Below are 56,248 nucleotides of genomic sequence, written 5' to 3'. Positions count from 1 at the left end.
TTCGCCAGAAGCATTGCCGGGTAGCTACGTTCGGAAGGGATAACCGCTGAAAGCATCTAAGCGGGAAGCCTCCTTCAAGATTAGATCTCTCTAGCTTTGAGCTAGTAAGGAACGTTGGAGACTACGACGTTGATAGGCTGGATGTGGAAGCGCAGTAATGCGTGTAGCTTACCAGTACTAATGATCCGAGAGACTTAAGTCTATTTCTATGCTAAATTGTTAAATATTTTTATAAAAGATATATAACCCAAAACACAGTTTTGGCGATGATAGCTTGTAGGAACCACCTGATCCCATTCCGAACTCAGAAGTGAAACTATAACACGCCGATGATAGTCTAGCATTCGCTAGGTGAAAGTAGGTAGTCGCCATCTTTTTCCATTTAAAGCCCCTCTAAGTAATCCTTAGCGGGGCTTTCTTCGTTCTAAAAGACTCTTAAATTATTGTTTGTGTTTACTTTTTCTATAAATAAATTTGTTAGCCTTTATAATTGACTAAATTAATTAAAAGTATATTTCATTCCACTATCTAGAATCATTATAAGAATATTGTAAGACTTATCATGAGGTAAACTATTTAGTAATTCTTTTGCTATGAAATAGTTAGCACCACTACTATGACCAGCATAAACTCCTTGTTCATTTGCTAATTCAAGGCAAGAATTTATAGCATTAGTATCATCAAATTGTATAATTTCATCTATATATGATAAATCCATGGACTTGCAAAATACAGGGTTGCCAGGACCTTCTACCTTATAACTATAAATATTATCATTATTAGGCTTTCCATTATAAAAAATATCATAATATACGGAACCTTTTGGATCTGGCATAATTATTTTTGTGTTCGGAAAGTATTCCTTAATTTTCTTAGCACAACCAGTAATGGTTCCTCCAGAGCCACCAACAGTAATAAAATAATCTAAATATATATTATTTTTTATAAAATATTCTATAATTTCATAGCCTGTTTTATTGTAGTGACAGAGTGTATTCAATGGGTTATCATATTGGTTTATAAGATAACCGTCTATATCCTCTGAAATTTTCTTAGCTTTATTTACATAATAATCAGGATTTTCAGAATCTGTAATATTTTTGCATATAGTTAAATTACCACCTAATTGTTTGATCATGCTTCTTTTCATGGAACCTGTTTTTTCAGGACAGGTTATATAAACGGGGTGATTATAGTATTTAGCTATAGCTGCTAAAGATGTTCCCATATTTCCTGAACTTGCTTCAACAATAGGTTGTTGAGGCTTTAATATATTTTCATTCTTTAAATGTTCAATAATATATTTTCCAACTCTATCTTTTATGCTTCCTGTAGGATTTAGCCATTCACATTTTGCAAAAAGATTATGTTTAGAAGAGTTTCTCAGTTTTATTATAGGAGTGTTACCAATTAGAGATAGCATTTTTATAGATATATTTATATTTAAATTGCTTCGATTCTAACAAAAAAAAATGCTAAAAACCTTTAAATCGATTAATTATTTTCCAATACAAAAGCTACTAAAAATTTTTCCTAATAAATCATCAGAACTAAATTCACCTGTTATACTATTTAAATATTCTTGAACTATTAAAAGTTCTTCTGCTAGAAGTTCGCCATTACCGATATTTAATTGTTCTTTAGCAAGCGCAATATGTTCAAAAGCTCGATTAATAGCATCTATATGTCTTTCTCTAGCAGTATATATACTTTCATTTTGTGCAGTATAGCCAACTTTAGCTAAAATATGATTTTTAAGTTTATCTATACCAATATTTTTATCAGCAGAAATATAAACATGATTGTTAGTATTTTCTGGAATAGTATTTAGTAAATCTATTTTATTATGGACAAATGTAATATCTATATTTTTAGGAATTTGTTCATAAAATTCAGGTATAACCTCTTTGATTTCATTAAATGTAACTTTTGATGGATCATCATTTATAAATAAAATCTGATCAGCTTCTTGGATTTTTTTTATAGCTCTTTTAATGCCTTCATTTTCTATTATATCATCACTAAATCTAAGACCAGCTGTATCAATAATATGGACGGGAACTCCATTTATTTGTATATGCTCTTTTACTATATCTCTTGTAGTTCCAGCAATAGGAGTTACAATAGCAGTTTCTTTACCTGATAAGGCATTTAATAAACTAGATTTTCCAACATTAGGTTTTCCTATGAGTATTAAAGTTATTCCTTCAGAAAGAATAATTCCTTGTTTACAATTATCTTTTATTTTTTCTATAGATGTGTAGATATCTTTAAGACTATTGTGTATTTTCTGATCTTCCATGAAATTTATTTCTTCTTCAGGAAAATCAATAGAGGCTTCAACGTACATTCTAAGATAAATAAGTTTTTCTAGAAGGCTATGGATTTCTTTTGAAAAGTCACCTTGTAAAGATCTAGCAGCTGATTTAGCAGCTAATTCTGATGAAGCATTTATTAAATCAGCTACAGCCTCTGCTTGAGCTAAATCTATTTTATTATTTAAATATGCTCTTTCTGTAAATTCGCCAGCTTTAGCCATCCTAGCTCCTAGTTTTATAGCTAGTTTGATAATCATATTTAATATTATAGGATTGCCATGTGCTTGGATTTCGACTGTATCTTCACCTGTATATGAGTAAGGGTTTTTAAAAAATATAGCTATACCATTGTCTATTATTTGATTATCTTCATAAATATGACAGAAAGTAGCATATCTAGGTTTTAAGTCCTTTTTTATTAGATTGTTAGCAATAGCTAATGCATTTGATCCAGATATTCTAACTATTCCTATTCCGCCATTTCCTTGTGGAGTTGCTATTGCAACAATAGTGTCATTATTAGTCATTTATATTTAAATTTTTATTTTTAGGTTGTTGATTGTTTATATCTTCTTCTTGATCTATTACTCTACCTTTTTTATTAAAACGGTAATTTTTAAAAAAATCAGGGTTATTTTTTATTATCTTCATTCTAATTATTAAAGAAAATATTAGAATAAAAGCAAAGAAAAATAATAAAAAAGGAGCTAACAAAATAGTAGAAATAATAACAAAAGCACCTAAAATAATTGACGCTAATATTTGTCTTAGTCGTACGTTCATTTCTTTTATTTACCTTATTAAATTAGTATAATATGCGTACAAGTATAACATTTAGACTATTATTAAAATAGGGTAGTAATAAACACAAATATTTATATTCTAAAAAATATTTTTATGGAGGCATTTAATGAATATTCAAATCACAGGTAGACATGTTGAAATTACAGAAGCAATAAAACTATATGTTGAAGAAAAGGTTGGTAAAGTTGAGCATTATTTTGATCACATTGTATCTGCTAAAGTGATTTTATCTGTAGAAAAAGAAGTTCAAGTTGCTGAAGCTATAGTGGGAGTACCTGGTGTTGAAATAGTTGCAAAAGCAGAGGATAGAGATCTTTATGCAGCTATAGATATGATGGAAGACAAATTAGCACGTCAGTTAAGAAAACATAAAAATAAATTAAAAGGACATCATGGCGAATAATAAACTATTCAACTTCTAAATTATCTTATTTATGAATCTTAAAGCTCTATTAGAGAAAAAAAATATAATACTTAATCTTAATATCGAATCTAAAAAAAGGCTAATAGAATTCTTAGCTAGTAGGTTAGCAGATACATCAAATAATGTTTTAGAAGATGATGTTATAAAAAGTATTTATGATAGAGAAAGACTGGGTAATACATATATCGGTAAAAAGATATATATGCCTCATTGTCGAGTAGAAGGTCTTATTTCCACAAAAATAATTATTACTACACTAAAAAATCAATATTATGATTATCAAGCTAAAGAAAATATTGAAATGGTAGTAGCAGTTTTTTTTCCAAAAAAAATAACAAGTGTGCATATTGAGTTATTAAAAGAGTTAGCGTCCTTTTTAAAAAAAGAAAAAACACAAATTAAGTTGGAAAAGATAAAAGCTGCTGAAGAGTTTTATAGTTTAATGATAGGTGATAAAGAGTCTGAATTATGATAGATAAGCTATCTTTCTTAAAAAATATAAAAATAATTCTAGTTGAACCTTCCCATAATGGTAATGTAGGCTCTACAGCAAGAGCGATGTTAAATATGGGATTAACTAGGCTTTGTCTAGTAAATCCTAAAAATGAAGTAAATGATGAAGCTTTAGCTTTAGCTAGTCATGCGACTGATATTATAAAAAATATAGAAATAACTTCTACCTTAAAAGATGCGCTAGAGGATATAGATTATGTTATAGGCACTAGTGCTAGAGTTCGAAGAGTATCTTTGCCTATAGAGCCTATAGAGGTCGCAGCAAAAGAGTGTGTTAAAAGAATATATTCAAAACAGAAGGTAGCTATACTTTTCGGTAGAGAAAGAACGGGCTTATTTAATGAAGAACTTTTAATGAGTAATATTCATGCTTATATCCCAACAAATGAAGGATATACCTCTCTAAACTTAGCTCAGGCCGTTCAATTGGTTTCATATGAAATATATAAAAACTATTTAAGTAGTGAACAGCAGCGTTATGTACCTGATTATAACTATTTACATAAGAAAGCTACTATAAATGAAAGTCAGAAATTTTATGATTTTTTAGAAGAATCTATGATAAGCTCAGGATTTTTAAATTCAGAGAATCCTGGCTATGTTATGGATAAAATTAAGAGATTGTTTCAAAGAAGTGAATTAGAAAGCCAAGAAATTAATATACTTAGAGGTTTTTTAAGTTCATTGAATAGTGAGAAATAATATATGTTTATTTTAGGTATTGATGAGGCTGGAAGAGGGCCTTTAGTTGGTCCAGTGGTCGTTGCTGGAGTTATTTTTGATAAAAAATATAAAATAGAAGGTTTAACTGATTCTAAAAAGCTTTCAGCAAAAAAAAGAGAAGCTTTGTATATGGAAATAATAGAAAAAGCAAAAGCTTACGATATTGTAGAAGTTACAGCTCAAGAAATTGATCAAATGAATATATTACAAGCAACTATGTATGGAATGAAGAAAGTAGCAGATAATTTAACGGGTCAGTTTGATAAAGTTTTAGTTGATGGAAATAGGCTACCCTTATGGAATTATAATTCAGAAGCTATAGTTAAGGGAGATTCTAAAGTAGCAGAAATATCAGCCGCTTCTATTTTGGCTAAAGTATATAGAGATAATATATGTTTAGGGTATGCTAAGCAGTTTCCTAAATATGGTTTTGATAAGCATAAAGGTTATCCAACCAAAGAACATGTAGAAAAAATAAAAGAATTTGGAATATTAGATATTTATAGAAGAACCTATAAGCCCATTATGGAATTGTTAAAGCTTTAGTCAAGAGTTAAAATGTTATTGTTATTTTTAGAGTTTTCATCTATCTTTTTAGGATTAGTAGACTCTTCATCTTCACCCTCATTGACATTAATGCCATAGCCAAACTCACGAGCATATATCCCTTGTTCTGTTTCTTTTGAAAATAGTTCAAGTATAGCCTCAGTAGGGATGACTATAGACATAAACTCCCCATCAAAAGTTGCATCAAAAGTAACTTGGTTATCAGATATATGTAAGTTCTGTATTGCTTGAGGAGATAAGTCTAATAAGATTTTACCATCTTCCTCAATATAGTTTTCAGGAACAGTTACATCATCATACTCTGTATCAACTAACATATATGGAGTAAATCCATGATCTGTTAACCAGCTATAAGTAGCTTTTACAATATAAGATCTAAGCATAGCCATATTTATGCTCCTTCCTTAATGGTTTTTACAAAGTTAGGGTTATTAAATAATTCTTTAATCTCTTTGATGAGATTTTTATCCTTAGTAGGTATCGAAATCTTAAGTTTAATAAAATAATAAAACACAAAAGTCATTATTAAAGTTAAAACATTAACATTTTGAGCATCTGGATTGCTCTCAAAATTAATCTTTCTTTCATTAACTACAGTTTTATATGTTTCCATAATATTTTTCTGTAAACCTTGTTTGATTTCAGATATCTCTTCTTCAGATAGTTCATCATTGTATAAAGAGTTTATTTTTTGTAAGAAGTTTTTATTAACATACTCTAGAAGTATTCTAGCATTAGCTCTTTGTTTAGGAAAAACAGGGAATAAAGGTGGAAAAGGATATAAGTCTTCAATAGCCTCTACAATTACATTTAACCTATATACTACAAAGTCATCAGTTGCAACACTAGGAACATTACAGTTAGGAGTAATAATATTTAGCTCTTCTAAATGCTTGGCATTTTCATCTTTAGAAATATCTATAACTTTTAAGTTAGCTCCTTTAATTAAAAGAATCATGCGAACTATATCACTATAGATGTCATCTTTTTTTGTATATAAGACCAAGGTTTTTCCTCCTAGTGTAAAACAAAATAAAAAGAATAGATAATAAAAAGATGATAGTATTAACGCTTAGAGAATTGTCTTTTTCTACGAGCTTTTCTAAGACCAAATTTCTTACGTTCAACTTTACGAGGGTCACGAGTTACGAAACCAGCTTCACGAAGAGCTGGTTTTAAATCTTCACTGTACTCAATAAGCGCTCTAGTAACACCTAGTCTGATAGCACCAGCTTGACCAGTAGTACCACCACCTTTAACAGTTACTTTGAAATCAAAATTATCAGCATTTCCTGTTAATTCTAAAGGTTGTTTTACCACCATGCAGTCTGTTTCACGACATAGATATTGCTCTAATGGAAGACCATTAACAATAAATTGACCAGTACCTTTTTTCATAAAGACACGAGCTACAGAACTTTTACGACGACCTGTACCATAATTATATTCTGACATTATTCTACTATCCTTCTAAGTTATATGTTTAATGCTTTTGGTTGTTGAGCTGTATGAGGATGTTCATTTCCTGCATAAACTTTTAGTTTTTTGAACATCGCACGACCTAAAGGACTTCTAGGAAGCATACCTTTTACAGCAGTTTCTATAGCTCTTTCAGGATGAGTAGCAATTAGCTTTTCAAAAGAAACAGTTTTAAGACCACCTATAAAACCAGTATGGCGATTATAAACTTTGTCTTTTCTTTTGTTACCAGTTACAGCCACTTTTTCAGCATTAACTACTATAACATAGTCGCCAGTATCCATATGAGGAGTATATTCTGGCTTATTTTTACCTCTTAGTATCATAGCTATTTCAGTAGCTAGACGACCTAATGTTTTATCTGAAGCATCAATCAAAAGCCATTCTCTTTTGATGTCTGATGGTTTTGCAGTAAACGTTTTCATCTTTGTTTTCCTTTATAGTTATCAATTACTCAGTTTTTACAAAAAATTCCAGTTTATATAACAAGTAAGTTTTTAATTTCTTGCTCTACTTTAAAATTTTAAGCAGTCGTAATTATACACTTTTTGTAATCATTTTCAAAGAAGAAAGGCAAAAGCTTAATATATTATTTACTTTCTTCCATTTTACTTATTGTATCGTGGCTAATATCAGTAATTTTTCCATTTTGATATTCTTTTATATTTGGTAGCATAATTGTGAAATCATTTATTTTCTCTACTTCTAAATTTACTTTTTCAGTGTCAAAGTTGTAAACATGATAAACTTCTGTTTTATCTTTATTTATGAAATGAAAATGAAAGCCTGGTACGGCAATAGTAGAAAGATATTTTGGACTATATATTCCAATAAGAGTACCCTCAACATTTTTTAAATCATGAAATCTTTGATTTTCTTTTATCCAGTCACTGAGGAGTATTCCTTTTTTTGCAGGAGGAATAGTTCTAGCATGAATATTTGAGAATTTTCCAGTTATTTTAAATATGTAAAAGTAGTTTGGTCCAGATAATCTTTCATTAATTATATCATCTAGGATTTTTTCACTATTTAGGTTTTCGTAACTTGTGTTTAGATCTGGGTTTTTAAAGCTGAAAACATCAGCAAAAGGAACAGTTACGTCATCTTTTAATGGAACTGCTTTGCCAGAAATGTCACTTAAATAGGCTTTACCATTAAAAATAATCATTTCTCCTTTTGCACCATCAATAGTCCCTAAACCGTATTTTCCTCTCTCCTCTAACTGCTTTAATGTTATAGAAGCGTCGTATTGTCCATTAGTCAGAGCTGTTATAGTTCCAGCTTGATAAACTTGATTATTATCTGCAATAACAGTTAATGGAAAAATAAGAGTGAAAGCTAATAAAAATTTTTTTAACATTTAATAACCTTAAGTATTATTGTTAGTATATCTAAGAGCCTCAGTATATGAGCGTTTAATACAATTTTCTATAGCAAGTCTATCAAAAAAGTTTCCTGTTAAATAAATTCCAGTATTTTTAAGTAAAAAATTATCTAAATCTTTAATAAATAAAGAATGTTTTTTATTATAGCAAGGAAGAGTATTTTGTTTTATTTGTATATCTAGTACTTTATCTAAATCTAATTTAAGTAGTTTAGATATTTTTAATAAATTTTCTGATCCATTATTTTTTTTACAGTGAAAAGTTAAAGCTCGTAAATTTGGATGATTAATTATATCTCTTGAAACAGTAGAGTAGAAAAATTGTTCTTTTCCTATTAATCCTGCAATTTTCTTAAATTCTATATCTTTAGAGTTAATAATAATCGATGTGCTATATATTTCTGATGTGGTTGGCTGGAATGAATGTTCAGATATTTCTGGAGCAATATTTTCTAGTAATTTTTTAGTATTGCCCCATTCTGTAGCTAAACAGATGTTTTTAGCAGTATATGTATTGTTTTTAGTAGTTACTTCCCAGTTATCATTTAATTTTTTTATATTTAATACTTCTTCATTATTAATATTTAATTTATTACTTTCTGCAAATAAAGAGCTTAGACCTTTTTCTAAGGTAAAGCTTCTTGGCAAATTTTTGTTTCTAGGATATTTTTTAAATAAATACTCCATAGGAAAAAATTCGCTATTTTGAGATAAAACCGCATCAAAGCAATATTTTAGAGTATTATTGTAGTTTTTTTCTCCAAAAGCTTTTGTTGCATACTCAGAAATGCTTTTATCTATTTTTGAGATATTTTTATTTTTGATAAAGTTAAAAGCAAGAGAAAAAATGTTTAAGTTTCTAATTAAACTTTGGACTTTATTATTTGAAGTGACAAATAGAAACGGTAGTTTTGTTCGATTAATAATTTTATCTAAAAGATTATTTTTTTCTATATAAGATATTGTATTGCCATAAGAGTTATAAAGTGTATGGGCTCCTTGCTCAAACCAAAAATCTTTATAATGTTTTGTTTTTATACAACCGCCGATTTCATTTTTTTCAAATAGACAGTAGTTTATGTTTTGTTTGGTCATTTCTTGAGCAAAACTTATTCCAGAAATGCCTCCACCAACTATTATAATATCAAAGTGTTTTGTCATGAGTAATTAGGTAATAATATCCAAATATTTCCATAATTTTTCATATGGCCAGCATTAAACTCAGCTTCGGGACCATGTCCCCAGAAGACATCGCCGCGAATAGGCCCTCTAATAGCTCCACCAGTATCTTGAGCAATCATTAATCTATTAATATTTTCTTTATTCTGTTGCTCATCTTTATAGTAGTCGGTTTCTAACCATATTGGTATTCCATATAAGTAATATTTACTATCGACTGCTAGTGAGTAGCCAGGTGTGAGCTCGACGCCTTGTGCACCAACGGCATTTTTAGCATTTAAATACTTAAAAAACACAAAAGATGGATCATAGTTTAGAACATCATCCATTTTACTAGGATTTTGATTTAACCACTCTTTTATAGATTGCATAGATATATTTTTGGCATCCATATATCCTTTTTCTAGAATATATCTACCTATTGGTCGATAAGGATGGCCATTTTGGCTATCATAGCCTAATAATACATCATTGCCATTTTCTATAACAATTCTTCCTGAGCCTTGAATCTGTAAGAATGATCTATCAACTTTAGAACTAACCCAAGCAAGAACATCGTCTTTAGGAAACAGATTATTTTTTGAAATCTCCTCTCTTGAATAATATGGAACAAGTGAACCATTATTATACTTTCCATATGAGAAAGTATCATTTTTATTTGTAATTTTTATAAGATCCTCTGGCGTTTTATAAATAGGAACATTATATACATCTGTTTTAGTTAAATTTCCTTTAATTATAGGCTCATAGTATCCGGTAAATAAACCATGAGCGGAATTGTTATTAAGAATTTCATATGGTGTAAAGTTAGTTTCAAAGAAAACTCTAGCTTCACTATCTGTTTTTGGAGTTAAGGAGATAGCCTTTTTACAGACAGCAATCCAATTTTTATACTCAGGATTAGAATCATCAAGAATTTTATAACAAGAAGATTTGAAAGCATTAAAAGAATTTAATTGATTGCCATTATCCCAATGGCCAAGGTATTTAAAGTCTGACTCAGTGTAAGTAACATTTTCAGAGTATTTGTTTCCTAGAAATTTTTCTACGGTTTCGTTATTTTTAGGTTCAAATAGGTCAAGTGCTATAGCATCGAGGCTCAATAGTAATAATATTGATAGTATAGATGTTTTTTTAAGCGTTAAACTTCTTTTTACAAATCTCATTTAAAAAAATACTTGAAAAATATTATAAACAGTCACATATACAGGATTGTAGTATTAATGATTCAAAAATAAAAGGTTGTTAAATGAGTGAAATGAAAAAAGATCAAATAGATGAGCTAAATGAGTCAAATTCTGAAGATTTAGAGAAGGTTGAGCTTGATCAAGAGCATCATAAAACATCGATAGAAGAGCAACTTGAAAAAGCAAAAGAAGTTATAGAAGAGTTGGAAAATAAAAACAAAGAGATGTTTAATGAGGTTTTAAGAGCTAAAGCTGAGATGGAAAATATTCGTAAGCGTTCAGAAAAAGAAGTTGCTAATGCTCGTAAATTTGGAATAGAAAAATTTGCTAGGGAACTTATGCCGATAATGGATAGCTTAGAACAAGCTCTTAAGCATGAGGTTAAGTTGGAAGAAGCTATAGCAATGAAAGAAGGAATTGAGCTTACATCTAAAATGTTCTTAGATGCACTTGAAAAGAATGGATTAGAAGAGTTAGATCCAAAAGGTGAAAAGTTTGATCCTAATTTACATGAAGCTATGGCTATGATACCTAATCCAGAACTTGAGAATGATACTGTTTTTGATGTTTTCCAAAAAGGCTATCTACTAAATGGAAGGGTTGTTAGAGCAGCAAAGGTTGTAGTTGTAAAAAATTAAAATTAATACTTGAAAAAAAGATTTATAACATCATATTCAAAATTAATGTAGCTGAAAATAGCTATAAAAAGTTTAAATAAAAAGGAGATAAAATAATGGGAAAAATTATAGGGATAGATTTAGGTACAACTAACTCATGTGTAGCTATAATGGATGGTAAAAAAGCTAAAGTTATAGAAAATGCTGAAGGGCATAGAACTACACCTTCAGTTGTAGCTTACACAGATGGTGGAGAAATTTTAGTTGGTCAAGCAGCAAAAAGACAAGCTGTCACAAACCCAGATAATACATTTTTTGCGATAAAAAGATTGATTGGTCGTAAGTATGATGACAAAGCTGTACAGGAAGATATTAAAAAGAAAGTTCCTTATAGTGTTATAAAAGCGGATAACGGAGATGCATGGGTAGCTACAAAAGATGGTAAAAGAATGGCTCCTCCTCAAGTTTCAGCTGAAATTTTAAGAAAAATGAAAAAAACTGCTGAAGACTTTTTAGGTGAGCCAGTTACTGAAGCTGTAATTACAGTTCCAGCGTATTTTAATGATAGCCAAAGACAAGCAACAAAAGATGCTGGTAAGATTGCAGGTCTTGATGTTAAAAGAATCATTAATGAACCAACAGCTGCAGCTTTAGCTTATGGTGTTGATTCTAAAAAAGGTGAGCAAACAATAGCTGTATATGACTTAGGTGGTGGTACATTCGATATTTCAATAATTGAAATTGCAGATGTTGATGGAGATAACCAAATTGAAGTATTATCAACTAATGGTGATACATTCTTAGGTGGTGAAGACTTTGACGTTGCATTAATGAACTACTTAATCGATGAGTTTAAAAAAGAGCAAGGTATAGATTTACATAATGATAAATTAGCTCTTCAAAGAGTTCGTGAAGCAGCTGAAAAGGCTAAAGTAGAATTATCATCAGCACAACAAACTGATGTTAACCTACCATATATTACAGCTGACGCTACAGGACCAAAACACTTAAATATAAAAATCACTAGAGCTAAGTTTGAATCTTTAGTAGGTGATTTAGTAATGAGATCTTTAGAGCCTTGTAGAAAAGCTTTAGAAGATGCTGGCCTAAGTAAGTCTGATATCACTGATGTTTTATTAGTTGGTGGACAAACACGTATGCCATTAGTACAACAAAAAGTAAAAGAGTTTTTTGGTAAAGAACCTCGTAAAGATGTAAACCCTGATGAAGCAGTAGCAATAGGTGCTGCTATTCAAGGTGGTGTTTTAGCGGGTGATGTTAAAGATGTACTTTTACTAGATGTAACTCCACTTTCATTAGGTATTGAGACTATGGGTGGTGTTATGACTAAGCTTATTGAGAGAAATACGACTATTCCTACTAAGAAGTCGCAAGTGTTCTCAACAGCAGAAGATAACCAACCAGCTGTAACAATTCATGTGTTGCAAGGAGAAAGAGAAATGGCTTCAGCAAACAAATCTCTAGGTAGATTTGATTTGGCTGATATTCCACCTTCACCTCGTGGAATGCCACAAATTGAAGTAACTTTTGATATTGATGCTAATGGTATCTTGAATGTATCAGCTAAAGACAAAGCTACTGGAAAAGAACAAAATATTGTGATTAAGTCTTCAAGCGGTTTATCTGAAGATGATATCGAAAAAATGGTACAAGATGCAGAAGCTAACGCCGAGTCAGATAAAAAGTTCCATGAGCTTGTTGCGGCAAGAAATGCTGCAGATAATCTAGTTCATAGTGCTAGAAAAGCAGTATCTGAGTTAGGAGACAAAGTATCTGCTGATGAAAAAGAAAAAATAGAAGTGGCATGTAAAGATTTAGAGTCAGTTATTAAAACTGATAATAAAGATGATATTGAAGCTAAAACTAAAGCTTTAGAAGAAGTATTTACACCAATAGCTCAAAAAGCTTATGCTGAACAAGCACAAGCAGCTGGAGGAGCAGAAGCTCAACCGGAAACTGAAGCTAAAAAAGATGATGATGTTGTAGATGCTGATTTTGAAGATGTAGATGATAATAAAAAATAGTATCTAAGTTAATTTCTTAAATCAAACAAATGCGGTTTATCCGCATTTTCTTATTTGGTATAATGTCCTAGTTTAATTTTTATGGATTTATTTTATTATGCAACAAAGATGTTATTACGAAGTTTTAAGTGTATCTAAAACAGCTACAGGTGTGGAGATTAAAAAAGCTTACCGTAAGTTAGCTATGAAATACCATCCTGATAGAAACCCAGAGAATAAAGAAGCAGAAATAAAATTCAAAGAAGTTTCTGAAGCTTATGAAATTTTGAGTGATGATCAAAAGCGAGCTGCTTATGATCAATTTGGCCATGCAGGAGTTAATCAGCAAGGTGGTCATGGTGGTGGCTTTGGTGGTGGCTTTGGTGGTGGCTTTGGTGGTGGAGCTGCTTTTGAAGATATTTTTGATACATTCTTTGGAGGAAATGCTAGAGGAAGATCACGTGAGCAATCTAGAGGTAGTGATTTAGAGTACTCTATAGAAATTACTCTTGAAGAAGCTTTCCATGGCGTAGAGAAAGAGATAACTATTCCTAAAATGTCTAGTTGTGAAACTTGTGATGGTACAGGCTCAAAATCTAGAACAAAAGCTACATGTCATGCATGTGGTGGACAAGGTACCATTAGAAGACAACAAGGTTTTTTTGCATTTGAACAAACTTGTCCAGTATGTAATGGTACTGGATCTAATATTGCTGACCCATGTGAGGACTGTTATGGTAAAGGAAATGTTAGAAAGCATAAATCGCTAAAAGTTAAAATACCTGAAGGTGTTGATAGTGGCGATAGAGTTAGATTGCATGGTGAGGGTGATGCTGGCTTGAACGGAGCACTTAATGGAGACTTGTATGTTCAAATAATTATAAAAGAGCATAGTATTTTTGAAAGAAGAGAGTCTAATTTATACTGTGAAATGCCAATTAGTTTTATTACAGCCTGTCTTGGCGGAGAAATAAAGGTTCCAACACTTGATGGGGAAGTAAAACTTAAAGTCGTTGCAGAGACTCAAACAGGAAAAGTATTTAGGCTTAGAGATAAAGGAATGAAATCATTAAGAGGTCATAGAAGAGGCGATCTTTTATGTAAAGTAGTTGTTGAGACTCCTGTGAATTTAACTGCTGATCAGAAAGAACTTCTTAAAAAATTTGCAGATAGTTTAGGTGAAGAATATGAAAATAAGCATTCACCTAAGAGTAAGACTTGGTTTGATAATGTAAAAGACTATGCTAAAAAATTCTTTGAATAGCCACTCTTAACTTTTACCTATTTTTCTTTCTTTATATTATAATCGTAATAATTTTGTTTTATAGATGCTACTAACATGCTTAGTGTTTTTAATACCACTTTTGTTTTATTTTTTACTATTTTTTTAGGTTTATTATTAGGCTTTAGTAGAATATTTCCTAAAGGTTCAGATAAAACTTTTATACATTTAGTTTTTTATGTTTTGTTGCCAATGCAATTGTTTCTAAGCTGTTATCATACAAGCGTTAATGATTTAAATATTAGCTATGCTCTTTCATATGTATTAGCTATGGTTATAATGATTTTTATAAGCTTTATTATTAGCATGAAGTTTCTTAAGACATCATTTGTGGTATCAGTTTTAAATACGATGTCTGTATCACAAGTTGATGGAGCATACTTTGCTATACCATTATTTATAGTTATTTTCTCATCTGCTGTTTTGACAGTTCCTTTAATGGCAATACAAAATATTATATTTTTTACAGTTTCTGTTTTGATTATAGAAGTCTGCAGCTCAACAAATATCGACAAAAGAGCTGGTATTTATTTTGTAGTAAAAAGAATTCTAAAAGTTATATGTACAAATCCTATAATTGTTTCATCAATATTAGGTTTTTTATTTGGTAGTTTAAAAATATCTTTAAATGAAAATATGTTTAATGCTTTTTCTTTTTTAGGAAAAGCTTCAGCACCTATTGCTCTTTTTTCAATAGGTTTGTCATGTAGTTATGGTTTAAGAAAATTGAGATTAGATAGCCAGCTATATTTTATTTGTGTTTTATCCTTATTAAAGCTTATGTTGTTCCCTTTCATAGCTTTGGGGCTTGGAGTATTATTTGGTCTTAATCATACTTTGCTATTAGCACTTGTCTTATTGTGTGCTACGCCGACAGCAACTCATAACTATATTATTGCTAATCAGTATAATTTAGGAGAAGAGGCTAATACTCAGACATTTGTTGTAGTTATAACAACAATATTTAGTTTTTTAAGTGTAAATTTTTGGCTTTATCTTTTAATTTAGTTAAAGTCAGGAGCTAAAGGCATTCTTCTTTTGTGATGGCTACGATTGTGCCAGAAGTTTATTCTATCTAAAGCACCATCAGAGACTGATTTACCATCTAAAAAATCATCTATTTCGTTATATGTGACGCCCATTTCATCTTCATCAGTTTGACCTTGCCATAAACCAGCAGATGGAGCTTTATTTAGTATATTTTTAGGAACATCTAAATATCTACCGATATCAAATACTTGTGACTTCTTTAGATTAATAATAGGAACAATATCTGCAGCACCATCGCCAAATTTAGTAAAGTAACCCATGTGCCATTCACAAGCATTATCTGTTCCAACAACCATTCTATTATTTTGTTGAGCATAAGCATATAGATACATCATGCGGAATCTAGCTTGAGCGTTACCTTTTATAACCTGCTGCCTATTATTTTCTTTATTCTCAAATAACTGAGTAGTTTCTAGAAATTTTTCATAAAAATCTTGGATAGGAACAATGAAGTATGGTATCTTAAGCTGCTTTATTAACTCTAGAGCATCAGATTTATCATTATCTGAATTATTTTCTGATGGCATAATAAGAGCGGTTACTGGAAGACTGGTTTTAGCTAATAATGAAGCACAAACAGCAGAATCGATGCCACCACTAATTCCAATGACAAATCCTTCAGCAGGATAGTTTTCACAGCTTTTCTTAAGCCAATTAACAAGTTTTTCTGTGTATTCTTTTATATTTAAATTTTTTATGATTTTCATATAAGACTTAATTATTTATCCCAAGCAGGATTACTTTCAATAACATTCATATGGTTATCTACATCATAACCACTTCCAAGAGATTGATATAAGTTAACTATACTAATTAGTTCTTTTAATTTAGTCTGATTAACTTGCATTTGGGCATTTGTATTATTTATAGATGCCCCAGTAAATTCCATTTTGCTAATAGCACCTTTTTCATATTTTTTGTTGAAAATAATAGTTTGTTCATTAGTTGCCTCTAAAGCTAACATATCTCTTTTCATAGTTTCTTTTGCAGAAGAATGTTCAGATAAGCTATCATTTACATCTTGTAGAGCTTTGTGGATGGTGTTTATGTATTCATAATAACCTTGATAGAATTGAGCTTTTGCTTTATCACTATCTGCTAAGATAGCCATATTAAATACTGGAACTGCCGCAACAGCTTCAGCAGCCCAAACACCAGCATTCATTGTTGCTAATTGAGCAAGAGCTAATGTAGCGTTACCAAAAGCACCTGTTAAGTCGATACTTGGGAAAAACTGAGATCGTGCAAGACCTATGTTGGCATTAGCTGTTTGTAATCTATATTCTGCTATAGCTATATCTGGTCTATTCTCTAATACTTTTGCTGGTAAGTTTACTGGAACTTCATGAGATGTATTTATTTCATTCAAGGTTTTACCAGATACAACTTTGCTAGGATTTTGACCCATTAGGACACTTAGAGAGTTCTCAAAATGAACAATATCATTTTTTATGCCAGCTATTTTTCCTCTTTCAGATTCTAATTGTTGATTAATCATCTTAATAGAAAGAGAAGAGGCTGCACCAGCATCATATTGTTTTTGAGCAAAGTATTGTAATAATTCATACTCTTCAACTTTTCTTATTTGAAGATCTAATTGAGCTTTAGCCGTAACTAAAGAAAAATATGAAGCTGCAACTTGGGTTATTATTGATAAGCGAGTAGTGTTTTTCAACTCTGTTTGCATTTTTTTACTATATCTTGCAACTTCTCCAATCTTTATTTCCCTAACAAGGTTTATAGTATAGCTTGGCACAACACCAACTAAAGAACCGCCAAAAGTCTCAGTACCTTGTGACAAGAACTGTTTAGCTTGAGGGATGCTTGAGTTAACATTTGTTCCAAAAGCTTGGCCAATAAAACCACCACCACCAACAGATGCTGTTGGTAACCATGCGTAATTAGCTTTTTCTATTTCTGCTTCAGCTTGTTTTATATTACCAATCGCAACTTGTAATTGTTGGTTATCTTTTAGAGCTATAGTAATAAAACTATTTAATTGAGGATCGTTAAATAATCTCCACCAAGCTAATTTTGGCAGATCCCATTTTTGCTTGTCAATTGTTTTAGTGTCGCCTTCATTTAGCCACATATTAGGAGTATCAGTTTTGGGTCTTTCATATTCTGGACTAAAAAAGCTACATGCTGTTAAAAAAGTGACAGATAATATTATAGATCCTTTATATATTATTTTTCTTACTTTCATTTAATACCTTTAAATTGTATCAACTTTAACTGTAGCACTAGCACCAACTCTTAGAGGATATTTTTGACTATCTTCTAATATTATTTTTATAGGGAATCGCTGTGTTACTTTAACCCAGTTACCTGTTGCATTTTCTGCTGGTAATAAAGAGAAAACAGAGCCAGTAGCATAACTTAAGCTATCAACAGTACCTGTATAAGTATGGCTATACATATCTAATTTAACAGATACTTTTTGGCCAGGTTTTATTCTTGCTATGTCTGTTTCTTTAAAGTTAGCATTTACCCACCATTTTTTATCATCAATAAATCCGAATAATGGTTGACCAGGAGCAATTAATTGTCCAGAGTAAATTTTTAAGTTTGAAATAAATCCATCAGCCGGAGCTGTTAAGCTAGTATAGCTTAAATTTAGTTTTGCATTGCTTAGACCAACACTAGCAGCATCAACCTGTGCTTTTGCTATGGTAGCTTGAATACCTGCTTGCTTTAATGAAGATTTAGCTTGTTCTACAGCTTTTAAAGCTTGAGTTTTTTGGTCTGTATATTTTTGGGCATCTTGTTGTGAACCAGCACCTTCTTTAAATAGCTCATTGTAACGAGTAGCCATATGAGATGCCATTTCTAAGCTGGATTCAGCTTTAGCAAGATTATAACTAGCTATAGATATTTGCTCTTTTGCAGCTTCTAATTGTCCTCTAGCTTCCTCTAAAGTTGCTGTTGCTTGAGCAACTTGAAGCTCATAATTAGATCGATCGATTTGTAAGAGTTTATCTCCTTTATGAACATAAGAGTTATTTTTAACATATACAGTATCTATATAACCGCCCACTTTTGCAGAGATGTTTATTATATCAGCATCTACATAAGCATTATCAGTGCTTGGATATATTTTGTTATATAAGTAATATCCATAAATTCCTAGGAAAGTAACTGCTATTATTCCTAATCCAATAGCAATTTTTTTTGGTGAAAACTTATTTTGTTTCAGTTCTTTATTTTCTTCTTCAGACATTTCAAAACCTTTTTAAATAAAAACTAACACAATTTTAATGTCCCATCACAGCCGGAGCATCTTTAGGAGGCTCTTTTAAAAAAAATGGGAAAACTGCTAATCCTAGACTAGCTAAACCTACAATATAAAAGGAGTCTAAATAACTCATTAAGCTACTTTGGAATAAAACTTGTTGTTGAGCCATAGCAACTTGAGTTGTTAAATCGTTGAATGGGGAGCTTTGTGACCAAGCTTGGAAGTTTGGACTTAAGGCAGAAATGCTATTTCCTACTTCTTGAAAATTTACTTGTTGAGCTCTAGAAATTATTGTTGCTACAAAAGCTGTTCCTACCGAACCACCAAAGTTTCTAAAGAAGTTAAAAGCTCCAGACATGTCTCCCATATCTTCCTCTTTAATGCCAACAGTTACCATTTGCATTAAAGGTATAAAAAATAACATCATCCCAACGCCTTGTAGCATTGTTGTTGTCAGAATATGAAATTCACTCGGAACATTAGAGAAATGTGCTTGCATAAATGATGAAATAGCAAAAATCACCATTCCTGAACTCATTGTAGTACGACAACCAATTCTTTTAATTAAAAATCCTTGAGCTACTATGGCTGTAGCTGCGGCAGCGACTCCTCGTGGAGCAGTAATATAACCTGCTAAATCAACGGGATAGTTGTATATTTGCTGCAACATAGTTGGTAAATATGCCATAGCAGCAGAAAAAAGTAATACAAAGGTAAAACATAAAAATGAAGCTATAACAAAGTTTAGATTTTTAAATATACTTAGTTTGATAACAGATGAATATGTGATTCCGCGCCATAAGAAAAAACCTATTCCAATTATGGCTATTGCTAGAAGAATGATTATTTCAATAGAGTCAAACCAGCCATTTGTGTTGCCATTATCAACAAAAAGCTCTAGACAGCCAATTCCAATAGCCATAAAACCAAAACTAATATAATCAATTTTTATATTTTTGATTTTTGTATTGTCCATCATAATAAAAATCATGATTCCAGCTACTAAACAAATAGGGACATTTACATAAAATATCCAACGCCAAGACATATTTTCAGTTATAGCCCCACCAAGTACTGGTCCTAATATGGGACCCATTACTATAACCATACTATATACAGCCATCATTTTATTGAATTCATCTTTCTTAAAATTTGTGGATATATATGCTTGGGCTAGAGATGGAAGGAAAGCTCCTCCTATACCCTGTAACCCTCTGAAAATAATCATTTCAGTTAAAGATGTTGATATGCCACAAAGAGCAGAAGAAACTCCAAAAATAATGGCAGAAACAAGAGCGACACGCTTCATCCCATATTTTTCAATTACAAGACCTGAAAGTAAAATACAAATGGCAGCTGCTACAATATATATAGTTGTAACATCGGCAATGGTTTCGATATTAGCGCCAACAGCACCCATTATTTGAGGTATTGCAACAGCAACAATAGTTAAATCTACAATTTCAGCAAGAGCTAATAAACTAATCGCTAGAGCGATGATGGTTTTTTTTTGAGTCCAAAAGTTTTCGGGGCTTTTTATCTCTGTTTCTTGCATTTATCAAAAGAATGAGGATAGAAAATTAGTTATGCATTATAACACGTTTTAAATTATTTATAACCCCGATATTTATTTGCTTAAAAAGTCAGCTTTTAATTTTTTAATATCAATTTTACCAGTATTATTTTTTGGTAATGTTTCAATTAAAATACAAGTTTTAGGAACTTTATAGCTTGCAAGTCTTTCTTTACAATGATTAATTATATCTTGCTCTGATAGCTTAGATCCTTGAGTTAAAGAAATAAAAGCAATAGCTCTTTCACCAGATGTTTTGGAAGGAATTCCTGTAACAGCAACCTCTCGTATATCTTTAAGTTTAGATATACAAAGCTCAACTTCTCTAGGATAGACGTTAAAGCCAGAAACTATAATCATATTCTTTAATCTATCTGTAATAGTAAGACGGCCTTTTTTATCTATATATCCAATATCTCCGGTTTTTAACCAGCCATCATCTGTGAAGTAGAGCCTATTGTTTTCATCATCATTCCAGAAACCTTGACATTGTTGCGGACCTTTTAACCAAATCTCACCTTCATCATAACAGTTATGTATTTCTTCAAAAGTTTTTATATCTCTTATACTTAGTTCAGTATTTGGAATTGGGTAACCGCATGTTCCAAAGTAGTCGAACTCTGACTCATTAAACTTATTTAATGAAATGGCAGGAGACATTTCGGTCATTCCATATCCTTCTTTAAGTTCAACACCTGTTCTATCTAGCCATTTTAAATAGATCTTCCTAGATATTGGCATTCCGCCACTTAAGGAATATTTATATTTTGATTTGTTTATTTTGTCAAAATTAGGATGGTCTAATAAGGCCATATATAAAGTATTAAGGCCATTAAAAATAGTAAACTCATTTTTAGACATCGTTTTTATTAGATCTTTTATGTCTCTAGCATTAGGGATAAGGATATTCTTTGCACCAGCAAAGAAGAAACATAATAGATTAGCACTCAGTGAAAATATATGATACAAAGGTAGTGCTGTTATAACAACTTGTGAGTAAAGGTCTAAATCACCATTAACCCATGCCCAAACTTGTTTAATATTAGATACTAAATTATCATGAGTTAATACTGCACCCTTAGGAGTTCCTGTTGTACCACTAGAATATTGTAGACATAAGATATCTTCTTTAGATATATTAGGTTTTAGATATTTGTTTTCTTTACCTGAAAGAGCTTTTGAGAAAGTTATGAATTGGCTTTTATCATAATTAGGTTTATTTTTAATTAGATGTTTTGATACAAGACCAATGATTTGTTTTTTAGGGAATGAATATAAGTCTGCGATATTCGTTACAATAGTATGCTCTAAAGAAGGAATATCATCTTTAGCTTTTTGTATATGATTAGCAAACATGTCCATAACGATAGCACATTTAACATTACAATTATTAAATATAGCTTTAAGCTCTTCAGCAGTATAGAGAGGATTTGTATTTACAAAAACAGCTCCAATTTTAACGCATGCGAAAAGGCTAACTATAAATTGTATACAGTTAGGTAAGACTATAGCTACTCTATCACCTTTTTGGATATTTAATTCATTTTGTAAATAGCTAGCTAATTTTGATGACAGTTTATTAATCGCTTTAAAAGAAAATTCTTCAGAGTGACATGTGGCAGCTATTCTATTAGAGTATTGAGAAATTGCTTCATCATATAAGTCTAATAAAGTCTGGTAGTTTTTCTCTATTTTATGAGGAGTATATTCAGGGTAGTTATTTAGCCATGTTTCTCTTGAGAACGTTGTCATAAAAATAATATCAAATATATATGTGGTTATATTTTAACAAAAAAAGAAAATTTTTTTATAACTTTGATTAAACATTGTCCATTTTATGATCTTCGATTGTGTGTAGACCTTTAATGTATTTATTCAATGTTGGGATTAAAATAACCATTATTATAGTCGTTATTATTAGGGCAAGAGATATTACTCCAAATACATGGGTATATGTATCTAAGCTTTGTTTAGCTGTTAAAGTATCACCCTCAGGAACAGCAATAAAAGACCCTATGTAAGAGGCAAGATATGACGCGATCATGCTAGAAATAAACCAGAACCCCATAACAAAACCAGAAAAAGCAGCAGGGCAGAGTTCAGCTACCATTGCTAATCCAAGTCCTGAAATTAGAAGTTCCCCTAGTGATGATGTTGCGTATGATGCTACTAACCACCAGCCAGATACCATTCCATTTACTGCAAAATATTTCGTTATATAAAGAGTGGCATATGAAACTAACATCATAGCCATTCCAAAGCAGAATTTACTAGCGTGGCTGGAATTGATTTTTCTATATATTATAGTCAATAAAGGTGATAGTAGTACAATCCAGAAAGGATTTAGCATTTGATATTGTGCTGCGGGTACATCCCATCCAAAAATAGTCATTTCTACATTATGTACAGCAAAAAAAGTAAGTGTAGTAGGCATCTGAAAATATAAAGCAAAGAATATTATAGCTTGGATTATAAGAACTAGAGCCACAAGCATTCTATTTCTCTCATAACTGTTTGAAGAAAATGCTATATATAAGAAGTAGGTAGTAGCAATAATTACTACAATAGCTGTTAAGCTTATACATAATTTAGTGTTCGGCAATATATTGGCAATTATTAGAAGAGCAACTAAAGCGCCAGCTAGAGTGTAAACAAGATTTGTTTTATTTAGAGGTTTACTTCCAGCATCAGTATATAGAGTTTTCATTTTTCCATAAAAAAGAAAAAATGCAACAAGTCCTGTAATAAGACCTATTCCACAAACAGTAAAGGCATATTTGTATCCCCAAACTTCGGAAATTATTGGTGTTATACTCATTGAAAATAAAGACCCTATATTTATAGCCATATAGTAGAGAGTCATAGCTCCATCTAAGCGAGAATCGCCTTTTTCAAACATCTTTGATATTAATGAAGAAGGGTTAGCTTTAAATATAGCATTACCAATAATTATCCCTGCTAATGTGTAATAAATAGTGCTGTGACTTGCAAAACTAAAAGAACAATAAGAAATGGCAAGTATAGCAGACCCAAGCACAACACTTCTTTTGGCACCAAGTACTTTGTCACCTAAATAACCACCAACCCAAACAAAACCATATGTAAAAGCAAACATTGATCCCATTAAAAAGATAGTTTCTTTTTCACTAATTCCAAGTTTACGGGTAAAGTATAGTGAAATAATAGCTTGGAAGCCGTAGAATCCAAATCTTTCCCAAAATTCTATTGTCCAAACAATCCAAAAGGGAGCCGATAAAGTTTTTCTTTGTTGCATGAGATTGTCTCATAAAAAATATCACTAACTATAAATTAAAGCACTTAAAAAAGCTGTATGCAATTTTATTGATAAATAATAGCTATTTTTGTTTTAGAAAGTTTATTATAGAAATTAAACTTATGTGAGCTGTTTCTGATTTTAAAATTCTATCACCTAAATTCATGGTTAGACTATTGTTTTGGCTGTTTATGAACTTAACTTCTTCATCAGTAAAACCGCCTTCAGGTCCTATAAAAATGTTAAAGTTATTGTTAGATGTGATATTTAATTCTATGCTATTTTCTTTATTTTTAGTGTATGGACATAAGACTATATTTAAAGCATCAGTAAAATTTATTCCAAATAAGTTTATAATGTCGTGTATTTTGGGTATAAATACTCTACCACATTGTTCAGAAGCATTAATAGCAATTTTCTGCCATCTATCAATTTTTTTATCAAAATGTTTATGGTCAAACTTATGATTGGTTCGATCAGTTACTATAGGAATTATATTATTAACTCCTAGCTCTGTAGCTTTTTGAACAACTAAATCAAAATTCTCATTTTTAATAATTGATTGATATAGATTTATATTGTAATTATTTTCTTTTTCAATCTTTATAGAGTCAATGATGTTGATTGTTAAGTGTTTATTTGAAATGTTATTTATTTTAGTAATATATTCTAAGCTATCTTTGTTATTAAAAAGGTTTATTAAATCGCCTTTTTTTAACCTTAGAACATTTTTAAAATAATTATAATATTCTCCTGATATCTCAGTTTCTATAAGAGATTTGTTAATTTCAGGAAAAAAACCACGAATTGTTCTCATTAGATATTTTTAATTAATCTAAATATTTTACTATTATATAATATATAAAAATTTAATAGAGTAGAGAAGAAGGTCGGAGATGTTTTCTATAAATAAAAGTTTTTTAACTAATTTAATTGCACTACTTTTAGCAGTGATTGGTGTATATATGGGCAATCAACAAATAAAATCTGTAGGTTTTTATGCGTTGTCTGGAGCTATCACAAATTGGATAGCAATATATATGTTATTCGAAAAAATTCCGTTTGTTTATGGTTCTGGAATAATTCCTAACAAATTTGAAAACTTTAAAAGAGCTATAAAAAATATGATAATGCATCAGTTTTTTTCTGAAAAAAATATAGAAAAGTTTCTAAGCACTTCAGATATGGAGCCTATACTAAAAGAGACCTTAGTTAAAAAGTTAGATTATAATAAAATTTTTGATAGCTTTATTGATGCAATAATGTCTAGTAGTTATGGCTCAATGATAGATATGTTTTTAGGTGGGAGAACAGGACTGGAGAGTTTAAGAGAAAAGTTTATAGAGAAAATAGATAAAATGATTAGTGATCTTTTGAAAAATGTACATTTTGATAATTTAAGTATTTCTAGTATGGCTAAGGAGAAAATAGAAAGTATTGTAAATTCTAGATTGGATGAGTTAACTCCTAAAATGGTAAAAGATATTATTCAACAAATAATTAGAGAGCATTTAGCTTGGTTAGTTGTCTGGGGAGGTATCTTTGGAGGAGTTATTGGATTTATTGCTAGTTATTTTTAAAGAAGATAATAAAGAAGGAGGGGCTTTTTTGTTCTTTTCAATTTTTAAATGTTCTATTAACCATGGTCTTAATTGAGCAAATATGTCATTAATAGCTATATTGGTTAAATCAACGTATTGATCAGCAGTTATATTATCACCAATGTCACTTTTCTCAAACTTTATTGTTTTAATTAGAGTTTTTTTAGTTTTTTCATTAGTTAAATAGAAAGTTATATAGAAATAAAACTTATGTGTATCTAAGTTTAGAATAGGTCCATACGGGGTCGTACCAGATAAAGTAAAGTCTTGACGTATATTTATATCTTGAAATGCAAGTCGAGTAACTGCATTTGTATTTAAGATGTATTCAAATAAGGCTACAGTAAGCATTTTACTTATTGGAACAGCCCATGCACTATTTTCAAATTGATGTATTTGATTGTCTTTTATGTAAAACATATCAGTAGATTTTACAGCTTGAGCTTGAATGCTATAAACTAACAAAGTTGTATTAACATCAGCTTCACCAATGTTTGGAAGCCCACTATCTCCTCTATGTTGATGTAACACATAAGCTTTCTCAGTAGGTACGGTAATTGGCCCATCAAATATTGAAAAAGCAAAAGCTTTAAAAGGAATTGTTAATATAGCTATACTTAGTAATATATATTTTTTCATAATAATGTTCTCTTTTTAATGTTTAACGCCTCTAACAATTATTGATGGATCATATTCTAGTAGTTGAAGAACACCATTTAATCTAACGATTGTTTCTTGCATATCTACCATAGTCTCATTCATGTCCATAAGTGTTTTATTAAAGTAGATAGATGAGTTACTTAGGTTATAAAGGAGTATGTTTGTACTATCTATTAAATTATTAAATGCTCCCATATTATCTTCAGACATCATACTATTAAACTTAGATGCCATTTCATTTAAAGAGTTTGATATGCCATTTACATTTTGCATAATACTATCAAATTGAGAAGGCATAGTCGCTATTTCAGGCACGCTATTTGGCATAACTTGAATAGGTTCTAAGGCTTTTTCATGTTTGTCTATTTTTAAAGATAACTCTACTTGAGACTGACCAGTTATTCCAACAGCTTGAAGTGTTGCAACAGTCTGTTGATAGATTGTAATATCATTATTTATTTGCATAAAAACACTTACAAGTTTTGGATTTTTAGGATTTATTTCAATTTTGCTAACTTTACCAACTTTAAAGCCTTTATAAGATACTACTGATCCATCATTTAAACCTGCTATAGATTTAAAGTTTGCGACATAGGTTGTTGTTGGTTGTTGTTTAAAGCCGCCTGATAAAGAGAAGCCTATAAATATCATTACAAAAAGCATGAATAATACAAAAAAACCAGCAAAGAGATTTTTAAAGCTATTTTCATTCATTAGTATTTATCTCCTTTATTGATGTTGCTCATGCGAATGAAAGAATTTTTGAATGCTTTCATACTGAGTTTGTTTAGCAACATATTCAACTGTATCATGAATCATAATTTTTTTCTCATCCATATATATAATATCGTCAACAATGTTCCATATAGTATTTAGATCATGAGTAATCATTACTACTGACATTCCTAGCTCTTCTTTTAAGTATAGTATTAAATTATCCATTGATTTTGCAGAGTAGGGGTCTAAGCCTGCATTAGGCTCATCTAAAAAAATAATTTTAGGATCTAGAGCTATTGTTCTAGCTAGAGCAACTCTTTTAAGCATGCCTCCACTAACTTCTGATGGATACTTGTTAAAAGCGCTTTCATGTAGGCCAACCATTTTTAATTTGACTCTAGAAATTTCTTCTAAAATATCTGTAGGGAGTTTTGTATGTTGTCTTAGAGGAAACATAACATTTTGTAGGTTTGTTATTGAGCTAAATAGAGCACAATGCTGAAACATCATTCCCATAGATCCAGATATTGCACGTCTTTTTATAGGATTATCAGCAAGTTGTGATATTTCTTGACCTTGTAGGTATATTTTACCTTCTTGGATTGGTTGAAGCATTAATATCTCTCTCATAAGAGTAGTTTTACCACATCCGCTAGCACCAATGATACAGCTGATTCTTTTTTCAGGAATATTTAAGTCAAGGTCTTTATGTATCCATTGTCTACCAAATTTTGTTCCTAATCCGCGAACTTCAATAATATTGTTATTTGCCATGTTCAAAGATCCTTATGCTATACCATTTAGTGCTACAGCAAATATAGCATCGACTACAATTATTAAGAAAATTGAATAAACTACACTTGCTGTTGTTGCTGCACCTACGCTCTGGGAGTCACGTTTAACAGTAATTCCTCTCAAGCACCCTATGCCAGCAATAACTAAAGCAAAAAAAGGTGTTTTTACTAGCCCAATCCAAAAGTTTCCGGCACTTACATTAGAGAAGAGTCTTTCTATAAACTCTAAAGGAGTTATTCCTGCACATGCATATGTAATTGCTATTCCACCAATAATATTTGCAATCATTGCTATTACTGTAAGTACGGGCAAGCTTATCATTAGGGCTGTTATTCTTGGTAAAATTAGCCTTTGCATAGGGTCTTCACCGATTGTTTGCAAAGCATCAATTTCTTCATTTACTTTCATTATTCCTATTTCTGAAGTAAATGCTGAGCCACTTCTGCCAGCAACTATTATGGCTGTAAAAAGTGGAGCAAACTCTCTAAAAGAAGAAATTCCTAACATATCAACAACGAATATTTGAGTCCCGTATTGCATCATTAGGTTCATGGGTAAATATGTTAAAACTAAACCAATTATTAATGACAATAATACAATAATGCTAAGAGCTTTAATTGTAGCATCGTAGGTGACATCAAGAACAATAGAAAAAAAGGCCTTTTGAGGGCGTTTAAGAAAATGTATGTACCCTATGAAAATTGCACCAAGGAAAGATATGAGTTTTTTAAACTCTGAGAAGAAATTATTTGTATTTTTACCAAGCATATATATTTGGTTAAATATAGGTGCCATATTATTTTCTTCATTACCCGTAAGTTCAGAAGTTGGAGTGTAATATTTTGAAGTTAGAGAAATGACATTATTTATTTTCTCTTCTCCGTTAATTAAGTTTTTAGTACTTAGGGAAAGAGAACTTAATGCTTTTAAAATTAAGCATGCACCAGTAGTGTCGACTCTAGATACATCCTTAATATCGATATATTTTATTTTTTTTTTAAGAGAGTTTTTTAGTTTAGAATAGTCTGATGATTCTACTGTCCACTCTCCACTAAAATAAGCAGTACCTTCTTTTATGATTATCTTCATATTTTTTTAGAATAAGTAACCTTTAATCAGTATACATAAAACAGAAGCTTAATTCTACTTTATGAATAGAAGGGAAAGTTAGTGAGTGTTTCCACAAGTTGGAGTATCATATTGGCGTAAGTTATTATAATCTATAACACTTAAAAGTCTTTGCTTATATTCATCGCCACTTAATTCAGAATAATTACTTAATGTGTTAAGTAAATCATCAACCTGATTAGATTTTCCATTTGTCTTTGCTCTAACTTGTCTAAAGTCTTCAAATGCACCACCAGTATTTAATCTATAATAGTAACCCAATATACTATCACCAGGTGTTCTAAATATTTCCATATATACATCAGCTTTTTCTGCTTTTGCTCCACAGCCATCTTCAAAGCAATGAAGACCAAAGTAATTATTATACTCTGTTGCAAATCTAGATGTTCCCCAGCCACTTTCTAATATTGCTTGAGCTAAGACAAAACTTTGAGGTGCTGTATCTATTCTAATAAGTAGTTTTTGTATTACTTGCTCTGATGATAAGTTTTGATAGTCAACTTTATAATATTCAGCAAAAGTATTTAATCTTTTCTCTTGCTTATTGTTTATTTTTTTATTTTTATCTAAAGATTTTTGTATATCTTTTACTTCTTTTCGTTCAGCACATATCTCATTATTAGCACTATTTATACCAATTAGTGCAAGTTTGATAAAAGTTTCTTTTTTTTCTTTAACTGGCATAGCTGCAAAGTCCGGTTTTTCATGAGTATATTCAGGAGCTTGTGTTGATAGGTGATAAATATTGGAATCGCCATAAGTGTTAAAAGATATTAATAGAGCTCCAGCTGTTAGAGTAAAAGGAATTAAAAAGTTTTTTATATTTTTCATTATCTAATTAATTTTGTCTTAATATATTTATTAATTTTAGCATATCTAAAGGAGGATGTTGTGTGAAATTCATGATTTCTTTTGATTTTGGATGGATGAATGATAGTTTAAAAGCATGAAGAGCCTGTCTATTTAAGTTAGATAAAGCGTTATTGGTATGATTATCAAGTTTCGGATATCGTTTAGATTTATTATTGTAGGTTTGGTCTCCAACTAGAGGATATCCTATACTTTTCATGTGGACTCTTATTTGATGTGTTCGCCCAGTTTCAAGTTTACATTCAACTAATGTGTGGTAGGTAAATAATTCGATAGGTGTATAGTTTGTGATAGCTTCTTTGCCATTTTCAGTAATAGCCATTTTTGTTCGATTGGAAGAGCTTCTACCTATTGGTTTGTCTATAGTACCAGATGATTCTAATAACCCTTCAACTATAGCTAAGTACTTTCTATTTACAGTTCTATTTGATAATTGTTCAATAAGTGAATTGTAAGCAAGAATGCTTTTAGCAGCAACCATTAGACCGGTAGTATCTTTGTCTAAGCGATGAACTATACCTGCTCTTGGAATATTTTCAGATTCTTTATTATGATGTAATAAAGCATTTGATATGGTGCCTGTTGAGTTGCCTGCGCCTGGATGAACTACAATTCCAGCATGTTTGTTAATAATAATGATGTCTTCATCTTCATAAACAATATCAAGCTTAATATTTTCAGCTATCCATTCATTTTGTGGTGTTAATTCAACATTTATGTCTAGAGTTTCATAGCCTAAAACAATATATTTATTTTTTTGGATAGTGCCATTTATTTTGATATTTCCATCTTTGATCCATTTTTGTATTTGAGAGCGAGAAAAATCTGGTAAAAGGTCTGTTATAACACTATCTATTCTTTTTCCAGCATAAGAGTTATTAAGTATAATATTTTGATGAATTTTTTTTAATGGTGTATTATCTGTCATTGTTAAGTTATAGATTTTGCTTTCTTAAACTGTTAAAAAGAAATTATAGTATAAAGCTTATGATAAAGGGTAATGCTACTGTGAAAAAGAGTTTTTTTTATATTTTATGTGTTCTTTTGTTGATATCTTGTGGAGCTAAAAAAGATCAAGAATTACCTCAGGTATATACTGGGTATACTGCTGATTTCATTTATGCCAAAGCGCATGAGCAGATGCAAAATGAAGAATATTTTGATGCTATTAGATCTTATAAATCTTTAGCTGCACAGTATCCATTTACAAAACAAGCTGAGCAAGGAATGGTTGATTTGGTTTATGTTTACTATCAAAATGATGAGGCAACGATGTCACTAGCCTTGGCTGAGCAATTTATCAAGATGTATCCATATAGTAAAAATAAAGGTTACATTTACTATATGATTGGTGTCGTTGGATTTGAAAACGGTAGAGGGCTGCTTCAAACATATGCTCCTTATGATATGACCTATCATGATGTTTCAGGCTATGCGGATGCGTATAATAATTTTGAAAAGGCTTTAGCTTTAGATCCTAATGGAAGTTTTGTTCCAGATGCAAAACGAAGAATGATATATATCAATGATGCTATGGCTAAGTACTATATGAATATTGCTCATTTTTACTATAAAAGAGGAGCATTTAATGCTGCTATAAATAGATCTTCTGAGGTTATTAAAAAATATCCTCAGAGCTCTTCAATAGAAGATGCTTTAATACTTACTATTAAATCATATAAGAAATTGGGTCTACAAAAACAAGTAGATATGAATATGGAAGTGCTTAAAGCAAACTATCCGAATAGTAAATATCTTAAAGATATCGCAGAGGGCGGTGATGGAGAGGATTTCTGGGAGAAATGGTTTGGCTGGATTTAGCTATTATTGATTTTAGTGAATATTTCTTTGCTTACTTCTTTAACATCTTGATCACCATTGATTCTTAGGTATTTTGGACTCTTTATTTCAGAGTGATTAAAGTTTTTGTAAAAATCTATTAATTTAGATGTTTGTTTATGATATACCTCAAGCCTTTCTTTAACAGTTTTTTCATTATCGTCTGAGCGTATAACTAGATCTTCTCCTGTTAAGTCATCTTTTCCTTCAATTTTTGGAGGGCTAAATTTTATGTGGTATGCTCTACCTGAGGTTGGATGAATTCTTCTTCCAGTTATTCTTTCAATAAGTAGGCTATCTGGAACTTCAACTTCTATTATAAAATCAATAGCAACTTTTAAGTTATTTAACTCTTCTGCTTGCTTAATAGTTCTTGGAACTCCATCAAGTAAAAAACCATTTTTACAATCGGGCTTTTCTATTCTCTCTTTAACTATCTTTATAATAAATTCATCAGATACTAACTGTCCCTTTTCAAGTATTTCTTTTAGTGCATTGCCTAATTTTGATCCTGATTTTATTGTTTCTCTAATCATATCTCCTGTAGATATGTGAGGTATATTATATTTTTCTTCTATTATTTTTGCTTGAGTTCCTTTTCCAGCGCCAGGAGCACCTAATAATATTACTTTCATCTTAAATCCTTTTTTGGTGATTATAGTTTACTTAATTTTTATTTAATTATAGAATAAACAGACTTGTATATCTATTAACTTTAAGTATTCTATATAGCTTTGCTGCAGTTTTTGTGCAAACTTATTTAATTGTTTGGGAGTGGTTAAAACAATGATATCTTTGTGGCTTGAGAAATTGAGAAAAAAAGCAAAAAAAACTGTGCTTGGCATTGAATATGATTTGGCTTCAGCATCTTCGGTTAAATTGAAGAAGCATGAGAATAATGAGTATGAGTTAATAGCGTTTGAAACTAATGATTTTCCGGAAGAAGCTTACGTTGAAGGAAATGTATCAACAGAGTATTTAGCTACTTATATAACCGACCTTATTAAATTTAATAAGCTTAAAAATACAAAGTTAGGCTTTTTGGTTTATAAAGATAATATGGTTAATTATGAGGATATAGTTTGTGATAAAAAAGCCTTAGAAATTATTTCAGAAACTAGTGTCTCAGATTATATACAGGAGCACTTTCTTAAAAAGAAATATCCAGAAACATATAATAAGATATCTTTTACTTATTTTGATCATATTATTTCTGAAAGTAAGATTGAAGTATATTATATACCTGAAATATCATATATGGAAAAAATTAACGCTATATCTAAAGCTGCTAAAAAAACTTTAGCAGTATGTGATATTGATACATTTGCAATTTCTCGTTTTGTTCAAGAACTTTATTTTGAAGAAATTTCTAAAAATAAAAAAGAGAGTATATTGCTTGATTTATATGGCGATAAAATATGTTTATATTGCTTTTCTTCTAAAGGAGAGCTTATTGACTATGAATTAGTACAAATTTTTGATTTGAAAATAAATGATACTAGTTATGTGGATGAGGTTGTTCAATTATTGCTTAGATTTGTAGATTTTCTGGCTTTAGATGTTGATGGTGAATCTTTTGAAAGTACATTTAATAATCAAGATAAAAAAGTTTATATTTTCGGTTTAAAAAAAGGACTTAACTCCATCTTTGAGTCTATAAAATCTTTGGTTGAGTTAGATTGCCAGCTTCTAGATCCTTTTCTTTTTGTTAAGAAAAGTTCGCAAGATGAAATTAAAGATTCGTATAGATATGTTATGGCAACAGCTATTGCTATGAGGGAAGAATTGTAATTATGGTATCTATTAACTTTATTAGAGGAAGATGGCAAAAACAGCTAGTTTTATACTGGATTATAGATGTCGCTTTTATAGCTTTAATATCTTTTATTATAATGTATGTTGTTTCTATTATTACATATTGGCCGACTAGCTTGAAGTTGGAAACTAAAGATTATGCGCAATCAAAAGTAATGGAGTTATCTAAAGAAATAGCTGGATACTCTGAAATGAAAAAGCGTCGAGATTTACTTCTAGATACCACAGATGATTTTGCCCGTATACAGAAAAGTCAGTATTATATGCTTCTAGGTATTGAAAATATATCACAAGCAATTCCAGATGGAATATATCTTGAAAATCTTAAATATATTGAAAAAACAAAATCAGTTGTTTTGACTGGTCAAGTTCTTAATTTAAAACTATTGTCAGACTTTATTAAAAATTTAGAAACAAACTTTGGTCTTAAGAAGGCTGAATTAACTAATTTGGGACCAGAAAAACAAGGTCAAAGAAGTTTTATTATATCTCTGAATTTTGAGAAAGCTAATATGGTAGGAAATTAACATTATGATAGAAAAATTAAACTCTTTACTATCGCATAAATATGTTAAAAAAGTTCTTTATATGAGATTGAAAGCTAGGTTATTAGTTACTTTAATCTTGTTTGTGATGTTTTTGTTTATCTTTTATATGATGTTCGTTTCGCCTGTTATTACTGAAGGTGAAAAAGCAGATTTAGAGACAGGTGCTTTAAAGGCTAGAATTGTTTCTTTGATAAGAAAGGAAAAAGATCTTAAAGAGCTAGAAAAAGAGGTTAAAATCTTAGAAGAGCATAATGAGAAAGAAAGAATAACTATTCCAGAAAAACTTTCTGTTCCAGAGTTTCTTTCAATCCTTAGTGATAATATAAAAAAGTCAGGCGTTAATATTACAGAGTTATCTCCAATAGGTGTAGAAAAAGATAAAGAGCTAGATTTATATGCACTTAATTTTAGAGCTACTGTTATCGGGACTTTTGATAATATGATAAAGCTCTTCGTTGCTTTATTAGATATGGATCAAATTGTAGTTATTACTAATATGACCATAGCTAAAGGAAATGGTAATGTCTTGACAATGAATTTTGACTTAAGAACTTATAGTAGGACAGGAGTATGATTTTTGCTGTAATTTCTAGTATCAAATTAAAAAATATATTAAGATTCTCTTTGTTTATTATTTTAATGAATATTGCTGTATCAATATATGCTAGTACAAATAGTCAGTTTACAGATATAGATAATATGATAATAAGTAATAAAAAAACTCTAAAAAGTACAGAAAAGCTAATTATGCCTGATTATGGTGTTGATATTGTAACTTTCGAAAGGTTATCTAAAATAAGAAATATTTTTGATTTGGCTCATGATCTACCTTTTCAAAAGAAAGAGATTAATAGCGTACAAGCTATAGAAAAGAAAGAAGAAATTATTCCTGAAGAGCTGCAGCAATTAATGCAAAAAAAGAAAACTTTTCTAGAGAATTTCCCAATTAACTCATTCCGATTTAAGGGGAGTGTTTATCAGGGAGATAAAGATTGGGGCGTTATAGAATCAAGTAAAGATACTAAACTTTACTATTTAAAAGAAAATGATCCAATAGGTGAAAGTTATGGAATAGTTAAATCTATTGGTAATGATGGTATTGTTATACAAGAGTGGAAAAAAGATAGTTTAAACAATACATGGAAGAAAACTGACTTTGTTTTACGTTAAAGGAAAAAAATGTTTTTTAAGAAAAAATTTTTTATTATAAGTGTTTTATTTATATTTATTTTTAACTTAGAGTTTAATGCTTTTGCTGCTGATACGATCTCTTCTAATATAGATAGTGGTCAAAGTATGGATGCTGTACAAAATACTGAAAAAGAAAGTAGTATTGTAGGAAGAGAAGCAAATGTAAACACTACAAGTAAAAGAGATACTAAATATCATATTAAGAATATTGAATTCCATCGTAGTTTAAATGGCGGAGCAGTACTAGGATTAGTATTTGATACTGAAGTGGGTAGTTATTCAAACTTTAAAACAGAGCTGTCAAAAGATGGCTATACTATGAAAATAACCTTAAAAGATACTAGTATTTCAGATAGTTGGATTAGTGACATGAATACAACCGTCTTTAATACAATAGTAGATTCAATAAAAATATCTCATCCTAACAATAAGAGTGAAACAGTATTTGAAATACATTCTTTAGATAGAATAGCATTTTCAGACAATAGAAAAGCAAATGTGTTGGAATTTAAATTTGATAGACAAAAGAGTAGGGTTGAAGGCTTTAATATTTATGAACCAATAACAGTTTCGTTTAAAGATACTCCTATAGAGACAGTATTGCAGGTTTTAGCTGAGTTTGCAGGTTTGAATTTGGTTGTTAGTAGTAGTGTTAGAGGAAATATATCTATAGACCTTAAAAATGTTCCCTGGAATGAGGTTATGAATATTATTCTTGTGAGTAAAGGTTTAGCTACAAAAAAAATGAATAGTATTCTATATGTGGCACCAGCCCCAGAAATAGCTGCTCAGGAGCAACTAGAGGTTCAAACTAAAAGATCTTTAGAGAATAATGCAGTTTTGATAACTGAGTTTATACCATTAAACTATACAACAGCTACTTCTGCACAAACTGTTATTACTTCTATGGCTAATCAAAATGGAGGAATAATGTCTTCTAGAGGAAGTATAACTTCTGATGTTAGAACTAATACTTTAATTGTCACTGATACCGAAGCAAATATTCCTAAAATAAAAGAAGTAATTAAAGAAATAGATGTCCCGAATGATCAAGTACTTGTTGAGGCTAGAATAGTTGAGGTTAGTAGAACCGCATCATTAGACTTAGCTTTTAATTATGAAATAAGAGGTCCTGGAGATTCATTTAACTTTCAGATAAATACTTTTACCCCACCAACTGATCCTGCAACAGGAGATATGGTTTATGGTAAATTTGGGGGTACAGTTGGAAATGGTGTTTATATTGGTATGGAAATAAAAGCTCAAGAAACAGAAGGAAATGCAAATCTAGTTTCATCTCCACACCTAATTGTTTCAAATAATGAGACGGCTTTTATTAAACAAGGTACAGATGTTCCATATAATCAAAGTACTGCTTCAGGAGCCGCATCAGTTGCCTTTCAAGAAGCTGTTTTAGAGTTACAGGTGACTCCACAGATAGCCCCTGATGGATATATGATAATGGAGCTTTTAGTTACTAAAAACTCTGTGTTGCCGGGAAAAGAGGGTCAGCCACCACCAATTGAAAAAAGGGAGATTACTACAAAAATTATGGCTCAAGATGGTCAAACAATAGTTATAGGTGGTATATATGATAAAGAGGAGAGAGAAACTCAACTTAAGGTGCCTTTATTAGGAGATATTCCATATTTAGGGTATTTGTTTAGTAACACTCATATTGAAAATTTGGATAAAGAGCTATTAATATTTATAACTCCTAAAATCATACAAAGAGAAGTTGTTTAGATAAAATTTTATTGAAAAAACAGAGATTTTTAGGTATTTTATATAGTCTACGATTTTAAGATATAAAAGGTGTGATTAGTAACTACTATCACTGTGTATAATCAAATAAGCTTTAAGAAAAATAATGATTAGAACAAAAAATATCTTTCTAATAGGGCCTGTTGGTGCAGGTAAATCTACTATAGGTAAGCAATTAGCTAAAGAATTAAAACGTGAATTTATAGATTCTGATAGCGTGATAGAGGAAAAATGTGGAGTTGATATAAACTGGATATTTGATATCGAAGGTGAAGAGGGCTTCAGACAAAGAGAAAAAAGTGTTATAGCAGATATTCTAACTGAAAAGCAAAACATCGTTTTAGCAACAGGCGGTGGAGCTATTTTAGATGCTGATACTAGATCATTACTTTCTTCAAGAGGTAAGGTTGTATACTTGCAGGCAACGATAGAGCAACAGCTTGAAAGAACATCAAAAGATACTAAAAGACCTTTGTTAAGAGTAGATGATAGAGAGGGCGTACTAAAGCAACTTATGGAAGAAAGAGAGCCCCTTTATAGAAGTATAGCTGATGTTGTTGTAGAGACTAATGGAGCAACAGTAAAAAATATAGTTAGTAAAATTTCAAACTTCTTAGTCGAAGAGTCTCCTCTGTGATAACTAAACTTAATGTTCAGCCAACATCTAGCAATAATTATGAAATTATTTTAGATAGTGAGCTGAATTTTTCTTATATATCAAATTTTATAAATCAGAAGCAAGTTCTCATAGTTACTAATACAACAATAGAAAAGATTTATCTAGACAAGTTCCTAAGCTCTATAAAAGCTGAAGCAAAAGAGGTTAGTATTTGTATTTTAGATGATGGTGAAGAATTCAAGTCTCAACAGAGTTTAGATAAAATAATAAATTCTTTACTTGAAAATAACTATACTAGAAGCGCTACTATGCTTATTGCACTAGGTGGAGGAGTTATCGGGGATATAACTGGTTTTGCAGCATCTATATATCAAAGAGGAGTAGATTTTATTCAAATACCAACTACTCTTTTATCACAAGTAGATTCTTCAGTTGGTGGTAAAACAGCAATAAATCATCAATTAGGCAAAAATATGATAGGTACATTTTATCAGCCTAAATTGGTTTATACATCACCACAATTTTATAAAACTTTGCCTGAAAGAGAATATATCTCAGGAATGGCTGAAGTATCTAAATATGGCTGTATATCAGAAAGTTTTTTTAACTTCTTGTGTGAAAATATTGAGTCTATTAATAAAAAAGATCCTAAAGTTTTAATAGAGATGGTTAAAAAAAGTTGTGAGATAAAAGCACAAATTGTTGCAGTAGATGAATATGATCTTACTGGTAGAAGAGCTCTTTTAAACTTTGGTCATACGTTTGGACATGCTATCGAAAAATGCCAAAAGTACAGAGGCCTAAAGCATGGTGAAGCTGTTGGTGTTGGTATGTACATGGCTATGGATTTTTCTAGTTTCCTAGGCTTAATTAATAAAGATATTATAGAAAAAGTTTCTAAACTATTGCGAGCATTCAACATTCCTTCTGAGCTTCCAAAAGAAATAGGGCAAGAAGAATTCTATAATGCTATGTTATTAGATAAGAAAAACGATAAAGGCGAAATCAAATTTATACTTATGAGTAATATAGGCAACTTAGAAGTTATAAAAGTTGAGGAAGCTAAAGTGAAAAAGTTTCTAAGTAAATATTTTTAACAATTATTGTTTATTTTCAACTAATCTTTTTGTAGCTTTTTGAAGTTGCTCTCTATAATAGTCAAGATTTTTAGCAGATTCTTCTTTTAATGATTTTATTTGTTGTCTTAAAAAAGTTATCTGGTTTTCTAAATTTTCTTTTAAGTCAGATAGCCTTTGCTTACTTTGCTCTTGAATTAAATCTGAGTAAGATCTTGCATCTTTAGCAAGTCTTTCAGCAGTCTCTCTTCTGATACTTTCCTTTATTAAAGCTGAGTATAATTTTTTTACTTTTATTTCTTCATTATGTTCATTAAGAATAGTTGACCATTCTTCTGATACATTTTTAAACAATTCTAGTTCATCAACGTTGTTTAAAATATTTATTAAAGTTTGATTATCGCTTGCCATTATTAGTCCTTATTTAAATGTAATATTTAGGCGAAAAATATGAATTTTAGTAACTTTTTTGAAAATAAAAAGTCTTATTCCAGCAATAATACATAAATGATTAAATAATTTAAAGAATAAATCCTAAATAAAATTAAATTTACCCTCTTGGATATAGCCAATAATAGGTATAGACTTTATACGAATACATGTAAATATAGTAAATTTTAATGTTAATAAAAAGTGATAATCCAATATTCTATTCTTTAGATAAGATAAAATATTCAGCAAGAAGAGGAATGCTTGAGTTAGATATAATGCTTAAGCCTTATTTAGAAGAAAAGTATATAAAAGAATCTATTGAAGATAAAAAGCTATTTATAGAGTTTTTAACTTCCGAAGATAACGATATGTTTGATTGGCTTTTTAAAGGCGTTAAATCCCTAGATAGATTTGAATCTTTAGTAAAAAAAATAATAAAAACTAAAAAAGAATATAACGAAGTTAATTTAAGTAAATAAGATAAGTAAATAAGAGGTGTTATGAATAAACTATTAAATCATAGTGGAAAATATGAAATTTCTTCAGGGATTATGAATATCTCAAATTTTTGGCTTACTAATGAAAAAGAAGCTGTTTCAAAACTTGTTGAAAAGGCTGAAATGGATAGTATTCAAAAGGCAAAAGTAAGACAGAGAGCTTATGATTTAGTTGCAGCAGTTAGAAAGAATAGACTTAAAAAATCTGCGATAGATGCTTTTATGATTGAGTATGATTTATCTTCAGAAGAGGGTATCGTACTTATGTGTTTAGCAGAAGCTTTATTAAGAATTCCTGATACATACACTGTAGATTTACTTATTAAAGACAAACTAACTAGTGCAGCATGGAAAGAGCATGTTGGGATGGAAAAACATCTATTCGTAAATGCGGCTACTTGGAGCTTAATGCTAACAGGTAAGATACTTAGAGATAATAAGAAAAGAAGTTTTAGAAAAGTTTTTCAGTCTTTTGTTAAGAAGACTAGTGAGCCTGTAATTCGTAAAGCGATGAAACAAGCAATGAAAATCGTTGGTAAACAATATGTGCTTGGCGAAACAATTGAAGAGGCATTAAATGTATCTCAAAAGAAAGTTGAGAGAGGTTATACATATTCTTATGATATGCTTGGTGAAGCAGCAATGACTATGGAAGATGCTGACTACTATTATAGCCAATATGTTTATGCTGTTGAAAAGCTTGCAAATTATGCTAATAATCCATTAATTAAAGATAATCCTGGTATATCTGTTAAATTATCTGCACTACACCCACGATATGAAGTAGCTAAGCATGAAAGAGTTCATGAGGAGCTATATCCTAAACTATTAAATTTAACTCAATTAGCTAAAGAATATAATGTTGGCATGAATATTGATGCTGAAGAAACTGAAAGATTACAGATTTCTTTAGAATTAGTAGAAAGATTAGCTCATGAACCATCTTTAGAAGGTTTTGATGGAATTGGTATCGTAGTTCAAGCATACCAAAAGAGAGCTCCATATGTTTTAGATTACTTAGCTAATCTTGCTAAAAAAACTAATCGTAGATTTATGATTAGATTAGTTAAAGGGGCTTATTGGGATGCTGAAATAAAACATGCTCAAGAACAGGGGCTTGAAGGTTATCCGGTATTCACACGTAAATATCACACAGATGTTTCATATCAAGCTTGTGTAAAACAGTTATTTGAAAATTCAAAATATATTTATCCACAATTTGCTACTCATAATGCTCAAACAGTAGCTGTAGTATTAGAGCTAGCTGAAGGTAGTACTGATTTTGAGTTTCAGTGTTTACATGGTATGGGTGATGCTCTATATGATAATGTAGTTGGTAAAGAAGAATATAGTGGAATCCCATGTAGAATTTATGCGCCAGTTGGTGGACATAAACATTTGTTGGCATATTTAGTTAGAAGGCTTTTAGAAAATGGAGCAAATAGTTCGTTTGTAAATAGAATAGTTGATGAAGGTTTACCAATAGAAGAGCTAATAGAAGATCCTGTTAAAAAAGCTATAGATCATGGTTGTGGTCAACATCCTAGTATTCCTTATCCAAAAAATATACTTGCGCCTAGATTAAACTCAAAAGGTCATAATATAGAAGACTTTGCTCAGTTAGATAAGATGTATGCAACTATAGCTAAATATACTGATAAGAAAAACTATAAGGCTAAGTGTATTATTGAAGGTTTAAAAGTTGGCAAAGATAATATAGAAGATGTAATAAACCCTAATACTAATGAAGTAATAGGATGTGTATTAAATGCTGATTCAGAAGCAGCAATTAAAGCTTTAAAAGAGGCAAGAAGAGCATTTCCTGAATGGAATGAAACTCCTGCTGAAACTAGGGCGGAAATTTTAGAAAAGTTTGCTGATTTATTAGAAAAAGAAACTGAACAGCTTATAGCAATTGCTATGATAGAGGCTGGGAAAACTTTAGCAAATGGAATTGATGAAGTTAGGGAAGCTGTTGATTTTTGTCGTTACTATGCAGCACAAGCTCGTAGAGAATTTGGAGCACCAATAGAAATCCCTGCTTTAGCAGAACATCTAAAACAGCTTGAGCTTAGTGGAAGAGGGCCTATGGTTTGTATAAGTCCTTGGAATTTTCCATTAGCTATATTTTTAGGGCAAATTACAGCTGCTCTAGCTGCTGGTAATACAGTAGTTGCAAAACCAGCAGAGCAGACTCCTATTATTGCTTATAAAGCTATAAAGCTTTTATATAAAGCTGGGCTTCCTAAAGGAGTTGTTCAATTTGTGCCTGGAGCTGGTGAAACTGTAGGTGATGCTCTAGTAAAAAGTCCATTTACAAAAGGGGTTATTTTTACAGGATCTACAGAAGTGGCTAATATTATTCATCAAGCACTTGCTAATAAAGATGGTGAAATAGTTCCATTTATAGCAGAGACTGGTGGGCAAAATGCTATGATAGTTGATTCTTCAGCATTACCTGAGCAAGTAACAGGAGATGTTATTAGGTCAGCATTTGATAGTGCTGGTCAAAGATGCTCAGCATTAAGAGTATTATGTTTACAAGAAGAGATAGCAGATTCGTATATTAAAATGATAATTGGAGCTATGAAAGAGTTAAATGTTGGTGATTCTAAATATTTAGAGACTGATGTGGGACCAGTTATTGATAAAGAAGCTGCAGATAACTTAAATGCTTATATAGAAGAGAAAAAGAATAAATTCAAATTATTATATCAAGTTCCAGAAACTGAGCAGTCTAAAAATGGTACATATGTATTACCTGCGATGTTTGAGATTAGCAAGTTATCTGATCTTGGAAGAGAACAGTTTGGACCAGTTTTACACGTATTGAGGTTTAAAGGAAATAAACTTAAACAACTTGTTAAAGATATTAATGCTACAGGATATGGTTTAACTTGTGGAGTTCATAGTAGAATCAGTGAAGTTATGAACTATGTTAAAAATCATATTAAAGCAGGTAACACTTATGTGAATAGAAATATCGTTGGTGCTGTAGTTGGTGTTCAACCTTTTGGTGGACAAGGTAAATCTGGTACTGGTCCGAAAGCTGGCGGGCCTTACTATATGCATAGACTTGCTAATGAGAAACTTTCAGATGTTGGTGCTGTTGAACAAGTTTATAATCCTGAAAAACTAGCTGAAGATCAAAGAAATACACACAGATTTATTAAGTCTAGCTATAAAGTGACAAATATCATTGAAGATATAAGAGCTCGTCAAGGTATATCTACAGAACTATTAAGTAAAAATAATGATGTGATTGGAAGAATGTATATAGCTACTCCTGGTATGGCAGATAAAGCGATAGCAATATCTAGTAGTGCAGCTGATATTTGGAATTCAACTAATGCAGAAAAAAGAGCGGAGCTTGTTGAGAAATTTGTTAAGCTACTTGAAGAAAATAGAAATAGTATAGCTGCATGTATAGTATCAGAATCTAACGTAGATGTTGAAGATGCTCAGATACAGATTGATAAGACTCTACAGTTAGTAACTTATTATTGTCTACAAGCTAGAAATGAGTTTGCTCATCCAACACGTTTACCTGGACCTACTGGTGAAATAGATGAAATTAGTTTACAAGGTAGAGGTGTTGCTGTAAGTATTTGTTCTAGTGATGATTCATTAATTAGATTTGCTGGACAGGCCGTAGCTGCTTTACTAGCTGGTAATACAGTTGTTGCTAAACCAGCATATACTGGAAATTTAACTGCTTATAATATTGTGAAACTAATGTTAAAAGCTGGAATTGATAAGAAAGTTATGCAACTAGTTATGGGTGATTCTGAAGAGTTGACATCGGCTTTATTATTTAATAGTAAAGTTGCTTTAGTTGCTTTTTCTGGAAATATTAGAGCTGTTAAACAAGTTCAGCAAGCAATAGCTCTTAGAAGAGGGGCTATTATTCCATTTATAGCTGAAAGTGTAGCTAAAGATGGTAAGTGTACTAAGTTAGCAATAGAAACAGCTTCGCCACTTTATATGAGAAGATTTGTTGTGGAAAAAACGGTTAGTGTAGATACTACAGCTTCTGGTGGTAATGCTTCTTTAATGAGTTTGGAGGAGTAAAAAATATTGTAAACTCATATTCTTAGTGATAATTTAAAATCACGTTCTTAATTTTTTTATCAATAAATGTTAAAAGTTATCAAGCAATCACAACTAAAAATAAATATTTGTTTTTAGCATGATTTTAATTTAATTATAGGGAAAAAGTATGAGTGATAATAATGTATCTGTAAAAAAGATGTCGCTTTTTAGTGCAGTGCTTATCGGTGCGACTTGTATGGTTGGATCAGGTTGGCTATTTAGTGCACAATTAACAGCTAAAAATGCCGGAAATTGGGCCTTTTTGGCATGGATTTTAGCTGCACTATTGGTATTGATGATAGCTTTATGTCTAGGTAAAGTCGTTTCTATATATCCTGTGAGAGGTGCTATTACAAGATCTAGTGCTCTATCACATAATAGTATATTTGCTATGCCATTTGCTTTTGCAAACTGGTTTGGTATTGTTGTAGTGATTTCTTCTGAAGCATTAGCTACTACACAATATTTAGCAGGTGTTAAAAATATGGATTGGTTAATGCAAAATAATGTATTAACAACTGCAGGAACAGTTTTTGCATTGCTAGTATTAGTAGTCTATTTTTTTATTAACTTTTATGGAGTAAAAGTTTTAGCAAAAGTAAATAATGCCATTACAGTATTTAAAATGGCAGTTCCTGCGATTATTGTTGTAATATTTACAGTATATGCTTTTACACATAGTAATGAGCATGTAAGTATGTTTTCAGCAGATATCCCTAATAATGATCAATTTGGATTTACATCTGCTTTAACAGCGATTGTTGCTGGTGGTTTGATTTATACATTCAATGGTTTTCAAACAGTAGTTGCTTATGCTAGTGAAGTCAAAAATCCAGGAAGAAATATCCCATTAGCAATCATATTAGCCTTAGTGTTAGTTCTATTTTTATATATGGGACTACAATATGCATTTATGCAAGCAGTTCCTCATGAATATTTACTTAGTAAAGGTGGATGGCAAGGTTTAGATTTTGAATCACCTTTATTACAATTAGCTACATTATTAGGCCTTGGTTATATATCAATATTATTAATAATTGATAGTGTTATTAGCCCATCGGCAACAGGATATAGTTACTTAGGAGCATCTTCTAGAATGCTATATGCAATGTCTTCTGAAGGTCAAATGCCAAGATACTTTGCAAAGCTTACTCCAGTTGTTAATATTTCACGTAGATCACTTTTAGCTAACTTTATCTTAGCTGTTATTTTTTTGTTTTTCTCAGATAACTGGGCAGGATTAATGCTGGTTGTGACAGGTTTTCATATTATTGGTTATATGGCAGCTCCTGTCAGTATGGGTGCTTTAGCTCCTCGTACAAGACTTTTTGGTTTGGTTGTATTTGTGGTATTAACACTACTATTAAATACTGTTGAGATTCAAACAAATATTAATATGAGTGTTATACTTATAGTATTAATGACTATATATGGAAGTATAGAGTTTAGAAGAATTGGTTTTAAAAAACTTCTACCATTAGTTTTACCATTTATTATCTTTATTTGTATCTGTTCACCAATGAATAATTATCTTGTAGAAGGTATTGTTGGTGCTATATTCTATTGGTTTGTTACTGATAAGCGTTATATAGCGTTCTGTAAAGAAACAGCAAATGAGAAAAATATTATCGTTGATTAATCTTTATTATCTATAGTTATTAAGAGTTTATCTAATTATAATAATTCATAATATTATCAATTTGTTTTAGCAATGAAAAATGCAAAATGGATTTTAGTAATTCTCTGCTTAGGCTATTTTATAGATTTTTATGACCTTACAGTTATAAGTGTTTCATATGTGGATTTGTTTAAAGAACAATTTTTAATGACAAACACTACAGAAATACAGCAAACATATTATCTAGTTAGTAATATTCAGATGGCAGGAATTTTAGCAGGAGCTTTACTATTTGGTTCTTTAGCAGATAAGTTTGGTAGGATAACTGTTATTAAATATAGTATTTTGCTTTATTCTATGACTACTCTTTTATCAGTGGTGGCAACTAATTTTGAGTTTTTCTTAGCACTTAGATTTTTAGCATATTTAGGCTTGGCTAGTGAGTTTGGTGTTTCAACTGTGCTTATAGTAGAGTTTTTTCCTAGAAAATTTGCAGCATGGGGAATGAGTTTTCTTTATATTTTAGGAGTGCTAGGTGGAGTCACAGCTACTTTTGTGGGAGTATTGTCATGGAAGTTGATGTTTGTAGTAGGTGGATTAGCTGGGCTACTTATCTATGTTTTTAGGAACTCATTAGAAGAATCACCAGAATTTATAAAACTATATAATACTGCGAAGACTGGAAAAGCAGGAAGTCTAATTACTTTATTAAAAAAACATAGTAAATCACTTTTTATGAATTTTCTGATAACAATTCCATATTTTTTTACTATTACAGTAATGTTTGCAATGATAAAGTTCATTTCTGCAGAGGAAACATTTGGAATATCAGTTAAACTATTTTTATTTGGTTTTTTTATAGGAAATATTATTAGTTGTATTATAAGTGGTTTTTATAATCAGTATTTTCGTTCACCAAATTTGTTTTTTATATTAAATTTGATTATTTTTATAATAGCTATATTTAGTTATCCATATATTTCAGAGAAGTGTTTATTAATTTATGGAATCATAATTGGGTTTATTGGTGGCGGCTATAATATTACTTGGGCACAATATGCAGCTACAGAGTTTCCAACAGAAGTAAGGGCTATAGGCACTAATTCTATTTATGCTTTAGGTAGAACGAGTAGTATAGGCTTTGGAATTTTATTTGCTTACTTTATTGTTGATGAATCTAGATTTAGAGTAGGTTTATATTCTATGACTGTGGCGATTTTTATAATGGTTATGTTAATTGTTTTATTTTATAAAAGAGAAAGAATTTTAGAGAAATAGGTTATGTCTAAAAAAATATTATTTGGTATATCTGGTAGTGTTTCAGCATTTAAAGCTATTACATTAATTAGACTTTTTATTAAGTCAAACTATCAATGTAAAGCGATAGTGACTAAAGGTGGTTTAGACTTTATAAAGCCAGAACTGCTAGTAGCATTAGGATGTGAGACATATACTGATGAGGCTCTTAATATGTCTAATTATGATGAAGCTATGAGTCATATTAATCTCTCAAGATGGGCAGATAAAATAATTATTGTTCCGGCTTCTGCAAATCTAATTGCAAGAGTGGCTAATGGAATAGCCGATGATTTACTTTCACAAATGCTTCTAGCTTGTAAAGATTTTTCAAAAGTTTATATAGCTCCTGCTATGAATGTGAATATGTGGAATAATCCTTTTACAAAAGAGAACATGGAGAAACTAAAATCTGTGGGCTATAACATTATTGAGCCAGATAGTGGGCTGCAAGCATGTGGTGATATTGGTGGTGGTAGATTGCCTGAAGCCGAAGACCTTTATCAGTTATTAGCGACTAAGCAAGATTTATTAGATAAAAAAGTTTTAATTACAGTAGGTGCAACAGTTGAGAATATTGATGGAGTTAGATACTTATCAAATTATAGCTCTGGAAAAATGGGATTAGCTTTAGTTAACGAACTACTATTAAGAGGAGCTAGTGTTACTGTCCTAAAGGCTAAGACAGATGTTGATTTTGATATTGATAATAAAAATTTAAAAATAATAGATACTAAAAGAGCAGAAGAAATGAATAAGGCTATGCTTTCTGAGACATCATTAAATGACATATTTATAGCTTGTGCAGCTGTGGCTGATTATAAGATAAAAAATAAGTTTGAGCATAAAATAAAAAAAACAGATGATTCACTTACATTAGAGTTTATAAAAAACCCTGATGTGTTGCTAAATTGTAAAAAGAATTTCCCAGAGGTTTTTGCAGTTGGATTTGCTGCAGAATCACAGAATTTAGAAGAATATGCTTTAGCTAAGTTACAAAAGAAAAATTTAGATATGATAGTGGCTAATGATATATCTGTATTAGGAAAAGATAATAGCAGTGTAATTATTATTTCTAAAAGTGGCAATAAGATAAAGTTTGAGAATATGTCAAAACAAGAGATTGCTAAAAGTATTATAGATGCTGTAAAAGAAAATTATATTTAGAGGTTGCTATGAATATAAAGAAAGTTGTAACTAAGGATAAAAGAGAGATCGAAGTAGTAACATTAAAAAACAATAATGTGGAATTAGTTTTACTAGATGTTGGAGCAACTATTTATTCATTAAAGACAAAAGATAAAGAGGGCAAATTAGAAAATATAGTTCTTAATTATCAAGATTTGGATAGGTATTTTGGTAATGAGTCTTACTTTGGCACTACTGTAGGCAGAATTGCTGGACGTATTCCAAATGGGGTGATTAAGCTAAATGGTAAGTCTTATAATATTAAGAAAAAAAGAGAATCTGATATCAATGTATTACATAGTGGGAAAGGTGGTATTAGCTTTAAAAAATTTGAGATTGAAGTTTTAAGTGACACAAAAGTTAAATTCTCTCTATTACAAAAAAGTGAAGATGATGGTTTTCCTGCTAATGTGAATATAGAAGTGATTTATGAGTTAAAAGATAATGAGGTTGTTATTGAGTATCATGCTATAGCAAATCAAGACAGTGTATTAAATTTAACAAACCATAGTTATTTTAATCTCTCAGGAAATATTAAAAGAACAATCATAGATAACTATCTGAAGATGCCTATAAAGAAATATTTCAGGACCGATGAGAAGCAATTAGCTGTTGCCTTAGAGGATGTTCCTTCAGATATGGATTTTACAAAGCTTACTAAGATATCAGATAAAATAGAGAATGATTTCTATCAAAACAATGTAGAGAAAGGCATAGATCATATTCTGCTTGTAGATGTTAATGACAAAACAGTTCTAGAAGATGAAATTAGCGGGCGGAAGTTAGTGGTGACCAGCTCTTATCCTGTAATGGTGGTTTATACTACTAATTATCCGGATGGTTCAATATTGGAGAATGGTCAGCAGGTGAGAAAATATGGTGGTATATGTTTTGAGTCTCAATATGCACCATTGTTAGATACTGATAGTTATGACAATAGTTTATCTAAACTTAAAAAAGGTGATAAGTTTAATAATTTTATTAAGTTATCCTTTTGATATTTGTTTATATTTCTCTAAAGCCTTTTCTCTACTAGTTTTTAAATCAACTATTGGATAAGGATATGTTTCACCCAATTGAATATTTGCTTTTTCTAGTATTTCTGGCTTGGCAGTCCATGGCTCAGCTAAGTATTTATTAGAAAGCTTGGAAATTTCGGGAATATATTTTCGAATATAGTCTCCTTTTGAGTCAAACTTTTGTGCCTGAAGTGCTGGATTAAATATTCTAAAATATGGTGCGGCATCCATTCCACACCCAGCAACCCATTGCCAGCTAGCACAGTTATTAGCGATATCAGCATCAAAAAGGCAATCAAAAAACCATTGTTCTCCATATTTCCAATGAATTAAGCAGTTTTTAACTAAGAATGAAGCAACTATCATACGTACACGATTATGTATATATCCTGTTTGCCAAAGCTCTCTCATACCAGCATCAACTATAGGGATGCCTGTTTGTCCTTCTTGCCAGCTCTTCAAAAGTTTAGGATTATTATTCCATTCAAAATTATCAAATTTTTCATTAATGTTTTTAGTGTCAAAATCTGGGTAGTAGTACATCAGATAATATGAAAAATCACGCCAAGCTAATTCACGGATAAAGTGTTCATGATTTGATGAAACATTATTTTGATATATAGCATTAAAAATTTGGTTAGGAGAAATTTCTCCAAAATGCAAGTGAGGTGATAGTTTTGAGGTACTATCAAAACTTGGGTAATCACGAGCTTCCTTATAGTCTTTTATTTTATCTTCAATAAATTCTTCTAGTTTTAATTGAGCAGCTTTTTCACCAACTTCCCAAAAGTTTATAATTCTTTGCCAAGAGTGTTGTGGTTTAGTTAGGTCTAAGTTCTCTAAAGGCGATGAGTTCTCAAGTTTTATAAGGTTGGTTATACTAGCTTTAGGTAAATTTGATACATAAGGTTTTATTTGAATTAGTTTCTTGTAAAAAAAAGTGAAGACTTTATAGTGAGTATCATCATCTTTTAGGCATTGCCATGGCTCAAGGAGTAAGCTTCCATTGAATGTTTTTACATTAATATCATTATTCTGTAAAAGCTTTTTAATCTCACTATCTCTTTTGATACTGTACTTATCATAGCAGCGGTTCCAGTATACATTTGTAATATTATTTTCTTTGGTTAGCTTTTCTATAATATCTATAGGAGAGCCCTTGTAGATATTTAGTTTATTGTTTAGAGATTTATCAAGCTTTTTTAAAGATTCTGAAAGCCAAAGTTTACTAGCAGAGCCAATAGGGTATTTTTCATCATGTATATAGATAGCTATAGTTTTATCTGATTTTACAGCTTCATATAACGCTCGATTGTCGGTGAGTCTTAAATCTTGTTTAAACCAATATAATGATATTTCAGACATTTAACCCTCTACTAGTATAATATTTTTTAGCATTTCTAAATGAGCTTCTGAATCATTTAGGCAAGGTACAAGGCTAAAGTTTTTACCGCCATTATCTTTGAAAACCTCTTTCTCACGAATTGCTAATTCTTCTAATGTTTCTAAACAATCTGTTGCAAACCCTGGGGCTACGATGACAATATTTTTTCCAGATTTTGCATATTCAATAAGTTTATCTGTAGTATATGGTTCTAGCCATTTTTTAGGTCCAAATCTTGATTGGAATGAAAGTTCAAATTCGGTGCCGGTAAGTTTATCTTGTAAGCTTTCTTTAACTAAGCGATATGTCTTATGGCAATGGCAATAGTATGGATCTCCAGCATCAAAGTATTCTTTAGGGATGCCATGGAAAGAAAAGAGTATTACATCTGCTTTAAAATCAATTTGCTGCAAGTGTTCGAGTATTTGTGATTTAACAGCTTCTATATGGTGGTCATTATCATAATAAGGTTTTATTCCTTTAATATTAGGTTGCCATCTTAGGTTAGATAGGCATTTGTATACTTCATCATAAACGCTTGCTGTTGTGGAACCAGAGTATTGAGGATATAAAGGTAGGATAGTTATATCTGTAGCTCCTTGCGATTGTAGGTATTTTATTTTGCTATTAATAGACGGATTTCCATATCGCATAGCAAAATCTACTATGTAGCCATCTAAATTATCATTTAGTTTTTTGGCTAAGCTTTCTGTATAAAGAAGTAGGGGAGACTTATTAGAATCTTGATTCCAAATTTTTTTATAAAGTTTAGCTGTTCTTTTAGAGCGTATAGGTAAGATTATAAGATTTAGTATAAACCACCATAGTATAGGATTTGCCTCAACAACTCGCTTATCACTTAGAAACTGCTTTAAATATTTTCTAATATCTTTAATATCAAAAGAGTCAGGAGTTCCTAGATTTACTAGAAGAATAGCTTTTTTATTATATTTCGAATTATATTCTTTCATTTTTAATAGAGTTAATTCTTATCAAAACTATTTTAGCAAATATTAACTGAGCTTCTAAGCTGAAAAGTGTTTTTTAGCTTTAAAACAATATATAATTTTTTTGAAGGGATGTCCCAGAATTAAATTTTAACGAGGTATATATGAAAAAAGTAGTTCTTTTAACATTTGGATTGTTGTCATTTGCAACAACTTCATTTGGATATATGAATATGGCACAACAAAACCCATATGCAATGTACTATGGCCCTGAAGTAGAACAAGAAAGAGCTCAAGGGGCTGCATATGTTCCACCAGATAGAGAGTTCATCAACTCTAGATATGGCGAGTATATTGATAATAAGCAAGTAGAGTTCCAACCAGGTGATGATGCTAATAGACTATTTTGGTCTTATAGCCAGCCATAGTATTTTAATGAAAGGAGTTTGAGATGTTAAGAAAAAGTATAGCTTTTACAGTTTTAAGTTTACTATTCGGATTTGCAGTAGCTTGTTCAAATGAAAATGGTAAACGTTTAAATTTTAACTTAGATATAAAAGTTAATGGTGATAAGAAAGAGCTTTATCTTCAAAAATATAAAGAAATAGAAGATTATGTTAAAGAATTTAATGATAAGAATGGTACTCACTATCAAATTAATAGCGTAGATTTTTCTAAATCTTATCAATATGAAAATGTTGAGACAGCGATGGTGTCTTTAATAGAGCCTTCTGCGAATGCTGGAGATAAAGATAAATGTAAGTGTCATCATCATAATAAAGATTCAAATTAAAATTCTTCTAAATGCTTAAAACTTTAGCTATAAATAATTATAGATCATTATTTGATTTAGTTATTCCCTTAAATAGACTTAATATAATCACAGGGGCAAATGCTAGTGGTAAGTCAAATCTATATAAAGCTTTAAGGCTTTTGGCAGAAACTGCTCAAGGCGGAGTAACTCATTCTTTGGCAAAAGAGGGTGGCTTAAATACTACTTTTTGGGCGGGTCCTGAAAAAATATCTAAGCAGATGTTAAAGAGAGAAATTCCTGTGCAGGGTGGGCCAAGGCAAAAAGTTCCTAGACTACGTTTAGGCTTTGCAGATGAAGTTTTTGGGTATTCAATATCTTTAGGATATCCAGAACCACCTACAGCTTCCGCGTTTTCACTTGACCCAGAGATAAAAAGAGAAACAATCTGGGCAGGCGATGTATATAAAATACCATCAGCTCTAGTAGATAGAGTTGGTCCTTCAGTTAAAATTAGAGATGGTCACCAGTGGGAAGTTATTGAGCAATATAACCCCGCATTTGAAAGTATTTTTACGCAAGCGATGTATATTGATAAGACTCCAGAAGTTATACAGTTACGAGAAAAGATAAAAGGCTGGAGGTTTTATGATCATTTTAGAAGTGATAAAGATGCTCCTGCAAGATTACCTCAATTAGGTACGCGTACACCTATTTTAAGTCAAGATGGTCACGATCTAGCAGCAGCTCTACAAACTATTATAGAAATAGGAGATAGTCAAGCATTAGATGAGGCGATAGAGGATGCTTTTCCTGGAAGTAGATTAGATATTAAGAAATATGAAAATGGGCATTTTATAGTTGAATTGTATCAAGAAGGACTTTTAAGGCCGCTATCAGCTTCTGAACTTTCAGATGGAACTTTGCGTTATTTATTATGGACTGCTGCACTTTTAACACCTAGACCACCAGAGCTAATGGTTTTAAATGAGCCAGAAACTAGTTTGCATCCAGATTTGTTACCAGCATTAGCGAGGCTTATTATCAAAGCTTCTGAGAAAACTCAAGTATGGGTGGTTTCTCATGCAAATATATTAGTATCAGCTTTAAAAGAAGCTCCAGATAGTAATCTAATTCAACTTGAGAAAGAGTTAGGTCAAACAAAAGTACTAGGTCAAGGTTTACTTGATAAGCCAAATTGGCATTGGCCAGATGCTACATAATTAATTATAAACTAATAACTTTTCTAACTTCTTCAGCTGTTGGATATTTATAATTTATAAATTGTTCTAGAGGTACTTCACCGGAGTGAATCAAGTTTTGAGCATTTTGTAATACTAATGGAGAGTTTATTTTCTCAAAATTTATATCATTCAACTTAACCCAGAATGCACTTGGCACCGTAGCAGATTCAAAATAATATACTAAGTTTTTATGGTCTGAAACAGTTCTATATATAGTTGAAGAAAGATTTGGTTTATCTGGATCATAAATTCCTAGAGGTACACCAACAGCTCTGATTACACCAAACATACTTGCTAGTGCTTGCCTGTGATATAACTGACCTGGAACAAGAGTGATATAGTTTGGAGCTATAGTCTTTGGAATAGCATTTAAGAAGAATGAAGCTCTAACAAATCTATCTGCTGCAGAGATAGAGCCAGGTAAAAAAGTTGTTCCACTGATGTTTTTCCAGTAACGACATAATGCTAATTGCTCATCATATTTAGGAGAGTTTGTCATCACTGTGTATTCTCGGCTATGATGTATACAAAGCTTTCCATTAATGTATTCAAAAATTGCAGAATCTCCAGAAGTATCAGATAGTGATAAATGCCCGTTTCCAACTTTGCCATTAGGAAGAGAGCCAGTAATTATATTAATTTTATTCGATTGAAAGAAGTTCACAGCTTCAGCAACTGTAGCAAATAAATCTAATGAAAGCTGTAGCCATTGAATGATATTTAGATCTTTAGCTTTAGAGTCATATCCATATTCTGACTCTACTAAATAGAGTAAATTTGCAACTAAGCCTTTTTCATTCATACCATCAGCAGAGCCAATATTATAAATAAAAGTACTAACGCTACCATATTTACTAGTCCATGAAATAGGGTTTTCACCTAAGCTACTGGTATATTTAGTATTGGGTGGCAAGATAACAAGACTAGTATTCATATCATCAATCCAGTCCATACTTCTAGCTGTGATTACTAAATCTTCTGATCCTTGGTATAAAACTCTTGTGCACATATTAAACTACTTAAGACAAAGTGATTTTATTTAATTATAGATTATTTTAGATAACTTATACTTAAAAATAATAACTAACTTAATCTAGCCGTTAATTGCTATATCTAGTATTATTTGAAAGATAATATTTTAAGTTTTTTCAAAATGCAGCAGTGGCAACAGATAGAGTTTTATATCTCACCTAAAGACTACAATAAGGTTGAAAGCTTCCTGTTCGATAATCTAGCTTGTTCTGTTACTAAGAAAGATCTAGCAGATAAAAGCTTTGTGACTGTGCTTTATGAGGATGATTTTGATTTAGAGGGTATTCTAGAAGAGCTGAAAAATTCTTTTCCAATAATAGACCAGAAAGTTGAATATAAGATTATAAAAGATCAAGAATGGACAGCTGCTTGGTTAGATGATTACGAGCCTATAGAAATTGGTAAAAATATTGTGATCTATCCTAGTTGGAGAGAGTTACCAATCGACTTTACAAAAACATATATAGCAGTGGATCCAAGTGTAGCTTTTGGTTGCGGTAACCATGAAACTACGAAGATGTGTCTAGAATGGCTAGAAGAAAATATTAATCCAAAAAGTAGCCTTTTGGACTATGGTTGTGGTACTGGGATATTAGCTATAGCTGGAGTGAAGCTAGGTGGTAAATATTCAGAAGGCATCGATATAGATCCGAAATCTATAGAGTCATCAATAAAAAATGCTGAGATGAATAAAGTATCTAGTAAAACATACTTTAGTGATATGGCAACAGATAAAAGTTTTAACTTATTAATCGCAAATATTTTCTCAAATGTACTAATAGCTTTAGCGGATACTATGCTCTCTAAATTAAAAGAGAGCGGAAAACTTGCGTTGTCAGGAATATTAGCTAATCAGGTAGATGATGTACAAAAGGCATTTGAGGCTAAGGGTGTAAAATTTGCAAAGCCTAGAAATATGGGTGAATGGTTTTTATTAAGTGGTGTGAAAAGTGGGCTTTAAAATAGCAGATATTGAAATAGAAAATAATGTAGTGCTTGCACCGATGGCAGGCTTCTGTGATAGTGCCTTTCGTACTATTTGCAAGGAGCATGGGGCAGGGCTGATCTATACTGAGATGGTGAGTAACAAAGCTGTAGTAGATCGTAACTGGGAAACTATGGAAATGCTCTATATGGAGAACAGCGAAAAACCACTTGGGATACAGATATTTGGTACAGATTTAGAGAGCTTCGTAGGTGCGACAAAGTATATTGCTGAAAATACAGAGTGTGATTTTTTAGATATAAATATGGGTTGCCCAATGCCAAAAATTGCTAAGAAGCTACAAGCTGGAGCAGCACTTCTAAAAGATGTTGATAGGATTAATGAAATACTTACAGCAGTTGTAAAAGCAGTACATAAACCCGTAACTGTGAAAATGCGTATGGGCTGGGATGCTGAAAATATAAATGCTATAGAAGTCGCTAAAGCTTGTGAAGCTGCGGGAGTAAGTGCTATAGCCCTACATGCTAGGACTAGGGAGCAGATGTACACAGGTCAGGCAAATTGGGATGTTATCCGAGATGTGAGAAAAGCTGTAAATACTGTACTAATTGGTAATGGTGATGTGGATAGCCCACACAGTGCTAAGGCGATGATGGAGCATACAGGATGTGATGCTGTGATGGTTGGGCGTGCTTCTCGTGGTAATCCATGGATATTTAGGCAGATTGCAGAGTATCTAAATACTGGTGAAATAATCCCTCAACCAACTCCAGCAGAAAGAGTAGAGGTTTTAGCTGAGCATCTTAGAAGACTTATAAAACTAAAGACTGCTAAGGTGGCTGTAAAAGAAATCCGTACTCATGCTAGTTTTTATCTACAAGATATCCCAAATTCAAAAGAATTTCGTATGAAATTAAATCAGTTAGAAAATGAGAGTGAGATTTTTGAGTTATTAGCTAGTTATAGAGATACTGTTGTATAGAAATGAAAAAAATAATTTGCATAATAATTTTTGTTTTTGGAGTAAGTTTAGGTTATACAAAAGATCCAGAGCTCTATTTATTTTTAGATGGTGATTCAGTTAAAGAACACTTAAATGATATAAATCATCCTCAAGTTAAAGGAGTGCAAATAATTTATTCTTGGAGAAAACTTGAGCCATCTAAGGATAATTATAATTTTTCAGATATAGAAAGTGATTATAAAGAACTGTCAAAGTTAAATAAAAAATTATTCATCCAGTTACAAGACAAAACATTTGAGATAAATAGAATACCAGTACCAGACTATTTACGGACAAAAGAATATGATTATGGTATTCAAGAGCAAGTAGATTTTGCAGGAGAGGGTCAACCTATAGGAGCTGGTTGGGTAACAAAACAATGGAACACTAAAGTCAGAGAAAGATTCCAAAAGCTAATATATCAATTAGGTAAAAAGTTTAATGGAAAGGTAGAAGGTATTAACTTACCAGAGACATCTGTAGATATAGAAGAAAAGTATATAACAGAAGATTTCTGTAGTACGTATGTAGACTCTGTAATAA

The 56,248-nt window shown here is 31.0% G+C and carries 57 protein-coding genes and 2 rRNA genes (2 of these 59 only partly in view); 31 read left to right on the top strand and 28 right to left on the bottom strand.

Going from position 1 to position 56,248, the window contains the following annotated elements; all coding sequences use genetic code 11:
* Together KX01_RS08055 and rrf are read left to right on the top strand one after the other, a co-directional pair.
* Positions 1-202 (top strand): 23S ribosomal RNA (locus KX01_RS08055) (it extends 2,685 nt beyond the left edge of the window).
* A gap of 57 nt (positions 203-259) precedes the next feature.
* A 5S ribosomal RNA gene (gene rrf, locus KX01_RS08050) occupies positions 260-374 on the top strand.
* Between the two features lie 125 nt (positions 375-499).
* Here rrf and KX01_RS08045 read toward each other — a convergent pair.
* The 3 genes from KX01_RS08045 to KX01_RS08035 form a co-directional block, all read right to left on the bottom strand.
* Positions 500-1,423, bottom strand: coding sequence for a PLP-dependent cysteine synthase family protein (locus tag KX01_RS08045; protein ID WP_071664498.1), 924 nt, complete (start codon positions 1,421-1,423; stop codon positions 500-502).
* A 75-nt stretch (positions 1,424-1,498) separates the two neighbouring features.
* Positions 1,499-2,845: a tRNA uridine-5-carboxymethylaminomethyl(34) synthesis GTPase MnmE gene (gene mnmE / locus KX01_RS08040; RefSeq protein ID WP_071664497.1), complete on the bottom strand. Its 1,347-nt coding sequence runs from the start codon at positions 2,843-2,845 to the stop codon at positions 1,499-1,501.
* A complete protein-coding gene (locus KX01_RS08035) occupies positions 2,838-3,101 on the bottom strand; it encodes a hypothetical protein (RefSeq protein WP_071664496.1) in 264 nt (87 codons plus the stop codon). The genes mnmE and KX01_RS08035 overlap by 8 nt, the downstream gene beginning before the upstream one ends.
* Positions 3,102-3,228: 127 nt before the next feature.
* Between KX01_RS08035 and hpf the strand changes: the two genes are divergently transcribed.
* From hpf to rnhB, 4 genes are read left to right on the top strand one after another with little or no spacing between them, the layout of a single operon-like run.
* Entirely contained in the window at positions 3,229-3,525 is a 297-nt protein-coding gene (gene hpf / locus KX01_RS08030) for a ribosome hibernation-promoting factor, HPF/YfiA family (protein WP_071664495.1), read from the top strand.
* 31 nt (positions 3,526-3,556) lie between these two features.
* Positions 3,557-4,018 (top strand): PTS sugar transporter subunit IIA, encoded by a 462-nt coding sequence (locus KX01_RS08025; protein ID WP_071664494.1) that lies wholly within the window; start codon positions 3,557-3,559, stop codon positions 4,016-4,018.
* Positions 4,015-4,761, top strand: coding sequence for an RNA methyltransferase (locus KX01_RS08020; protein WP_071664493.1), 747 nt, complete (start codon positions 4,015-4,017; stop codon positions 4,759-4,761). Before KX01_RS08025 ends, KX01_RS08020 begins: the two co-directional genes overlap by 4 nt.
* A 3-nt stretch (positions 4,762-4,764) precedes the next feature.
* Positions 4,765-5,328 (top strand): ribonuclease HII, encoded by a 564-nt coding sequence (gene rnhB / locus KX01_RS08015; RefSeq protein ID WP_071664492.1) that lies wholly within the window; start codon positions 4,765-4,767, stop codon positions 5,326-5,328.
* Here the strand turns inward: rnhB and mglB are convergent.
* The 7 genes from mglB to mltA form a co-directional block, all read right to left on the bottom strand.
* Positions 5,325-5,738, bottom strand: coding sequence for a transcriptional regulator MglB (gene mglB, locus KX01_RS08010; protein WP_071664491.1), 414 nt, complete (start codon positions 5,736-5,738; stop codon positions 5,325-5,327). The two genes, rnhB and mglB, sit on opposite strands and share 4 nt — an antisense overlap.
* A 2-nt stretch (positions 5,739-5,740) precedes the next feature.
* Positions 5,741-6,355, bottom strand: coding sequence for a transcriptional regulator MglA (gene mglA, locus KX01_RS08005; protein WP_156860392.1), 615 nt, complete (start codon positions 6,353-6,355; stop codon positions 5,741-5,743).
* A 59-nt stretch (positions 6,356-6,414) separates the two neighbouring features.
* Entirely contained in the window at positions 6,415-6,804 is a 390-nt protein-coding gene (gene rpsI, locus KX01_RS08000; protein WP_071664490.1) for a 30S ribosomal protein S9, read from the bottom strand.
* A gap of 20 nt (positions 6,805-6,824) precedes the next feature.
* A complete protein-coding gene (gene rplM, locus KX01_RS07995) occupies positions 6,825-7,253 on the bottom strand; it encodes a 50S ribosomal protein L13 (RefSeq protein WP_071664489.1) in 429 nt (142 codons plus the stop codon).
* Positions 7,254-7,417: 164 nt separating this feature from the next.
* Positions 7,418-8,188, bottom strand: a complete 771-nt coding sequence (gene budA, locus KX01_RS07990) for an acetolactate decarboxylase (protein ID WP_071664488.1) — start codon at positions 8,186-8,188, stop codon at positions 7,418-7,420.
* A gap of 9 nt (positions 8,189-8,197) precedes the next feature.
* On the bottom strand, positions 8,198-9,373 hold the full coding sequence (locus KX01_RS07985) for an NAD(P)-binding protein (protein WP_071664487.1): 1,176 nt from the start codon (positions 9,371-9,373) through the stop codon (positions 8,198-8,200).
* Positions 9,370-10,557, bottom strand: a complete 1,188-nt coding sequence (gene mltA / locus KX01_RS07980) for a murein transglycosylase A (protein WP_071664486.1) — start codon at positions 10,555-10,557, stop codon at positions 9,370-9,372. Before mltA ends, KX01_RS07985 begins: the two co-directional genes overlap by 4 nt.
* Before the next feature lie 83 nt (positions 10,558-10,640).
* Between mltA and grpE the strand changes: the two genes are divergently transcribed.
* The 4 genes from grpE to KX01_RS07960 all read left to right on the top strand — a co-directional run bounded on the left by grpE (position 10,641) and on the right by KX01_RS07960 (position 15,509).
* Positions 10,641-11,216 (top strand): nucleotide exchange factor GrpE, encoded by a 576-nt coding sequence (grpE, locus tag KX01_RS07975; protein ID WP_071664485.1) that lies wholly within the window; start codon positions 10,641-10,643, stop codon positions 11,214-11,216.
* 95 nt (positions 11,217-11,311) lie between these two features.
* Positions 11,312-13,240 carry a molecular chaperone DnaK gene (dnaK, locus tag KX01_RS07970; protein WP_071664484.1) on the top strand — a complete coding sequence of 643 codons (1,929 nt, stop codon included), beginning with the start codon at positions 11,312-11,314 and terminating at the stop codon, positions 13,238-13,240.
* Between the two features lie 97 nt (positions 13,241-13,337).
* Entirely contained in the window at positions 13,338-14,483 is a 1,146-nt protein-coding gene (dnaJ, locus tag KX01_RS07965) for a molecular chaperone DnaJ (protein ID WP_071664483.1), read from the top strand.
* A 75-nt stretch (positions 14,484-14,558) separates the two neighbouring features.
* Positions 14,559-15,509 (top strand): AEC family transporter, encoded by a 951-nt coding sequence (locus tag KX01_RS07960; protein ID WP_071664482.1) that lies wholly within the window; start codon positions 14,559-14,561, stop codon positions 15,507-15,509.
* On the opposite strand, the gene nadE is transcribed toward KX01_RS07960, so the two are convergent.
* The 7 genes from nadE to KX01_RS07925 all read right to left on the bottom strand — a co-directional run bounded on the left by nadE (position 15,506) and on the right by KX01_RS07925 (position 24,450).
* On the bottom strand, positions 15,506-16,258 hold the full coding sequence (gene nadE / locus KX01_RS07955) for an NAD(+) synthase (protein ID WP_071664481.1): 753 nt from the start codon (positions 16,256-16,258) through the stop codon (positions 15,506-15,508). The two genes, KX01_RS07960 and nadE, sit on opposite strands and share 4 nt — an antisense overlap.
* Before the next feature lie 11 nt (positions 16,259-16,269).
* Positions 16,270-17,757: an efflux transporter outer membrane subunit gene (locus tag KX01_RS07950; RefSeq protein WP_071664480.1), complete on the bottom strand. Its 1,488-nt coding sequence runs from the start codon at positions 17,755-17,757 to the stop codon at positions 16,270-16,272.
* A gap of 9 nt (positions 17,758-17,766) precedes the next feature.
* A complete protein-coding gene (locus KX01_RS07945; protein ID WP_071664479.1) occupies positions 17,767-18,771 on the bottom strand; it encodes an HlyD family secretion protein in 1,005 nt (334 codons plus the stop codon).
* A 34-nt stretch (positions 18,772-18,805) separates the two neighbouring features.
* Entirely contained in the window at positions 18,806-20,341 is a 1,536-nt protein-coding gene (locus KX01_RS07940; protein WP_071664478.1) for an MDR family MFS transporter, read from the bottom strand.
* Between the two features lie 72 nt (positions 20,342-20,413).
* A complete protein-coding gene (locus KX01_RS07935; RefSeq protein WP_071664477.1) occupies positions 20,414-22,111 on the bottom strand; it encodes a long-chain-fatty-acid--CoA ligase in 1,698 nt (565 codons plus the stop codon).
* A gap of 67 nt (positions 22,112-22,178) precedes the next feature.
* Positions 22,179-23,633, bottom strand: a complete 1,455-nt coding sequence (locus KX01_RS07930) for an oligopeptide:H+ symporter (protein ID WP_071664476.1) — start codon at positions 23,631-23,633, stop codon at positions 22,179-22,181.
* Positions 23,634-23,715: 82 nt separating this feature from the next.
* Entirely contained in the window at positions 23,716-24,450 is a 735-nt protein-coding gene (locus KX01_RS07925) for a 16S rRNA (uracil(1498)-N(3))-methyltransferase (RefSeq protein ID WP_071664475.1), read from the bottom strand.
* A 79-nt stretch (positions 24,451-24,529) separates the two neighbouring features.
* Between KX01_RS07925 and KX01_RS07920 the strand changes: the two genes are divergently transcribed.
* On the top strand, positions 24,530-25,213 hold the full coding sequence (locus KX01_RS07920; protein ID WP_083578921.1) for a DUF445 family protein: 684 nt from the start codon (positions 24,530-24,532) through the stop codon (positions 25,211-25,213).
* Here KX01_RS07920 and KX01_RS07915 read toward each other — a convergent pair.
* The 6 genes from KX01_RS07915 to rluD form a co-directional block, all read right to left on the bottom strand.
* On the bottom strand, positions 25,154-25,873 hold the full coding sequence (locus tag KX01_RS07915) for a hypothetical protein (RefSeq protein WP_071664474.1): 720 nt from the start codon (positions 25,871-25,873) through the stop codon (positions 25,154-25,156). The two genes, KX01_RS07920 and KX01_RS07915, sit on opposite strands and share 60 nt — an antisense overlap.
* Before the next feature lie 15 nt (positions 25,874-25,888).
* Complete coding sequence (locus tag KX01_RS07910; RefSeq protein ID WP_071664473.1) at positions 25,889-26,608, bottom strand: MlaD family protein; 720 nt, start codon at positions 26,606-26,608, stop codon at positions 25,889-25,891.
* A gap of 15 nt (positions 26,609-26,623) precedes the next feature.
* On the bottom strand, positions 26,624-27,385 hold the full coding sequence (locus KX01_RS07905; protein ID WP_071664472.1) for an ABC transporter ATP-binding protein: 762 nt from the start codon (positions 27,383-27,385) through the stop codon (positions 26,624-26,626).
* A gap of 12 nt (positions 27,386-27,397) precedes the next feature.
* Positions 27,398-28,495 (bottom strand): MlaE family ABC transporter permease, encoded by a 1,098-nt coding sequence (locus tag KX01_RS07900; protein ID WP_071664471.1) that lies wholly within the window; start codon positions 28,493-28,495, stop codon positions 27,398-27,400.
* 78 nt (positions 28,496-28,573) lie between these two features.
* The gene (locus tag KX01_RS07895) at positions 28,574-29,365 is read right to left on the bottom strand and encodes a glucosaminidase domain-containing protein (RefSeq protein ID WP_071664470.1); all 792 of its coding nucleotides are present in this window, start codon (positions 29,363-29,365) and stop codon (positions 28,574-28,576) included.
* A gap of 7 nt (positions 29,366-29,372) precedes the next feature.
* Positions 29,373-30,332 (bottom strand): 23S rRNA pseudouridine(1911/1915/1917) synthase RluD, encoded by a 960-nt coding sequence (gene rluD / locus KX01_RS07890; RefSeq protein ID WP_071664469.1) that lies wholly within the window; start codon positions 30,330-30,332, stop codon positions 29,373-29,375.
* Positions 30,333-30,391: 59 nt separating this feature from the next.
* On the opposite strand from rluD, the gene KX01_RS07885 reads away from it, so the two are divergent.
* Complete coding sequence (locus KX01_RS07885) at positions 30,392-31,225, top strand: outer membrane protein assembly factor BamD (RefSeq protein ID WP_071664468.1); 834 nt, start codon at positions 30,392-30,394, stop codon at positions 31,223-31,225.
* On the opposite strand, the gene adk is transcribed toward KX01_RS07885, so the two are convergent.
* Complete coding sequence (gene adk / locus KX01_RS07880) at positions 31,222-31,878, bottom strand: adenylate kinase (RefSeq protein ID WP_071664467.1); 657 nt, start codon at positions 31,876-31,878, stop codon at positions 31,222-31,224. The genes KX01_RS07885 and adk overlap by 4 nt on opposite strands.
* A 151-nt stretch (positions 31,879-32,029) precedes the next feature.
* Here adk and KX01_RS07875 point away from each other — a divergent pair, with 151 nt between their 5' ends.
* From KX01_RS07875 to aroB, 7 genes are all read left to right on the top strand, one after another.
* Complete coding sequence (locus KX01_RS07875; RefSeq protein ID WP_071664466.1) at positions 32,030-33,034, top strand: type IV pilus biogenesis protein PilM; 1,005 nt, start codon at positions 32,030-32,032, stop codon at positions 33,032-33,034.
* A 2-nt stretch (positions 33,035-33,036) separates the two neighbouring features.
* Positions 33,037-33,585 (top strand): PilN domain-containing protein, encoded by a 549-nt coding sequence (locus KX01_RS07870; RefSeq protein WP_071664465.1) that lies wholly within the window; start codon positions 33,037-33,039, stop codon positions 33,583-33,585.
* A 4-nt stretch (positions 33,586-33,589) separates the two neighbouring features.
* On the top strand, positions 33,590-34,180 hold the full coding sequence (locus KX01_RS07865; protein WP_071664464.1) for a type IV pilus inner membrane component PilO: 591 nt from the start codon (positions 33,590-33,592) through the stop codon (positions 34,178-34,180).
* On the top strand, positions 34,177-34,776 hold the full coding sequence (locus KX01_RS07860) for a pilus assembly protein PilP (protein ID WP_083578920.1): 600 nt from the start codon (positions 34,177-34,179) through the stop codon (positions 34,774-34,776). Before KX01_RS07865 ends, KX01_RS07860 begins: the two co-directional genes overlap by 4 nt.
* 9 nt (positions 34,777-34,785) lie before the next feature.
* Positions 34,786-36,543: a type IV pilus secretin PilQ gene (locus tag KX01_RS07855; protein WP_071664463.1), complete on the top strand. Its 1,758-nt coding sequence runs from the start codon at positions 34,786-34,788 to the stop codon at positions 36,541-36,543.
* 124 nt (positions 36,544-36,667) lie between these two features.
* Positions 36,668-37,198: a shikimate kinase AroK gene (aroK, locus tag KX01_RS07850; RefSeq protein WP_071664462.1), complete on the top strand. Its 531-nt coding sequence runs from the start codon at positions 36,668-36,670 to the stop codon at positions 37,196-37,198.
* On the top strand, positions 37,195-38,277 hold the full coding sequence (gene aroB / locus KX01_RS07845; protein ID WP_071664461.1) for a 3-dehydroquinate synthase: 1,083 nt from the start codon (positions 37,195-37,197) through the stop codon (positions 38,275-38,277). The genes aroK and aroB overlap by 4 nt, the downstream gene beginning before the upstream one ends.
* A gap of 3 nt (positions 38,278-38,280) precedes the next feature.
* Here the strand turns inward: aroB and KX01_RS07840 are convergent, their stop codons facing one another.
* Complete coding sequence (locus KX01_RS07840; protein ID WP_071664460.1) at positions 38,281-38,667, bottom strand: kinesin; 387 nt, start codon at positions 38,665-38,667, stop codon at positions 38,281-38,283.
* A gap of 209 nt (positions 38,668-38,876) precedes the next feature.
* Here KX01_RS07840 and KX01_RS07835 point away from each other — a divergent pair, with 209 nt between their 5' ends.
* From KX01_RS07835 to KX01_RS07810, 6 genes are all read left to right on the top strand, one after another.
* Positions 38,877-39,167, top strand: a complete 291-nt coding sequence (locus tag KX01_RS07835; protein ID WP_071664459.1) for an FAD assembly factor SdhE — start codon at positions 38,877-38,879, stop codon at positions 39,165-39,167.
* Between the two features lie 21 nt (positions 39,168-39,188).
* Positions 39,189-43,256, top strand: a complete 4,068-nt coding sequence (gene putA, locus KX01_RS07830) for a bifunctional proline dehydrogenase/L-glutamate gamma-semialdehyde dehydrogenase PutA (RefSeq protein WP_071664458.1) — start codon at positions 39,189-39,191, stop codon at positions 43,254-43,256.
* 148 nt (positions 43,257-43,404) lie between these two features.
* A complete protein-coding gene (locus tag KX01_RS07825) occupies positions 43,405-44,916 on the top strand; it encodes an APC family permease (RefSeq protein ID WP_071664457.1) in 1,512 nt (503 codons plus the stop codon).
* Between the two features lie 72 nt (positions 44,917-44,988).
* On the top strand, positions 44,989-46,173 hold the full coding sequence (locus KX01_RS07820) for an MFS transporter (RefSeq protein ID WP_071664456.1): 1,185 nt from the start codon (positions 44,989-44,991) through the stop codon (positions 46,171-46,173).
* Between the two features lie 3 nt (positions 46,174-46,176).
* Complete coding sequence (gene coaBC, locus KX01_RS07815) at positions 46,177-47,358, top strand: bifunctional phosphopantothenoylcysteine decarboxylase/phosphopantothenate--cysteine ligase CoaBC (protein WP_071664455.1); 1,182 nt, start codon at positions 46,177-46,179, stop codon at positions 47,356-47,358.
* 8 nt (positions 47,359-47,366) lie between these two features.
* Positions 47,367-48,377: an aldose epimerase family protein gene (locus tag KX01_RS07810; protein ID WP_083578919.1), complete on the top strand. Its 1,011-nt coding sequence runs from the start codon at positions 47,367-47,369 to the stop codon at positions 48,375-48,377.
* On the opposite strand, the gene KX01_RS07805 is transcribed toward KX01_RS07810, so the two are convergent.
* Both KX01_RS07805 and hemH read right to left on the bottom strand, forming a co-directional pair.
* Entirely contained in the window at positions 48,366-49,763 is a 1,398-nt protein-coding gene (locus KX01_RS07805; RefSeq protein WP_071664454.1) for a cryptochrome/photolyase family protein, read from the bottom strand. The two genes, KX01_RS07810 and KX01_RS07805, sit on opposite strands and share 12 nt — an antisense overlap.
* A complete protein-coding gene (gene hemH, locus KX01_RS07800) occupies positions 49,764-50,753 on the bottom strand; it encodes a ferrochelatase (RefSeq protein ID WP_071664453.1) in 990 nt (329 codons plus the stop codon).
* A gap of 140 nt (positions 50,754-50,893) precedes the next feature.
* On the opposite strand from hemH, the gene KX01_RS07795 reads away from it, so the two are divergent.
* The 3 genes from KX01_RS07795 to KX01_RS07785 are packed head-to-tail and all read left to right on the top strand — an operon-like array spanning position 50,894 to position 52,703.
* Positions 50,894-51,157 (top strand): hypothetical protein, encoded by a 264-nt coding sequence (locus tag KX01_RS07795; protein ID WP_071664452.1) that lies wholly within the window; start codon positions 50,894-50,896, stop codon positions 51,155-51,157.
* 23 nt (positions 51,158-51,180) lie between these two features.
* The gene (locus KX01_RS07790; protein WP_071664451.1) at positions 51,181-51,522 is read left to right on the top strand and encodes a hypothetical protein; all 342 of its coding nucleotides are present in this window, start codon (positions 51,181-51,183) and stop codon (positions 51,520-51,522) included.
* A gap of 11 nt (positions 51,523-51,533) precedes the next feature.
* The gene (locus KX01_RS07785; protein WP_071664450.1) at positions 51,534-52,703 is read left to right on the top strand and encodes an AAA family ATPase; all 1,170 of its coding nucleotides are present in this window, start codon (positions 51,534-51,536) and stop codon (positions 52,701-52,703) included.
* 4 nt (positions 52,704-52,707) lie between these two features.
* Here the strand turns inward: KX01_RS07785 and KX01_RS07780 are convergent, their stop codons facing one another.
* Positions 52,708-53,733, bottom strand: coding sequence for a linear amide C-N hydrolase (locus KX01_RS07780; protein WP_071664449.1), 1,026 nt, complete (start codon positions 53,731-53,733; stop codon positions 52,708-52,710).
* Positions 53,734-53,877: 144 nt separating this feature from the next.
* On the opposite strand from KX01_RS07780, the gene prmA reads away from it, so the two are divergent.
* The 3 genes in view from prmA to KX01_RS07765 are tightly spaced (at most 2 nt apart) and all read left to right on the top strand, a layout consistent with a single transcriptional unit that may run on beyond the window.
* On the top strand, positions 53,878-54,717 hold the full coding sequence (gene prmA, locus KX01_RS07775; RefSeq protein WP_071664448.1) for a 50S ribosomal protein L11 methyltransferase: 840 nt from the start codon (positions 53,878-53,880) through the stop codon (positions 54,715-54,717).
* Positions 54,707-55,684, top strand: a complete 978-nt coding sequence (dusB, locus tag KX01_RS07770; protein ID WP_071664447.1) for a tRNA dihydrouridine synthase DusB — start codon at positions 54,707-54,709, stop codon at positions 55,682-55,684. Before prmA ends, dusB begins: the two co-directional genes overlap by 11 nt.
* Positions 55,685-55,686: 2 nt before the next feature.
* A protein-coding gene (locus KX01_RS07765; RefSeq protein WP_083578918.1) for a hypothetical protein crosses the window boundary here: on the top strand, positions 55,687-56,248 show its 5' portion. Its footprint extends 395 nt past the window's final position; only the first 562 of its 957 coding nucleotides appear in the window; its start codon is at positions 55,687-55,689; its stop codon lies beyond the right edge, outside the window.

Origin of the sequence: Francisella frigiditurris (assembly GCF_001880225.1) — a bacterium.
Taxonomy (GTDB): domain Bacteria; phylum Pseudomonadota; class Gammaproteobacteria; order Francisellales; family Francisellaceae; genus Francisella; species Francisella frigiditurris.
Note: the sequence above shows the minus strand (reverse complement) of the source record. Positions and strands in the feature narration are given on the sequence as shown.

Excerpts from the sequence above, each read along its gene's own strand:
- KX01_RS07940 (WP_071664478.1), bottom strand. The coding sequence starts at position 20,341 with ATGCAAGAAACAGAGATAAAAAGCCCCGAAAACTTTTGGACTCAAAAA.
- putA (WP_071664458.1), top strand. The coding sequence starts at position 39,189 with ATGAATAAACTATTAAATCATAGTGGAAAATATGAAATTTCTTCAGGG.
- KX01_RS08025 (WP_071664494.1), top strand. The coding sequence starts at position 3,557 with ATGAATCTTAAAGCTCTATTAGAGAAAAAAAATATAATACTTAATCTT.
- KX01_RS07870 (WP_071664465.1), top strand. The coding sequence starts at position 33,037 with ATGGTATCTATTAACTTTATTAGAGGAAGATGGCAAAAACAGCTAGTT.
- KX01_RS07915 (WP_071664474.1), bottom strand. The coding sequence starts at position 25,873 with ATGAAAAAATATATATTACTAAGTATAGCTATATTAACAATTCCTTTT.
- rpsI (WP_071664490.1), bottom strand. The coding sequence starts at position 6,804 with ATGTCAGAATATAATTATGGTACAGGTCGTCGTAAAAGTTCTGTAGCT.
- KX01_RS07920 (WP_083578921.1), top strand. The coding sequence starts at position 24,530 with ATGTTTTCTATAAATAAAAGTTTTTTAACTAATTTAATTGCACTACTT.
- KX01_RS07855 (WP_071664463.1), top strand. The coding sequence starts at position 34,786 with ATGTTTTTTAAGAAAAAATTTTTTATTATAAGTGTTTTATTTATATTT.
- KX01_RS07950 (WP_071664480.1), bottom strand. The coding sequence starts at position 17,757 with ATGAAAGTAAGAAAAATAATATATAAAGGATCTATAATATTATCTGTC.
- KX01_RS08020 (WP_071664493.1), top strand. The coding sequence starts at position 4,015 with ATGATAGATAAGCTATCTTTCTTAAAAAATATAAAAATAATTCTAGTT.
- nadE (WP_071664481.1), bottom strand. The coding sequence starts at position 16,258 with ATGAAAATCATAAAAAATTTAAATATAAAAGAATACACAGAAAAACTT.
- hpf (WP_071664495.1), top strand. The coding sequence starts at position 3,229 with ATGAATATTCAAATCACAGGTAGACATGTTGAAATTACAGAAGCAATA.
- KX01_RS07910 (WP_071664473.1), bottom strand. The coding sequence starts at position 26,608 with ATGAATGAAAATAGCTTTAAAAATCTCTTTGCTGGTTTTTTTGTATTA.
- aroK (WP_071664462.1), top strand. The coding sequence starts at position 36,668 with ATGATTAGAACAAAAAATATCTTTCTAATAGGGCCTGTTGGTGCAGGT.
- rluD (WP_071664469.1), bottom strand. The coding sequence starts at position 30,332 with ATGACAGATAATACACCATTAAAAAAAATTCATCAAAATATTATACTT.
- KX01_RS07825 (WP_071664457.1), top strand. The coding sequence starts at position 43,405 with ATGAGTGATAATAATGTATCTGTAAAAAAGATGTCGCTTTTTAGTGCA.
- KX01_RS07865 (WP_071664464.1), top strand. The coding sequence starts at position 33,590 with ATGATAGAAAAATTAAACTCTTTACTATCGCATAAATATGTTAAAAAA.
- KX01_RS07780 (WP_071664449.1), bottom strand. The coding sequence starts at position 53,733 with ATGTGCACAAGAGTTTTATACCAAGGATCAGAAGATTTAGTAATCACA.
- KX01_RS07905 (WP_071664472.1), bottom strand. The coding sequence starts at position 27,385 with ATGGCAAATAACAATATTATTGAAGTTCGCGGATTAGGAACAAAATTT.
- grpE (WP_071664485.1), top strand. The coding sequence starts at position 10,641 with ATGAGTGAAATGAAAAAAGATCAAATAGATGAGCTAAATGAGTCAAAT.
- KX01_RS07900 (WP_071664471.1), bottom strand. The coding sequence starts at position 28,495 with ATGAAGATAATCATAAAAGAAGGTACTGCTTATTTTAGTGGAGAGTGG.
- dnaK (WP_071664484.1), top strand. The coding sequence starts at position 11,312 with ATGGGAAAAATTATAGGGATAGATTTAGGTACAACTAACTCATGTGTA.
- KX01_RS08035 (WP_071664496.1), bottom strand. The coding sequence starts at position 3,101 with ATGAACGTACGACTAAGACAAATATTAGCGTCAATTATTTTAGGTGCT.
- adk (WP_071664467.1), bottom strand. The coding sequence starts at position 31,878 with ATGAAAGTAATATTATTAGGTGCTCCTGGCGCTGGAAAAGGAACTCAA.
- KX01_RS08045 (WP_071664498.1), bottom strand. The coding sequence starts at position 1,423 with ATGCTATCTCTAATTGGTAACACTCCTATAATAAAACTGAGAAACTCT.
- mnmE (WP_071664497.1), bottom strand. The coding sequence starts at position 2,845 with ATGACTAATAATGACACTATTGTTGCAATAGCAACTCCACAAGGAAAT.
- KX01_RS07875 (WP_071664466.1), top strand. The coding sequence starts at position 32,030 with ATGATATCTTTGTGGCTTGAGAAATTGAGAAAAAAAGCAAAAAAAACT.
- KX01_RS07805 (WP_071664454.1), bottom strand. The coding sequence starts at position 49,763 with ATGTCTGAAATATCATTATATTGGTTTAAACAAGATTTAAGACTCACC.
- KX01_RS07925 (WP_071664475.1), bottom strand. The coding sequence starts at position 24,450 with ATGAGAACAATTCGTGGTTTTTTTCCTGAAATTAACAAATCTCTTATA.
- mltA (WP_071664486.1), bottom strand. The coding sequence starts at position 10,557 with ATGAGATTTGTAAAAAGAAGTTTAACGCTTAAAAAAACATCTATACTA.
- KX01_RS07790 (WP_071664451.1), top strand. The coding sequence starts at position 51,181 with ATGTTAAGAAAAAGTATAGCTTTTACAGTTTTAAGTTTACTATTCGGA.
- hemH (WP_071664453.1), bottom strand. The coding sequence starts at position 50,753 with ATGAAAGAATATAATTCGAAATATAATAAAAAAGCTATTCTTCTAGTA.
- KX01_RS07935 (WP_071664477.1), bottom strand. The coding sequence starts at position 22,111 with ATGACAACGTTCTCAAGAGAAACATGGCTAAATAACTACCCTGAATAT.
- rnhB (WP_071664492.1), top strand. The coding sequence starts at position 4,765 with ATGTTTATTTTAGGTATTGATGAGGCTGGAAGAGGGCCTTTAGTTGGT.
- KX01_RS07945 (WP_071664479.1), bottom strand. The coding sequence starts at position 18,771 with ATGTCTGAAGAAGAAAATAAAGAACTGAAACAAAATAAGTTTTCACCA.
- KX01_RS07860 (WP_083578920.1), top strand. The coding sequence starts at position 34,177 with ATGATTTTTGCTGTAATTTCTAGTATCAAATTAAAAAATATATTAAGA.
- dnaJ (WP_071664483.1), top strand. The coding sequence starts at position 13,338 with ATGCAACAAAGATGTTATTACGAAGTTTTAAGTGTATCTAAAACAGCT.
- KX01_RS07820 (WP_071664456.1), top strand. The coding sequence starts at position 44,989 with ATGAAAAATGCAAAATGGATTTTAGTAATTCTCTGCTTAGGCTATTTT.
- budA (WP_071664488.1), bottom strand. The coding sequence starts at position 8,188 with ATGTTAAAAAAATTTTTATTAGCTTTCACTCTTATTTTTCCATTAACT.
- KX01_RS07960 (WP_071664482.1), top strand. The coding sequence starts at position 14,559 with ATGCTTAGTGTTTTTAATACCACTTTTGTTTTATTTTTTACTATTTTT.
- rplM (WP_071664489.1), bottom strand. The coding sequence starts at position 7,253 with ATGAAAACGTTTACTGCAAAACCATCAGACATCAAAAGAGAATGGCTT.
- KX01_RS07810 (WP_083578919.1), top strand. The coding sequence starts at position 47,367 with ATGAATATAAAGAAAGTTGTAACTAAGGATAAAAGAGAGATCGAAGTA.
- KX01_RS07835 (WP_071664459.1), top strand. The coding sequence starts at position 38,877 with ATGTTAATAAAAAGTGATAATCCAATATTCTATTCTTTAGATAAGATA.
- KX01_RS07930 (WP_071664476.1), bottom strand. The coding sequence starts at position 23,633 with ATGCAACAAAGAAAAACTTTATCGGCTCCCTTTTGGATTGTTTGGACA.
- prmA (WP_071664448.1), top strand. The coding sequence starts at position 53,878 with ATGCAGCAGTGGCAACAGATAGAGTTTTATATCTCACCTAAAGACTAC.
- KX01_RS07840 (WP_071664460.1), bottom strand. The coding sequence starts at position 38,667 with ATGGCAAGCGATAATCAAACTTTAATAAATATTTTAAACAACGTTGAT.
- KX01_RS07895 (WP_071664470.1), bottom strand. The coding sequence starts at position 29,365 with ATGAAAAATATAAAAAACTTTTTAATTCCTTTTACTCTAACAGCTGGA.
- KX01_RS07795 (WP_071664452.1), top strand. The coding sequence starts at position 50,894 with ATGAAAAAAGTAGTTCTTTTAACATTTGGATTGTTGTCATTTGCAACA.
- KX01_RS07785 (WP_071664450.1), top strand. The coding sequence starts at position 51,534 with ATGCTTAAAACTTTAGCTATAAATAATTATAGATCATTATTTGATTTA.
- mglB (WP_071664491.1), bottom strand. The coding sequence starts at position 5,738 with ATGGCTATGCTTAGATCTTATATTGTAAAAGCTACTTATAGCTGGTTA.
- KX01_RS07885 (WP_071664468.1), top strand. The coding sequence starts at position 30,392 with ATGATAAAGGGTAATGCTACTGTGAAAAAGAGTTTTTTTTATATTTTA.
- KX01_RS07985 (WP_071664487.1), bottom strand. The coding sequence starts at position 9,373 with ATGACAAAACACTTTGATATTATAATAGTTGGTGGAGGCATTTCTGGA.
- coaBC (WP_071664455.1), top strand. The coding sequence starts at position 46,177 with ATGTCTAAAAAAATATTATTTGGTATATCTGGTAGTGTTTCAGCATTT.